This is a genomic window from Mycoplasma sp. CSL7475-4 (genome assembly GCF_024834065.1).
Lineage (GTDB): Bacteria > Bacillota_I > Bacilli_A > Mycoplasmatales > Metamycoplasmataceae > Mycoplasmopsis.
In genome coordinates this window covers 1-57,671 of the sequence record NZ_JANUYA010000003.1, presented here as the reverse complement: position 1 = coordinate 57,671, position 57,671 = coordinate 1, and the positions used below count along the sequence as shown (strand labels likewise).

Below are 57,671 nucleotides of genomic sequence, written 5' to 3'. Positions count from 1 at the left end.
GCCAACAACATCAAAGATTTAGACCTACCAAATAAAACATACATCGTTGGTACAGTTCAAGAAGAAGTAGGTCTAAGAGGTGCTAAAACAGCAACATCTATTATTGATGCTGATGTGGCAATTGCAATTGATACATGTGCAAGTCACGATACAACTGGTGCAATTAAAGGTGGAACAAAATTAGGAGATGGAGTTGCTCTATTAGTTAAAGATGGAGGTTTACTAACTAATCCTAAATTTACAGAAATGTTAATGTCTTTAGCACGTAAACACAATATTCCTGCCTATAAATATATTTCTGAAGGTGGTGGTAACGATGCGACTGCATTGCAATATGGTAAAGGCGGTGTGCCTGCAATTACTTTCTCTCTACCACAAAGATATCTACACTCACCAATTGGTGTGTGTTCGTTAGTTGACATACAAGCTGCAATCGATTTAGCAACTGAATTTGTAAAATACTTCAATGTCGAAAGAGCCAAAGAATTGAAACACCAATAAATATTCATTATTAAAAACAGCGTCAACAAGACGCTGTTTTCTTAAAAATTCGCAAATTATTCAGTCTTTTTATTGATTAAGTCCAACTAATATACCTTTATCAACAAAAACATCGTCGCCAGTTCCGAAAATTAAACTAGCTAAGTTAGGATAGTCACTAAATGGATTACGCAACCCTCCATAGTATTTTGCAATTTCGTTGTTTCGTTGGATATCAAAACCATCAATACCATCTTTTTTACTTCAATCAATGTAGGTGTCTAAATATTTTTTGTTTAAATAAGGGAATGTGTTTTTGAATAAATCAGCACTGCCATTACCATCTTCTCATGAAAGTGGATATGTTAAAACAAAATAAAGTGTTGCACGGGCTAAATCGCCTTTGAATGCGTCAATAGGTTCTGTGTAGTTAGCGGTAGTTTTTGTTCCATTTAAACTTATTTTTGCACCATTATCCACAGTATAATAAATACCATTACCCCTATCGGCATTTACTTTTTTATCACTAGGAAATACAAAATGTGCATCAGTTCTTATATTTGGTTCTTTGTTAAATCAAGATTGGGGAACAGTATGTTCTCTGTTAAACACACTTCCTTCACCTTTTGTGTTATTAAGTTTCTTGCCACTTTTGTTGTTTTTGTCACGCCCTTCATAATTATTAAATGAATATACATAAGGGTCTTTACCATTTGGATTTTCTGAATAAATATCAATAATTGATTGATCTTTTTCAAAGAAATTATCAGCAAAAGCTGTTTTGTAAATATTGTATAGCTCTGCATATTGATAATCATATTTGTTAGGCCCTTGTTCAATAATTTCTCGGCTGTTTTTGATAGCTACTTTCTCAGCTTGAATTTTTGATAGTTCTTTAAAAAGTTCTTTACCACGCAAACCATTTAGCGATGAATAATAATTGTTTTTTTCATAGACAAATTTGTTGTTAGTTGAATTACTTTGACTGCTTGAGTCAATGTATTTCATATGGATTTGTTGTGTTTTTTGTTCACTGGTTTTTCTTGTTGCTTTATCGACGATTTCAAATGTTACTAATAAGTTATCGTCGCCTACTTTTTGAATTTTTTTTATGATTATTTTATTATTTGGTGATAGTCCATCTACTTTAAGGTACTTATCGCTAGCAAAATCGTCTAGTGATACACTAGAATCAACACTATCACGTACTGGTGATATTGATACTTTTTTTAGTTCTTCATTTAATTTAGGATCTGTGTAGTTGCAAGCACTTAGAGTAATAGGCATTAGTGCGACAGGCAATAATTTAAGTAAATTTTTTCTCATCTTTCTCCTTAAGAATCTTTCATAGAAATTTTATTATTTTTAGTTCAAAAAAATAGAAAAAGACACACAAAATAAGTGTGTCTAAATCTTTAATTTCTGGTTTTTTTGTTTCAATAAGTTGTTAGGTTTGTCTCGGTTTTTTGATCAGTAGGAACTATTGCTGTGTGGTTAACATCATAAGAAATCAATGTTTCGCCACTTACTGGATCGACAATTTCGTAATTGTCTTTAATTTCATAAAGTTGTTTAGCGTATTTGGCTTCGTATAGTTCTTGTTTATATTTTTCTAACGCTTCAGGTGTTTTTTCATCATCTTTCAACTCGTCAACATTGAAGTTGTTTGCAGTTATATAGTCATATAAAACTTTGTACACTGGTGTATATGAAACATAATCAAAATTATCGTATGCTGAATATGTTTGAATTGTTTCTTCACTAACATTTTCTCATGTTCTTTCTTCACCTTCATTGAATTGAAGACCACTCATGAATGCATGTTTAACATTCTCTAACATTTCGTCATAGAATTTTTCATTGACTTTATCACTGTTTGTAATAACTAAACCATCAACTAACAATAGATTTTGTTTTGGTCTAATGAATCTTATTGTTCCTTTTTTAACAGCTTCGTAATTATCCTCTGAATTGTATGCGTCAAATGCATCACCGTTATAGATAATTCCGGCCTCAACATTTGAATCAAAATTAATCAAGTTATTCAATAATAATTGACCATCACCTAAAAGTTGTAAATTAGGATTAGTTAAGTTGTAACCGATACCGGCTTTAATTGACTCAGCAAATTGATTAATCAATTTTTGATATAGTTTTGGTTCTGATTTTGTACTTGCTTCACCTGTTGGGATTTGATTGTTATAACCTGAACCATAAATCATGTTATCTCTAACTGAATCGGTTAACTCTCAACGATTGTAACTAGATTGTTTCAATGATTGCAACGCATCAACAAACATAACTTCTTTTTGATCCATAGGTTTATTTGCATTAAAACCAATATTTGCTAATTTATTCAATACTAATGAGTCTAATTCGTAAAGTTTTTTTCTTTTTTCAACAGTATCTATTGAAGCGTTTTTCAACTCATTATCAAGTTTTGTAGGATTATATGCAATAACCATGTCTTGACTAAAGTAAGGAATAAAATAGTCGTATAAGTGTTTTGGTTCATCATCTTCTCATGGTTCATTCATTAAGTCGGTTTTTAAAACTTCATCGTAGTATGCTAAGTGATCTCAAACTAATTTTGTATAGATTTGGGTTTGCATTTTTTTGTATTGATCTAGTTTACGATATTCTGCAAATGTCTTACCTTTTGCTCAATCAGGTGTATCTTTGTAGAACAATTTAACATAATCAATTCTTTTCAATTTATTACGTTTAATTAATTGAACTGCCTGCGCATCTGAGCCAATACCACCGATTGCTTTTTCTGTTAAAACAGCTTTAGTAAATTCACCAATTGTTTCAAATTCTTTAAAGTCAAATTTTTCACTTACAGCCTGTCTTGCATTGTCTGATATATATGATTTATAGTTATAAAAAGTTGGTTTAAATGGTTTTTTAAATTTATAGATTAGAGCAGCTGCTAAAGCAGTTGCCATTGCGGTTAAACCAACGCCAAAGGCAACTCTTTTTAAAATGAATTTAGTTTTAGTTTTCATTTTGCTCCTTAAATTTTACTTTTTTAACTTTAGTTTTTTTGACTTTGTATGCGATATAAATTGCGTTACCAACTAATGTCATCAATAACACTGCAGCACCAACAACCAATCCTCAACCACGGAAATTACCTTCATATAGTTTTGTTCCTAGAGTTGAGGTATTTGTTGTAGTTTTTAAGATGATAAAATCATCAAACGACAAGAAAGTGGCAACAAGACCTGCAAAAATTATTGAAGGAATCATGTAGATAAAATAGGTTTTGAATCAGGTTTTGAATTTTGAATAACCTAAATCTTGACTAGCTTCAAATAATGAACGCTCAAATTTTTCACTTCTTGGATACATTAAACTAATTCCATAAGGTAAAGCCATAACTGTATGAGCAACTATACCTCTTAAAAGTCCTTCTTTTGCAACAGAAAGAGTTCCAAAAAACAGTGAAAATACTAAAACCAATGCAATAGCTGTAATATTATCAGGATTAATTAAAGGAATATTATTAACAGATTTAATTACACTCTCAATTTTTTTATTTTTTTGTCTTCAAAGAGCAAAAACCGTTAACAATGATATCGAGACAACTAAAACAGCTGTAAACAAAGCAACAATTATTGAATTTATCAGTGCAATATCTCTACCGTCATCGAAAAATGTATTTCATGATTCTAGAGAAAATGCGTTTCAAGAAGTTGACAAATATCCTTTATCGCTTGGTTTGTTAAAACTGAAAATTACTGAAAACACAAGTGGAATGTAAGTTAGAGCAAGAATGAAATAAATGTATGTTCTTTTAAAAAACTCAGCGATTTTATTCATTGTTACCTCTTTTCTTGTGATTTACTAACTTAACAATTAATCTTGGTATAAAGTTAATTCCTGCATAACAGCCAATGAATAAAGCACTCACAACAATAACTAACACTGATCCTGAAGATAATTCAAATACGTTTGATGGGTTTGAATATTGGTTAATTATCGAACCTACTGTTTGTAGTTGAGCAGGATTAGCTAATAATTTGTCGCTAATCACAAAAGTGGTAGCAGAAGCTAGAAAAATTAAACTCACACCACTTAAAATAGCTTTAGTACTGTATGGAATAACTACTCTGAATAAAGTTTGGATTTTGCTATATCCTAGATCATGACTAGCTTCAATAATATTTTTAGGCATGTCTTTAAACACTGAATACAGTGGCATAATCATGTAAGGTAAATTTAAATAAGTTAATGCTAAAATCATAAATCATTCAGCCTCTAAACTATCTTCATTGAAGATACTCAAAAAGAAGCCTCTTATTGCGTATATCTTTGCAATAGTGAATATAATCATTGGCGAAAGAATTAGACTCATCGCATAAATTGGTAGTATTTTATTTTTTGTTGTTGCTATAAAGTAAGCATAAGGGAAACCTATTAATAAACAAAGAATAGAAGAAATAACACCAATTTTTAAGCTCCGGCCAATAATTTTTCAAGTTCCAAACTCTTTTATTAGTTGAGCACTATCAAAATTATGTCTTGGAGTTAAAGCTTTAATAATAATTAAAATTATAGGTAGAATAACTAAAAATATTGCTAATAAAATATAGGGCAAAAGTAATAATAATCGATTATTTCAGGAAATTTTACTTTTAATTTTTGAATTCATCAGATTGATAATCCCATTTTTCATCTTTTGCCATTAAGTGAATTGAATCAACGGTTCAACTAATAGCTACCGTTTCATTCAAATTGAATTTTTTAGCTGTTTCAACATAGATGTGAAAACCATTTGCAAATTTAACTTTTAAATAGAAATAACTTCCACGGTAAGTTGAGTCAATGATTGTACCTAAAATTACATCTTTGCCATTTAATTCATCAAGCGATACGATATCAACATCTTCAGGGCGAATTAAAACGTCAACATCTTGTCCAATTTTAAATTCGTCTTGTTTATGTATTGTTTGAAAATTACGACCCATGAAATCAACACTTGCTCCACTTCTGAAAACACCGTTGTAAATGTTTGAACTTCCGACAAAGTTTGCTACTCATTTGTTTACTGGGTAGTCATAAATTTGTTTTGGAGTGTCATATTGCTCAATCACACCATCACGCATAATCGCAATTCTATCCGATAACTCAAGTGCTTCGTCTTGATCGTGAGTAACAAATATGAATGTAATACCCAATCTTTGTTGAATACTTCTCAATAGTTTTTGCATTTTTTCTCTAATTTTAGCGTCCAGTGCACTTAGAGGTTCATCTAACAATAGAATACTTGGTTCAATAACCAATGAACGAGCCAATGCAACACGTTGTTTCATTCCACCAGACAATTCGCTAATCGCTTTATTTTCAGAACCATTTAGCCCTACTAATTGCACTATTTGTGCAATTTCTTCTTTCATTTCTTCTTTTGAAATTTTTCTAGTTAAATATTGCTTTTCGAATGCTTCGACTTTCATTTCAACATAGTTTTCTCAATATGAATAGTTAAAATCAGATTTATCTAATCATTTTTGTCTTCTTTTGAATTGCAATGAATTTGGCTTAAATTTATCCATTTCAGATTCATATTGGGCTTGTAGTTTGTCCAATTTAGCCATTTCTAATGCGGCTTTTTTTTCTCATTGTTGTTTTTTAACTCGCAATAATTCAAGATGCTTTGGATTGATTGTTTCTTTCGGAACACGTTTTAGTGTTAAACCATACTTAATGTTTCCTTCAACATTTAAATGTGGGAATAAAGCATAGTCTTGAAAAATAGTTGAAAGATCTCTTTTGTGGGCTGGTAGATCTTTAATATCTCTACCGTTAAATTTAATTTCACCACGTGTGGCTCTTTCAAAACCAGCAATAAGTCTTAAAATTGTTGTTTTACCAGAACCAGAAGGTCCAAGAAGGGTAACAAATTCACCTTTTTTAATATCTAGATTAATTTTTTCTAAAACTACTTTGTCATCAAATTCTTTAACAACTTCCTTCAATTCGATAACATTTCGTATATTTTGATTTTTTTCCATAAATATACTCCTTAATTTAAAAAGTTAATTAAAGTTTACTAGTTGGTCAAATGCTCAACTAGTAATTATCGGAAGCTAAATCAAAAATATCCTCAAAGTATTCGGCGTATGAAAAACATAGCGAAGTGCAAAACTTGCTAGAATAATTCGCTAATACAAATTTAGTACCTGTTTTATTTAAGTCTTTCATAATGGAGATAATTATATTAAACAATCGCAATTGTGAATAAAATTTGCGAAGATTTTTCGGCAATAATAATTCAATCTATTAATGCTCACTGAAATTATCATTTAGCCTTTAATTTAACGCTATTATCGGTATAGAAATAATTCTACTTTGTAATATAATTAATAATTATTAATTAAAAGGAAAGGAGAAAAAAAGATGAAACAATACAAAAAATTGAGCGATGTTGATAAAAAATATCAATTTGATTTAGAAAGCTTATTGAACGGTAATGGCATTGAAGATTTATTCAATGAATATCAAACAAAAATGCAATATTTTATTGATGTTAAAGAATCTAAATACGACAATATTGATGCATATATTGAATATTTGAATAAATCGGCCGAAGTTGGTGTGCTAACAAATAGAATTTCTAACTATCTTTCGAATAATTCTAATCGTGAATTAACAAATTCTAAATACTCAGAACTAAGTAATAAATGAGATCTAATTAGTCAAAAAATCAGTGAACAAATTGGGTCTGAACCTGTTAGATTTTTCAAAAATATTGAAAAAATCAAATCATGAATCAATGACCCTCGTCTATCGAGTCACAGAAAAAATTTAACTGATGCAATTAATGATTTTGAGCATAAGCTAGATGATAATGTTGAAGAATATATTGTCAAACAAGCAAATGCAACACCATCGTTCGAAGGTGTTTTTGATTTAATTACTGATGCAGAATTAGATTATGGATTTATACAAGATTCAAAAGGTAAAAAATATAAATTATCACCTGCATTACGTATTAAATTCATGAAATCAAACGATGCTGTGCTGAGAAAAAATACTTATTTGAATTATCAAAAGGCAAATTTAAGACACAAAAATTCATTGGCTAATTTGTTATTCCAACAATTCAACACGATTGCAACCGAAGCAAAAATTAGAGGTTATAAAGATTCAGTGAACATGCTGACTTTTAGTGATAAAGTTGATGATGAATTATTACAATCATTATTCCAAAAAGTCAGTGGTCTTAAAACTATTATTGCCAAGCGAAATAAATATTTTAAAAAATTTTACGAAGCCAAGTTTAATGAGAAATTTCGGCCAAAATACGACTCGATGCGTGAGTTAGTAAAAGTCAAATCTACTTTCACTGTAGAACAAATGAAAGATGTTGTCCTTGAAGCATTAGAACCTTTTGGACAAGAATATACAGATATTGTCAAAAAAGCTTATAGTGAAAATTGAATTGACTATATGACAATAGACAATAAAATTTCTGGTGCATATTCAATAGGTTCAACATATGGTTTAGATAAAAAATACATTTTAATGAACTTTGATGGCGATTTAGGTTCAGTTGAAACCTTAGCCCACGAATTAGGTCACTCAATGCATTCTTATTTCAGTGATAAAAATAATGAAATTCATAATGCTTCATATCCAATATTTTTAGCAGAAATCGCTTCGATATTTAACGAGCTAATGCTATATGACCATTTATTGAAAAAATCTAATAACGATAAATTCAGATTCAAAATTATTGAATCAATGATAGATGGCTTTATTGGTACTGTATTTAGACAGACATTATGAGCAAATTATGAGTATGATTTGTATAAAAACATTGAAGAAGGTAAAATTGGACCAAGTTATGAAGCAATAGCAAAATTGTATTATGAAAACAATTTAAAATACTCAGTTAAGAAAGCAAAATTCAATAGCGATCAGCAAATCGCAGCTGTAACTGTGCCGCACTTTTATTACGGTTTTTATGTTTACAAATATGCAATTGGACAATTAGTTGCTAACTTTTTCTATAAAAAATACAAAAATGAAGGCCCAGCCTTTTTAGATACTTATATCAAAGAATTTTTATCAGCTGGTGATAGAAATTACCCACTTGATACGCTTGCTAAAGTCGGTGTAGATTTAAAAGATGATAAATTTTACAAAATTGGTTTTAGTTATTTCGAAGAACTTGTCGAAGAATACATCAAACTTGGTAAGAAAATCTTTAAAACCGGTTAAAAAGGAGGTTAGATGATTAAATTAATGAAAATGCTCCCTAAACGTATTAAATGAATCTTTACCCTCGGGGCATTATTAGTCTTTTTAGGTGTTTTGGTTAGTTTGACAATTCCTAATTTTATATCGCAATTTATAAAACTATTGTTTTCGGACGCACCAATTGTTGATCATATTGAAGTTTTAAAAAATTGACATATTTTTAACAATATGCCAAAGGTTGATGTACAGAATAAATTGATAATTATTATTGCTTTACAAACAACATTGTTATCGCTATTTACATTTGCATCAACATTTGTTTTTGTGTTTGCTGCCGAAAGATCATCGCTATTTTATCGGAAACAACTATTTAAAAAACTTAACGCTTTAAGTTTAAAAAATATTTCTGACCTAAAACCTGAATCAATAATGACAAGAATTTCAAATGACGTTGCAATCTTTTGAAACTTTCTTGTTGGCGGATTGAGAATGATGGTTAAAGGTTTTATTATGATAGTAGGTGGAGCAACAATTGCGTTTTCAGTTGACTGAAAAATGGCATTAATTATTTTGCCAGTAATACCTATTATGATGGGTGTGATGGTCGCTATCGGTAAATTTGCCTCGCCATTGATTAAAAAAACTCAATGACAAGTTGAAAAAGTTACTAAAGAAATCGACGAAAACATTAAAGGAATTAGAACAATAAAAACATACAATCTCGAAAACGAAAGATTGGAAAAATTTAGAAATTCTAACAATACCTGATTCAAATTAAATTCAAAAGCTGCAACTATAATCACTTCCTTACACCCAATATTTTTTACAGTCAATAACTTTATTGTTATTGGAATATATATGTTTGTTAGAGGTGAGTATATTTCGAAAACAGCTACTGATAATACAGTAGTGCAAATGAATATATTTATTGAATATCTTTGAATGATTGCTTTTGGAATTTTACTAATTACAATGTTTTTAAGATTTGCCTTCAGAGCAAAAATTTCTGCAGTCAGAATCAGAGAAGTATTGATTGCAAAAGAAGACAAATTAGTTGTAGAAAACGGAATAAGAATCAATAATAATGAAGATCAAAATCTTGATATTACAATAGAAAATTTAAATTTCAAATACTATAAAGATAACCCCAATTATTCTTTAAGTGATATTAACTTACACATTCCCTATAAATCAAGTTTAGGAATTATCGGTTTATTTGCTTCTGGAAAATCAACTCTTGTTAGCTTGCTTTTAAATAACTATGTTTATGATGAAGGTTCAATTAAAATTGGTGACCACGAAGTAAATCAAATCAATACAAAGGACCTATTGAATACAGTAGGTATTGTTTATCAAGACGCAATGTTGTTTTCTGGTACGATTCGTTCAAATATGCAATGAGCAAAACCTGATGCAACTGATGAAGAAATTAATACTGCTTTAAAAAATGCTTGTGCTTATGATTTTGTTTACAAATTTGGTGACAATTTAGACCATAAAATCACGCAAGGGGCAACAAATATTTCTGGCGGGCAAAAACAAAGACTTTCAATTGCTCGTTCATTATTGCGTAAACCAAAAATTTTAATTTTAGATGATTCTACAAGTGCTTTAGACAACATAACTACAAAACAAGTAATTGAAAATATTACTAAAAACTATAAATGTACCACTATTTTAATTTCACAAAAAATTGGTGCTTTAAAAAATTGCGAGAATATTATTGTAATGGATTCTGGAAAAATTATTGCTAAAGGAAAACACGAACAATTGGTAGAATCTTCGCCATTCTATGCACAAATACACAAAAGTCAATTGGAATTATAAGGAGGGAATATGAATACACAAAAGTCTAAACGTAAATTCGGTTCCACATTAGGAATCATTAAACTTGTTACAAAATATTCTGGACGCTCTCCTTGATTATTTGTCTTTGGAATTTTCACAACCATTATCAACTCGACTGCTTATATTGCCGGAATAATGATGGGTGGTATTCTAGCTTCAAAATCATTTACTCACGCAGCCTTGCAGGCTGATGCTAAATTTAATGATACATTTTTTATCACAATGATTGTTGCTATGGTCTTTGTCTTCTTAATTTTTGGTATATTTAGATTCCTCGAATTCAAAATATATTTAATATTAGGTTTTTCAACAGCCATGAATATGCGTCGTTTAGGGATGGAAAAACTATTAAAAATGCCTGTTTCGTATTATGATACACACAAAACCGGTGATTTAATTTCCACTTTAATCAATGATGTCAATAATATTTCAATGACTCTAAGCCAAATATTGACGCAAGCTTTTTCAAATATTGCTCACCTGTTAATTACCATTACAACAATGATAATTTACAGTGCCAATATTACTATTATCGTTATATTAATAACATTATTCCTATTTTCTTTTGGTTTCATAATGATTAAAAAAGCACGTCCAAATGTTGAACGTGTTTGAGATGAATTTGGAAATCTAAACGCCTTTGTTGAAGAAGGTGTTAAAAATATGAAAATCACAAAGACTTTTGGCCGTCAACAAGAGTCGACCAAAAGCTTCAATAAAATAGCTAAAAATATTTATCGTAACGCTTTTAAGGCTGACTTATGAACTGAAATGTTTATTCCATGGTTTATTATGTCAACTAATATTATTGTTTTAGCTGCCGCAGCAATCATTGTCGTGTTCAAAAACAATAATATTGCTTTGTGAAGCTTGTTGCAAGTTTTGGGTTTAAATAGCAATGGCCCTGATCTTGGTTTTTTCCTAGCTTATATTGGTTATATACATAACGTAACAGGCGCATTTCAATCAATTATTAGTACAATTTTTGGATCACAAAACGGTGTTATTTCCACTGTGCGGATCAATGAAATAGCCCAATTAATTGAGCCTGATACTTCTAACGAAATTAACGAGTTAAAAAACGTTAAAGGACACATAAAATTTGAAAATGTGTGATTCAGATACAATAGCAATAAAGATGAATGACACTTAAAAAACGCTTCATTTGAAGCTCTGCCAGGCCAAAGCATTGCTCTTGTGGGGCCTACAGGGGCAGGAAAAACAACTGTTATTAATTTATTAAGTAAATTCCATAATTACGAAAAAGGTTCAATAACAATTGATGGTGTTGAATTAAAAACTATTAAAAAAGAGAGCTTAAACCAATACATGGCTGTGGTTTTACAGGATTCATTTATGTTTAAAGATACAGTTTATAACAACATATTGATTGGGAATAAAAACGCAAGTGAACATACTATTTACAATTCAACCAAATTAGTTTCAGCTCACAATACTATCCTAAGACTTGAAAAGGGATATCACACAATGCTAGAGGATAATGATATGTTGTTGTCCAAAGGGGAAAAACAATTGTTAGCAATCTCGAGAGCAGTTTTAGGCGATAAAAAAATCCTTATTTTAGACGAAGCGACTTCTAATATTGATACAAACACTGAGAAAATTATTCAAGATGCTTTAGCAAATTCAATAATGAAAAACAAAACCAGCATTGTTATTGCGCACCGTTTGAGCACAATCAAAAATGCAGATCTAATCTTGTTTGTTGAAGATGGTGAAATTGTTGAACGTGGTACACACCACGAATTAATTGAACAAGATGGCAAATACGCCGCTTTATATAAATCACAGTTCGCATAAAAGTAAAAAACAATAAAGCTAATTGACTTTATTGTTTTTTTACTTTGTTTTGGACAAAATATTTATATAAACCACCATTTTTATGATTTGGTGCAATTTCATCAGCGACCGATTTAAGTGAAGGAGTCGAATTTCCCATCGCTACCAATTTACCAACATAACCTTTTAAACACGAGTCCGACATTGAATCGCCAATATGAACAGTATTTGATAAATCAATATTATTAATGCGACAATACTCAACAGTGGCCATTGCTTTGTTTGTGGTGATGTCTGTAATTTCGATTATGTAATTGCGGCTAGCGGTGTATGAGTTAGTTAAATTAGGAAAATTTTTTTCAATTTGTTTAAGAATTTTTTTTGAAAATAAATTTGTGTGAAAAGCAAAGGCGATTTTCGTAATTTGTTTGTGCTTTGATATATCAAAATCTTTAAATAAATTTATTGACTTTACTCAACGCTTAATTGTTATGTTAGCTAAAAATCTTTGAATTTTATTTTTTACATAAATATGCTCGCCTGTAGCATCATAAACCATAAATAATATTTTTTTTGATATTGCATAATCAACAATTTTTTGCACCGTTTCATTGCAAATAGGGTTAGCTAAAACACGCTCACGGTTGATGTAAACTTCAGCACCCGATGAACTAATAATATCATGAATATTTAACTGTCTCATTGCTTGTTGAACTCTAAAATCTGAATAACTGCGGCCTGTCGAAAAGACAACATTAGCGAAATTTTTAAGAATTAAAATAGCACTTAAATTTCTGTGCGAAATTCGACTAAAACCTCTTTGATCAAATAAAGTTCCATCAAGGTCAATAAAGTATGTAATTTTATCTTTTGGTTGCATGTTTGTTAATTATAAATAATTTTATTTTAAAACCTAAAAATCAGTCAAAATACTATATAAAAAACAGCAAATGCTGTTTAAAAACTAATTTTTGTGTTTAACTTTGCTTACTAGTGCAATTCTATTTCATGTGTTAATTGCAATTGCATTCATCATTAAATCAGAAATTTCGGCTTCATTAAAGAATTTTGATAATTCTTCAAATGTTTCATCACTAAGAGCAACATTTGAAATATGTGTTATTTCTTCTGTCATTTTTAACACTGCTTTTTCTTTTTCGCTAAATAATGGTGATTCAGTTCATGCTGGTAGTGCAAAAATTCTACGCTCTGTTTCACCTGCCTCTAAAGCTGCTTTTGTGTGAATTTCTAAACAGTAAGCACATTTGTTAATTTGTGATGCTCTAACTTTAATTAACTCAATTAAAATTGGGCTTAAATTAGCTGAAATATGTGCGTTTAATTGAGATAAGATTTTTGTTGATTCTGGGTCTTGTTTTGCAATAACTACTCTTTTGGTCATTTTTTTGCTCCTTTTTGCATTTTTTCATTTTTTTATGCAATTATTATTTTAAATTAAAACCAATTAAAAACAAAATGAATTTATGCCAGAATATTTTCCAAGCAAAAATAAATACTTAATTAGGAGCTTGCTATCAAATTACACAAAAAAGTATAAAAAAATAGCAGTTCCCTATTTTCCCATCTCTGGTATCGTCGGCACTACAAGGCTTAACTACTGAGTTCGGAATGGTATCAGGTGATCCCTTGCGCTATAACTACTGATAAAATAATACTATATTTTGCAAAAAAGCAAAATAATTTTTTAATTTATTTTTAATAAAATTTTTGCATTTATTAATAAATGAATATATTGAAAGTTAAACTACGTTTTTATATATTGTTAATAACGACGACCTTTGTTATCAACAATATATGATAAAAATTCTGTGACAATTGACGAATCAATTTTGTTTAAATATAGCTCAATAAGTGTTTTTAGATCAAAGTGATATAGGTTAATGTAAACATACGTCTTATTTTTGACATGGGTGTGAATATAATTGCTGATTACATCAGCATTAGGAGCATTAAACTAATATTTTTTTGTCAATAACAAAAGTAATTAGTTTTTGATTATTAAAAATAATTTAAAAAAATAAAAAAAATAGCAGCTCCCTATTTTCCCATCTCTGGTATCGTCGGCACTACAAGGCTTAACTACTGAGTTCGGAATGGTATCAGGTGATCCCTTGCGCTATAACTACTGATAAAATAATACTATATTTTGCAAAAAAGCAAAATAATTTTTATATTTTTTTTAGGGAGTTAATTATTGACTCATCAATTTGTCTTAACTCGCCTTTTTTCAAGTCTAAAGGTAAATTTATTGAACCAAAACTTATTCGTTTCAAGTATGTTACTTGATACCCGAAAAATGATAACATTTGCTTCACCTGATGAAATTTGCCTTCATAAATAGTCAACTGACAGATATTTTTGGCAATAAAATTGAATTTATAATCCTTAACCACATGGTTTTGGATTTTGATATCACCTGTATAGTTTTTTATGTGATCATCGAAATCTTTATCAACCTCAACATGATATGTTTTAGGCACATGATTTTGTGGTTTTAATACTCAATTTGACCAACTTCCATCATCAGTTATGATTAATAAACCTTCTGTATCTTTATCTAGTCGCCCAACACAAAAATATTGATTTTTCTTTAAATCTATTAGATCAAAAATTGTTTGTTGATTTTTATCGTTATTAGCCGATAAATAACCGGCAGGTTTATTGAATAAATAGTAATGATATTTTGTCAATGTAATAGGCTGATTTTTAATTGAAATTGCGTCATTTTCAATATCAACTTGAATACTTTTCAATATTTTTGTTCCGTTTACAGCAATATCACCTTTACGAATCATTTTCGTTATTTGTGCGCGTGAGAATTGCGTTGAACGAGCTATTATTTTTTCTATTCTTTCTTTTGGCATACTGATATTTAGTTTGAAACAGGTCCGTCTGGACTTGGATTATATTGGTTTGTGTTGCCTTGTGGATTATTAGCTTTTTGTTTTTCTAATTCAGCAAGTTTTTGTTGATCCTCGTTTGTTATTTTTTTGATAATTTCAATCACATTATCGTATTGTTTCTTATCAAAAGCAACAAATAAAGACGTCAACGAATTTGTAAAGTAAAATTCGTATTCTTTTGGTAATTGAACATTTGGCGCATAATCACTTACTGTTGGTAGTATTGATAAACCATAAACAACTTTACCATTAGAATAGTCAAACGGCGCTAATGATTGAGAAACTAAATAGTCTTTATCACGGTATTGAATTGGTTTCATTGTTGTATTGCTATTTGAAATATAAACAAGAAATTTATCTTTGAAAAACTCTTTATTGAACACATTAGAAATTTTAAAATTACTTATGGCATCAGGCACTTCATCTCAATCGATGTCTTCAGTTAATTCGAAATTGTTATAAACTAAAAAACCTGGAAAAACTTCGCTGGCTGTTAAATCGTTTTCTAGAATTAGAATCTTATTATCGTGTGGTTGTGACTTTAAAAAATCAAGATAGCTGTATTTTTCAATATTATTTGTTGTAATTTGTTTTGGAATATTATTAGTTGAACCTTGATCTCCGACATCATTTTTTGTATCTTGTTTTTCAATATTATTCGTTGAACAAGAAGCGGCTAAAATTGGTAATATCGTCAACAATGACGACAATGCTATTTTTTTCATATTTCTCCTTATTATTTGCATTTTTTATTATGTAAATAATATCAAAGAAGAAAAAAAATTGAAAAATAGATTTTAAGGTTCTTGATATTATTTATTTCTATTTTCTAAAAAAATATAAAAAAAATAGCAGCTCCCTATTTTCCCATCTCTGGTATCGTCGGCACTACAAGGCTTAACTACTGAGTTCGGAATGGTATCAGGTGATCCCTTGCGCTATAACTACTGATAAAATAATACTATATTTTTTTTATAATCCAAATATTTTTTATATTTTTTTTAAATAAAAATAAAAAAAATAAGCTTACGCTTATTTTGGTCAATTTCTTGAAATGGTACGCCCTAGAGGATTCGAACCTCTGACCCAATGGTTAAAAGCCATTTGCTCTACCTGCTGAGCTAAGGGCGCATTTAGCGATCTTGCGATCATTTGGTACCCAGAACTGGACTTGAACCAGCACGGTGTTACCACCGAGGGATTTTAAGTCCCTTGCGTCTACCTATTCCGCCACCTGGGCAACTTCTTAAAATTGCTATTTAATTATAGTATATTTTTAAAAAACAAAAAAGTTTTTTTTATTTTTTTTATAAGCGAAATAATTAGTAACAAAAATTAAATAAAATAGCTTATTTTATTCTTTTTGTTTGCCCATTTCATAATATCCATAGTAAATTGATTTAGATGTTTTGATTGGCGTTTTTCATGTTTTGCCATACCATTGTTCTAAATATTTCTCAGTATTATTTAAACACATGTATTTTCTGCCACACATTTCAATTGAACTTGGTGAATTGAAATCAACACTTTCAATTAAACAATAATTACTTTTGTCTGGTCAAACGGTTAAAGCGTATTTATCTGAGTTTGCAACATATAATTTATCATAAACTGCTTGGAATGTTAAACCTTTTAGTCATCACATGCTCAATTTAACAAAAATTCTTGCAAGTGTTTTAGCAATTTTATGATTAAAGTAATATTTAACATTTGTTCAGCCACGTAATCCTTTTGTTTTATAAATTGGCTTAGTTAAATATTTTTTAAAAACTTCAGCGCTGCTTGGCACGACAACAAAGAGGTCGATATATTGTGAGTTTGGATCTTTCACATCGACATTTGAAAGCGAGTCAACAAAACGAGGAAATGTTAGAAAATGATGCTTGGTATTTTCATTTGTAACAATTCGATCGGGGTATTTGGCGATTAAAAAATCAAGAGCTGATTTAGTAATGATTATGTCAATATCAGCATCTCATTCAATTAAGTCATTATTTCTAACGGCACCTAATAGTGTTCCGTATGCCAATGAATACTTAAAATTATTTTGTGTAAGAATATCAACAAGTTCGTTAAGCAATTTTAAATTGCCTTGTTGTCTTTTTTTAATATTTGGCAATAAACCAGGATTATTATTAATTTTCATAGGCAAAATTATTATAAGACTAAATTGCATTTATTGATAAAAAAAGATAGGTAAAATTAGCATATGAAATAAAAAACAAAAGTTCTCATTTGTTAAATTCAAAAAAGTGGAACTTTTGTTTTTTATTTCACGCATTTATTGGTAAAAAAGATAGGCAAAATTACAATAAAATAGCGAGTAAAGTATGCTGTTTTTCTCAAAAATTACCATTAATAAAAAAATATAATTTTTTTCTTGAAAATAAATAATTATTTGATATAATCACTCAGTAACTATGTTACGATAAAAGTGTTATCCCTTTTAATTATTAATTTATTTTTTATACACCGACAACCTAATGGTTGTTATTTTTTTACTTTTTTTAAAAAAGAAAAATAAAGCCATTTTAAGCATGGCTTTATTTTTATTAATTATTCATCGTCATCATTTTTGATGTTACGTGTTTTAATAACTTGATCAGCAATATTTTTTGGTGTTTTTTCGTAGTGATCGAATTGCATTTGATAGTTTCCACGACCAGCAGTCATACTACGTAAATCAGTTGCATAACCAAACATTTCTTTCAATGGAACGTGTGAACGAATCACGTGAGCACCATCATTTCTGGTTTCGTTATCAACAATTTGTCCTCTACGACGAGTTAAATCACCCATAACGTCACCAAAGTAATCTTCAGGTATAACAACAGCAACGTCCATAATTGGTTCAAGTAGAACTGTTCCTAATTGATCTTTAGCTTTGGTTAGAGCTTTAGAAGCAGCAATTTTATAAGCCATTTCTGAAGAGTCGACATCGTGGTATGAACCATCAAATAATGTAGCTTTAATATCAATCATTGGGTAACCGGCTAAAATACCGCTTGCCATTTTATCTTCAAGACCTTTTTGAATTGATTTAATGTATTCTTTAGGAATTTTACCACCAACGATTTTGTCCACAAATTCAAACCCTTTATCTTTGTTAGGTTCAAATTTAATTCAAACGTGACCGTATTGACCTTTACCACCAGATTGTTTAATGTGTTTTCCTTCAACTTCAGCTTCGTTAGTAATTGTTTCACGGTATGAAACTTGTGGAGCACCAACTTTAGCTTTAACACCGTGTTCACGTTTTAGACGGTCCACGATGATGTCTAAGTGTAATTCACCCATACCAGCAATAATAGTTTGACCGGTTTCTTCATCGGTGTAAGTTCTAAATGTAGGGTCTTCGGCTGCTAGTTTTTGTAAACCTAAAGCCAATTTTTCCATAGCATCTTTTGTTTCAGGTTCTAAAGCTTGTGAAATAACAGGTTCCGGGAATACCATTCTTTCTAGAACAACTTTTGGTGATTTGTCAGCAACTAGAGTATCACCTGTTGTAGTGGCTTTTAGACCAACTAAGGCGTTGATGTCACCAGCATAACATTCATCGATTTCTTCACGTGAGTTAGCGTGCATTTTAATGATACGTCCAATACGTTCTTTAACGTCTTTAGTTGTGTTGTAAACGTATGAACCTTTTTGTAACACACCAGCATATGTACGGAAGAAAGTTAGTGATCCAACAAATGGGTCAGTCATAACTTTGAATGCTAAAGCCACGAATGGGTGATCATCTGTAGCTGGAACTGAAACTTCTTCGTCTCCTAAATATCCTTTAATAGCTGGAACATCTAGTGGAGAAGGTAAGTAATCTACAGCAGCTTGAATCATTTTTTTAACACCTTTGTTTTTGAAACTTGTTCCACAAATACATGGGAAGAAAGTAGATGTTAAAGTTGCTTTACGAATCATTGCTTTAAGTTCATCTTCTGTTGGTTCTACACCTTCTAGAAGTTTCATCATAAATTCGTCATCGTATGTTGAAAGAGAGTCAATTAACATTGCTCTTCTTTCTTTAGCAACTTCTAAGTATTCAGCTGGAATTTCAGTTACTTCTGGATTTTCTTCAGGTTTTCCGTCGTAAATGTATGCTTTCATTTCAACTAGGTCAATAATTCCTGTGAAGTTCGATTCAGCACCAATAGGTACTTGAATAGCAACTGCATTTCCGTTTAGTCTTGATTTAACTGAGTTAACTGACATAAAGAAGTCAGCACCCATTTTATCCATTTTGTTTACATAAACAATTCTAGGTACTTTGTAGTTTGTTGCTTGTCTTCAAACTGTTTCAGTTTGAGGTTCAACACCACTTTGGGCGTCAAGCACAGTAACTGCACCGTCTAATACACGAAGTGAACGTTCAACTTCAACTGTAAAGTCAACGTGTCCTGGAGTATCAATAATATTGATTCTGGTTCCTTTTCAAAAGGCTGTTGTTGCGGCTGAAGTAATGGTAATTCCACGCTCTTGTTCTTGAGCCATTCAGTCCATTTGTGAAGCACCATCGTGGGTTTCACCTAATTTGTGAATTCTACCTGTGTGTAGCAAAATTCTTTCTGTTGTTGTTGTTTTCCCTGCATCAATGTGGGCCATAATACCGATATTACGGTAGTTTTTTAATTCGTATTGTCTAGCCATAATATCTTATCATCTAAAGTGAGCAAAAGCACGGTTAGCTTCAGCCATTTTGTGTGTATCTTCACGTTTTTTGATTGCTCCACCAGTTTTGTTTGATGCATCAATGATTTCGTTAGCTAAACGAACATCCATTGTTTTTTCGTTTCTTAGACGTGAATATTGAACTAATCATCTTAATGATAAAGTTTGTTTTCTACGTGCTGAAACTTCTGTAGGAACTTGGTAGTTTGTACCACCGATTCTTCTTGTTCTGATTTCCAATTGAGGAGTAATGTTTTCAATTGCAGCTTGAAATACTTCCATTGGTTCTTTGTTTGTTTTTTCTTTAATAATGTTAAAGGCTGAGTATAGAATGTCTTGCGCTACGGATTTTTTACCATCTAGCATAATTGAGTTAATCAACTTTGTAACTAGAACTGAATTAAAAATTGGGTCAGCAAGTACTTCTCTAACTGGAGCTTTGTGTTTTCTTGACATAATTTTCTCTCTTTCTTTCTAATTAATTGCTTGATTTTTCTTTTTTGGTTCCGTATAGACTTCTACCTTGTTTACGGTTATTAACTCCCGCTAAGTCTTGTGTACCTCTAACGATGTGGTATCTAACACCAGGTAGATCTTTAACTCTACCTCCTCTGATTAGAACAACTGAGTGTTCTTGTAGGTTGTGGCCTTCACCACCAATGTATGCGGTAACTTCCATACCGTTTGATAATTTAACACGAGCATATTTACGCATAGCTGAGTTAGGTTTTTTAGGAGTCATAGTTGCAACACGAGTACATACACCACGTTTAAAAGGAGCTGATTCTTTACGGCTCGATTTTGTAAGAGTGTTGTAGCTTAAGTTCAATGCAGGAGCATTTTGTTTACGAACTTTTTGCACTCTACCACTACCAACTAATTGATTTGTTGTAGGCATTTAAATTTTCCTTTCTGTTTTTGTTAACTTATTTTTTTAAAATATTGCTATATAAAAATAACGTGCTTATTATACAACAACTTACCCGTGTGTTTCATTTTTTTTAAAAATTTGTTTTTTTACGAAAAAATCTAGTTTTAAAGCTAAAAAATCGATGTAACTCTTTGGACATGATTAAATAATTTGCGAATCAGAGTATCTTTTATGAATTTTTATCATATATAATTTAAAATATATTTCACTATTTAAGGAGTAAAAATGATTAATTACGTAAAACAAACTCACGAAATTAATGTTTCGTCAGTTGAATGAAAAAAAATAAAAAATGATATTTTAAAAGATGCGATCTCAAAAGGCTTAAAAGTTTCACCCCAAGAAATCAAAAATAAAGCTTCAATGACTGTTTTAAGAGAAAAAACAAAAGAATATATCGAACAAATTCTTGATCCTGCTCAAAAAAATGTGCCTGTAGGTGGTCCTTATGTTGATTTTATCAATGATGAAGATGAGTTTAGAGCAAAAGTTGATTTTGTTTACTATCCAAACGAAGAAATAAAAAAATTAGATTATAAAAATTTAAAAATTAATTTTAATGTTCCTGCAATTACACAAGAAAGTTTAGACGCTATTTTTGAAGAATTTAAAACCAATTATCCAATAACTAGAGAGGTTAAAGATCGCCCAATTGCTGTTAAGGATGTTGTAACTTTAAATTTAAAAGGTTCAAAAGATGGTCAAGTTGTTGATGAGCAAAGAAATGTAAAATTGCAAGCATTAACATCAAATGATTTTTCAATTAATGCAGAATTAATTGGTAAAAATGTTGGTCAAACTTTTACATTAAACGACCCATCAAATGTTTTTTGAACAATTGAAATTATTTCGGCAACTTATGACGAAATAATTCACGTTACAGACGAAACTTTTGTTAAATTAGAAGAACAAAATATTAACTCGCTTGCAGAATTGAAAGTAGAATTTGAAGCCAACTTGAAAAAAGAATTATTCTCTAGAGAATTATTGAAATACTACGAATTGAATGCTGACGCTATTGTTGCTCAAAACATTATTAATTACAGTCCTGAATATATTACTGAAACAATGCAAAAAATAACACAAAACGAAATGCGTCCAGGTGGTTTAGCACAAGACCTTAACTCACCAAAAGATTTAGACATGAAAAATCCAAATCACCTACAAATTAAAAATATTGCGGAAGCTAGTGCAAAAAAACGTACTGCATCAATGTTATTAATTCAAGCGATCCAAAATGATTTTGACTTTGTTGTAAGTGATGAGTTAGTTCAAAAACAAATTGACTTTATTCAAAAAATTCATAACCGTAATCCACAAAGTTTATCGTTCGAATCATTACGCAACGTAATAAAACAACAACTAACGATGCTGAAATTAATGGAATTAACTAGTTCGGAAAATGCAAAAATTTTCACAGATGCATTAAAAATTACTGAATAATGTGCTTTTTTAACCCTATTTAGTCAAAAAAAATAATTTTATTTATGCTCTCATAATATAATTATTTCGACAAGGGTGCTGTAAAAGGCTGAGATTATACCTATGTGCGGATCATGGTAATTCATGCGTAGCACGAAATTTTAAAAATATCCCCTTGTCGTCGTATAGAGGATATTTTTGTTTATTAAATTTTTAAAATAAAAATAAAAAACCTCTCCGCTAGGAAGGAAAAATGAAATTAAAAATATTAACTATATTACCTATAGTGTCAGTTTTGCCCATAAGTGTTGCTTGCCACAAAAATACTAGCAACAATACTGAATTGGACACTGAAAGAAAAGAATTTTTAAGTGCAACAAAAGCACTGAAAATGTTCAATAAAAACTCCACAGAGATTGATATACCTGAATATATTACTGAAATTGGACCTGGTGCTTTTAGCAAATTTTATAATCTAAAAAAAGTTAACTTTCCCAAAAATTTAATCAGTATTGCGCAAGGTGCTTTTGATTATACAGCAATTCAAAATTTAGAACTACCTGATGGTATTGAATCGCTTAACGGGTTCAATTACACATTAATTGACAACCTTCATCTTCCAGAATCTCTAAAAAAGATAGGTGGATTTAAAGAAGTGTTACTGAAAAATATTGAATTTCCTGAGGGTTTAGAAGAAATTGAGCAAAATGCTTTCGATGAGTCAGATTTAATTGCAATAACTTTGCCGAGTACTTTAAAAAATCTAGGTGGTTTTGCGCGTACCAACATAAGAACTATTGATTTACCTGATAGTATTGAAAAAATATACAAAAATAGCTTTGATGATACAAAAATCACGAGTGTTGAATTGCCTGCTAATCTAAAAGAAATTGGGGGTTTTGCTCGTACTTCAATTCGTAAATTGGAATTGCCAAATAACCTAAAAATAATAAGAGAAAATAGTTTTGACTCAATACCTATTCAAGAATTAAAATTGAATAAAAATTTAGAAAAAATTGGCGGTTTTTCGCATTCAACACTGAGAAAAATTGAATTTAACGAAAAACTAGACGAAATATTCGAAAATAGTTTTAGTGAATTAGAATACCTAAATTCAATAGAATTACCTAACAATTTAAGAAAATTCGGGGGATTTCAAAAATCGAATTTTAGCGAAATAATTATTCCTGATTCTGTAATTGAAATCCACCCTAACACTTTGGCTTATTCAAAAAATATAAAATATTTAAAATTGCCAAGCAAACTAAAAAAATTAGGTGGGTTTCAAGGAACACTAGTCAGTTCACTACAACTGCCACAAAGTCTAGAACAAATTCATCAAGGTTCATTTGATTCAACACCAATTTCGAGTTTAGATTTACCGCAAAATTTAATTTATTTAGGCGGGTTTGCAAATACTGATATAAGAAACCTAAACATACCTGAATCAGTTAAATTTATTGCTCCTGGTTCATTCGATTTGAAGAGTGATATTCAATATGATGTCATTAACCTAAAATTGCCAGATAATCTCATCTCGTTAGGCGGGTTTAAAAATTGAAATATTGAACAAATCGAATTGCCTAATACACTTGAAACAATAGAAATCGGTACTTTTGATAATACGAAAATCGCAAAACTTAAATTGCCACCACAATTAAAAAATTTAGGAGGCTTTACCGGTACCTTTATAAAAGAGATTCATTTACCAAATTCAATTGTAAACATTTATCCTGGAACTTTAGACGAAACCGAATTGAGCTCACTGAATTTACCAAACAATTTAAATTCACTAGGTGGTTTTGCAAGAACAAGAATTACAAAACTAAAAACGCCAAAAACACTCAAGATCATACATAAATCAGCGTTTGATAGAGCACCGATTTCAAGTTTAGATTTAAATGAAGGTTTGGAAATATTGGGAGGTTTTGCCTTCAATCAACAATTGACAAGTTTAACCATTCCATCAAGTGTTAAACAAATACTGCCCGTTTCATTTAATGATACAGGAATTAAAGAAATTACATTACCTGATAATTTAGAAGTATTAGGGGGCTTTGGTGGTCAAAAATCATTGATTTCATCAGTAAATTTACCCAAAAATCTAAAAAAAATAACTAATGATGCTTTTACTTATAATCAAAAAATTAGAAAGATAACCTTGCCGGAAGGACTTGAAGAATTATATGGGTTTGGTTTTACCAGAATATATGAATTAAAATTGCCATCTAGCATCAGAAAAATAGGGGGCTTCAATCAAACACAAATAAGCAAATTAGTTTTGCCACCAAGATTGAAGAGTTTTTCTGGTTTTAGCGAAACCGGTGTACAAGAATTAACATTACCACAATATGTCAAACAAGCGGAAATATCAAAAACATATTGACCGCATTTATATTTAATAAATATTTACAGCAAGTATTTAATGAATAATAAAGAATGAGTTGAAGACATTAAAAATCAACAAATTCCATTCAAAGATTTCACAAAGGGGAAAAATGAAAAAGAATAAATTAATATTGCTTGGATTTTCATTTGTTTCTATTCCATTTGTTGCAGCTGCATGCAGTAACAACAATAAAAAAACACAATCAAACGAGGAAAATAAACAAGAAATCGCAAAAAGCGAATTTGATATTGAAAAAGAAAAATTACAAAAAATTATTGAAGACGCACAGATTAAACACAAATCTTATAGTTCCGAAGAAGGAAATGAAGCTTTTAGCAAATCGGGGGAAGGAATAACAGAGGCCACTAAAGCGTTCCATGAGGCACAGACGGTAGAACAGTTAATTCAAGCCGGCCAAAAACTAAAGAAAATCATTGAAGAAACTGAAAAATATAATAATTTAACAATCGATGAAAAGCGTCAATTAGTTAAAGACAAATTTAACGAAAAATTAAACAAAGCTAAAAGCATATTGGGTCAATTAACAAAACCTGACGCAATTGAACTTTTGCAAACTACAATCAATACAAGCGAAGCAATAAGCGAAGATGATTTAAGATACTATAATAAATTAATTAAAGCTACAACAAACATTGAATTAGTTATTGAAAATTCTTTAAATTTAGATAAAAAAAGCAATAAAGAACTATACGAATTATATTTAGGTCGTGAATCTAGAATAATGAATAATTTCGAAAGAGAATTTGGAAATAGCGAAATATATTTAGATATTCAAAATAAAATTAGAAGTCTTTTTACTACTGAAAAAGACGCAGATAAATCAAGTTATACTGAACAAATTTACGCACAAAAAGAAGCAGATTTAAAAAGACAAATAAACGAAATATTGCTTGATGTTAAAACAACAACATTGACAAAAAATGCTGCTCTAACTTTATATGATTCAGAAATCACAAGTCTACAATTGCTACCGGAAATTAAATACATTCAACAAGATGCATTTAAAGATTATTTTGAACTTGAAAATATAGTCTTTAATGATAAACTGGAAACTATTGATCAAGGTGCCTTTGCAAACACTAAAATTTCTTCATTAACTCTTCCGCAATCATTGAAAAAAATTAGCGGTTTTGAAAAAACACCAATAAAAGAACTTATTTTGCCACAAAATGTTGAAATAGTCGAATTTGCATTCAATAATGCAAATAATTTGAATAAATTATTGCTAAATGAAGGATTGCGAGAATTAAGTGGTTTTAACGAAACATCAATAACTTCACTGAATCTACCGGCCTCTTTAACGAAGTTTTATGGTTTTAGAAACTCATTAATAAATGAATTATCTTTACCAGCATCACTTACTACATTTGTTACTTATTTACCAGAGTTGACAACATTATCAATACCAGCAGAGTTCAATCTTGATTTAATTACAACAGATACAAGTTCGACTAATGGTATTGTAATTTCGTCTGAATTATTTCCAAAAATTGAAAATATTTTTGTTCAAAACGAAGAACAAAAAACAAAACTAAAAGAACTTTTATCAACAAACATTGAAATTGAAAATGAAGACGAAATACGAAGTGAAATTGAATCGTTAGAAAATACCAAAAGTGAAAGAATTAGAAGCTTGCAGTTATACATTTCATACTTGCAAAATATAGCAACTATTGCCATCGATAATTATCCAAATATAAGCGAACAAGCAAAACATGAATTAATTGAATTAGCACAACCAGAAAGCAATGATGATAACAGCGTTATTGCTGAAATAAAAAACTATCTTATCGATTATAAATACGCCTGAACGACAAACAAAAAATTAACTGATATTGACGAAAATATCATTGCATTAAAAAAAGTTATTAATTTAGCTGGTTACGAACTAAATGCTGAAAAAATAAATAATGATGATAAATTAAAAGAAGAAACAAGAACAAATTACATTGCTGAAGATGAAAAATACAACAACAATAAAAAAGACTATGATGGAATTGAATCAAAAATCAGTAAATTGAATGAACTAATAAAAAAATACAGAGAAGTGGTTAAAAATTCAGAATATTATATTCAATATTTGAATCTAATCGCAAAATATAAAGTTCTACACAAAATACAAACATTGACTGACGAACAAAAAAACGCAATAAAAAAATTAATTAATTTATCAATCAATGAAATTGATGAAGAATTAACAAACAAACTGAGTGATTTTATTTTTGTTCGTAAATACAATTCACATGATACATTGATTAATACTCAAAGAAAAATCGATGAATTAATCGCTTTGATAAACGTTGTTAATTTTGAATTAACAGATGAAAATATTGCTGCGCAAACTGAAGAAGAATTGCCAAATGAAGATTCAATTAAATCTGAATTTGAATTAGAAAAAAATAGATTTGAAGGTTCAAAAGTTAATAAATGAAATGACATTATAAAAATAAAATAGGTTTAAAACTCATTCCTACAATAACTACATTTATTTCTTTGCCAATTGCAACTATTTCTTGTGTAAATAATGCACGAAAAAATAATGATGTTTTTAATAAAGAAATTCCGTTAACTCTAAAGTTCAACAAGCAATATAGCTTTTTAAATAACTCTAATCAGTACAAAATAAATGATGTAAAAATTGATACATTTATCAATCCTAAAAATGAAGATTTATACATAAACGTCAATGAATTTATTGCAAAAATCGACGGAATAACAGATCGTACGCTGTTCAAATTCAAATCCAAAAAACAAAATAAAATTTATTATGCAAACGGCGAAAAAGAAATAATTTTTGATCTGGATCAAAACAAAATTTTAGTCAATAATTTAGATGTATTTCAAATACTAAAGAATTCTGAAGTCATTGACTACGCTAAAAGAATTGAATATAAATCTACTGAAACTACTAAACTTTCAGACAATGAATTTAGTGAATTTGATTTAGCAAAATACAATATGAGTATTGAAGAAAAAAACAATCAAATATATATTCCTTTTTCAATATTTAATCTACTATTTCTTAGCCAAAATTATTATAATGTTTATTTCAACGGCGAAAAATTCATTGGCGTTAGCACCGTAATCAATAAAGATATTGACGCAAACGAGTATAACTTAATAATGAATAATATAAATAATAATAAAGAACAAACAAAGCAATTTAGATTAAATAATTACAATTTTATGTTGTTTGTTTTTGATAATTTTTACGGACTAAAAAATAGTTTTCTAGCACAAAATAATGCAAAAAGTTTTGATGAGTATTTTGAAAAAACTGGATTAAAAGAGCAATTTTTATCAGTAAATATTGACGATAATACTGCCGGTTATGAGAAATTGTTTTATGAAAATTTAAACGAATTGCACTCTTCTATACAGTCAGGTTCATATTATCATCCACAAAATTATCGTGCTAATCCTTATGGGTCTGCGAGAAGTCAAAAGGTGAATGAATACATTGGTTGATTAGGCATACTAAGAAAAATTAGAAACGCTTCACTTGCTAATAAAGAAAATAAATTTGTTATTTTTCACGACGATACAGCAATAATTTACCTTGACGAATTTATTATCGGCACAAATGAAAATTTAATGAGTGAAGAAAGTTATCAATATGATAGTTTTGAGAAAATGTACAAAGCAATGGAGTTGATTAAGCAAAATCTAACACCTATAAAAAAAATAATTTTAGATCTTTCTCTTAATGGCGGTGGTTCTATCGCCGCAATGGAAAAAGTAGCAGGATTTTTGACAAACAAAGATCAGCAAATTTATTTCTACGAAACAATAAGCAAATTGTTATCGTACTCAAAATATCGTGTTGATGTCAATAAAGATAATGCGTATGATACAAAAGATGGTTACCCCGATTATCAATGATATATACTGACCGGTATCAATACTTTCAGTGCCGCTAATTTATTAACACACATTGCCAAAGTCAATAAGTTAGCAACTATCATCGGTAATAAATCAGGGGGCGGAATGTATTCTATTTTGCCGCTTGTTTTGCCTGATGGAACAAGTTTAGAAATATCATCAAACAATGCCTGAGTTTCAGGCTCAAATGATCAAATTAAAAGTGAATCTCAATTGCCTTACACACAAGAAGGTATTGAAGTTGATATCACAATCCCTTATCTAGCCTATATGAACTATGACATCATTAATGCCTATTTAAATGACCCTGTTCAAGGCGAAAAAGAGTACAACAAATATTTAAGAACAATAAAACTGTCGGCTTGAAAAAATGAAAAAGACAATATTGATAAATATATTAAATTTATCAATAAGAAAAAACGCAAACAGTACGAAAACGAAATTAATGACAACGTCATACAAGAACAAGATAACCTAGATACAATGGAAGAAAAAATTGAAAATATGAAAGCTATCTTTAGATATGTAGAACACGAGTACTTTAAAAAATACAATAATAATTAGCAGTTTAAATCAAAATAAAAAATCAAAACAAAACGCAAAATTTAATTAAAAATTGCGTTTTGTTTTTTTGTGGCAAGTAAAACATAAGAAAGTGAGAACATAAAGCAAAAAATTAATTTTTGATATAATTTAAAAATATTTATGGAGGTTTCATGTTAGAAGTACAAAATTTAAGCAAAATATTCAGTGATAAAAAACTTTTTGAAAATGTCAATTTAAAATTTACAGAGGGTAATACATACGGAATTATCGGTGCAAATGGTGCCGGTAAATCAACATTTTTAAAGATAATTTCAGGTGAAATAGAGGCATCAGGTGGTCAAATAATTGTTGAAAAAAACCGTAGAATTAGTGTTTTAAGCCAAGACCATAATGCCTATGACGACTTAATCGTAACCGAAGTGGTCGTAATGGGAAATACCGACTTATACAAGATAAAAAGCGAAAAAGACGCAATTTATGCTAACCCTGACGCAACAATGGATGATTACACTAGAGCTGGTGAATTAGAAGAAAAATTTGGAGAACTAGGTGGCTGAACCGCCGAAAATGATGCTCAAGAATTACTTTCAGGACTACAAATCCCAAAAGAAAAATGAGATGTTCCAATGAATCAATTGACTGCTAATCAAAAAATTAAAGTTTTATTAGCAAAAGCTCTTTTTGGTAACCCTGATATTTTAATCATGGATGAGCCGACAAACCACCTTGACTTGCGTTCTATCAAATGATTAGAAAACTTTTTGGCCGAGTATGACAATGTTGTTATTGTTGTTAGTCACGATAGTGATTTTCTTGATAATATTTGTACACACATTGTTGATATTGACTTTAATGAAGCAAAAATTTACACTGGTAACTATACATTCTGAAAAGAAAGTAGCCAACTTGCTCTTGAATTAACAAAACAACAAAATGCTAAAAAAGAAGTACAAATTGAAAAATTAAAGCAATTTATTGCTCGTTTTAGTGCCAACGCATCTAAATCACGTCAAGCAACATCACGTAAAAAATCACTTGAAAAAATAACTTTAGACGAAATTAAACCTTCAAATCGTAAATACCCTTATATAAATTGAGATATCAATAGAGAACCCGGAAAAGATATTTTAGAAGTTGATTCAATCTCATATGAAGAAAATGGTAAAGTAATGTTTCAAAATGTTTCATTTACACTGTCAAAAGGTGAAAAAATGGTTTTGATTGGTGAAGATGATATCGCTAAAACACGTTTTCTTGAAGTTTTATTAGGTTTGAAAAAACCTACAAGTGGAAGTGTAAAATGAGGTCAAACAATTAAGCACACTTATTATCCAAACGAAAATAAAAAGTATTTCACTGAAAAAATGAGTATTTTAGATTGAATTTCTCAATGACCGCTAGAAAATACAACCGAAGAAACTAGAGATGTTTCCGACCAAAGAATGCGTGGTTTCTTAGGTCGTATGTTATTTTCAAACGACACTGTGTTTAAAGATGTAACAGTTACATCTGGTGGTGAAAAGGCTAGATTAATGTTCTCAAGAATGATGCTATTAGAAGCTAATTTTTTAGTTTTAGACCAGCCATTAGACCATTTAGACGCCGAAAGTATTGACTCATTAATCACAGGATTAAAAAATTACAGGGGTGGTGCTATTTTCACAACTTATAACCGTGCCCTTGTTAATCAAGTTGCCAATGTTATTTTAGAAATTTCTCCTGATAAAAGTTTTATTTATCATGGAACACTTGACGAATACGAAGAATTAATGAATTATTAATAGCGTTGATTTTACATAAAAAGATATTAAATTAAATACCTAGAATATTACAAAAGATCTAGGTATTTAATTTTTTTAAAAAATAAACTACTATAAATTGTGACCAAAAAAACAGCTTAATAATATTTGAGTATTTTGCAATAAAAAACCCAAAACTTTCACAATAAAAACGCTTTATTGTCTGGAAGTTTTGGGTTTTTATAAACATTAAACAAAATATTGTTGATTAATTTTGGTTTTCATCAGCTGGTTTAAATTCGCTAGCTGGTAAGAATTTGGTCTCACCGTTAGGGTATCTAAACGACATATTATCATTTTTTTTGTTAGTAATGTTGATGTAGCTAACACGAAATCCATTTTCCTCTTTTTCTATTGAAAAATGTGGAGTTATCTCTCATTGTTCACTATATTTTGGATTTTTAAATCTTAATTTAATATCAGATGCTGAAGCATCATTGAATGTAACATTTTCTTTGTTTTCATAAACAACTTCAATGTCATCGAAGATACCGAAATAATCAGTATCAACAATTTCATCAATTTCATCAGGTTCACGAACTATTGGAACTACATGTTCTTCAAACTTAACTTCAACCTCTTGAACAGTAGGTGCGTTTTTAGGAACTTGTAAAACAATATTTCAGTTAAAAATGCTATTTTTAATTGATAATAATTCTGGTTCTGTTGTTTCTTTTTCATTTAAGTATTGTGGATAAAGACTTTCTAAAACATGAAAATCATCTTTTAAAGAATTTAAAAGGGTTTTTGATTTATCAATAAGACCTTTACTTTTTAATAGATCAGCATATTTGTTTTTGATTTTGGCTACTATACCTTTACCGTCAGCTGTTTCGCTTAATTTTTTATTTCTCTCTTGTTCTTTTTCTAATTCTTCATTTTGTTGCTTTATTTCATCTTTATTTACTTTCTTCGTTGATAGAGCAATTGGAATAGAAATGCTAACTGCGGCACCCGCTGCAAAAAGAGAAACTGCACTCAAAATTCCTCTTAATTTAGTTTTTTTATCATTATTTGATTTCATCATTACCCCTTATTAAAGTTAATTAAAAATAAATGTTATTTTAATTATATAACTATTAATTTAATTAGGTTCAAATTTATTGAAATTTATTGAAAATTATTGATATTTTCTTTAAAAAAGTATTTTTCGTATTTATGATTGCTTATCAATATTTATGTTTTTTGCATTAAATAAATACTTTTTAGATGTTTTTTTAAAAAATAATTAGTGATTGGCACTAATTATTAATTTCTTGATTTTGAATTAGAAGCAAAGATAAAATTAATGTTTTTGCCCTTTTCACTCCATTTTTTTTCATACCCGGTCATTACATTATCTTTAGCATAAGCACTTGAATGTAGATTTGTACCAAAATCAATTATTTTTCAATTGTTTTGGGCAAATGATTCCAATGAAAACTCATACAATTGATCATTGTCCGATTTAAATTTCAAAATAGAACCATTATCCATTAATTTACTGTATAAATCTAGATATGTCTTGTATGTTAAACGACGCCGAAAGTGACGAGCCTTTGGTCACGGGTCGCTAAAAGTTAGTCAAATTGTATTTGCATATCCACTAAAAATTTGGGTTATGTTTGCTGCGTCTGCAATGATTATTTTAAAATTATTTAATTTATATTCTTGTGCTTTTTTTAATGACTTTGCAGCTACAGTTGGGTATTTTTCGACTCCAAAATATTTATTACTGGGGTTCATCCTTGCCAATTCCACAATCATTTCGCCCTTGCCCATGCCAATTTCCACAACTGATGTCTTGTCTAATTTAATCGGTAAATCACTATCTTTAACTAAAAATTCGGAATTATTTAGCTTATCTATTGCATTTTTATCATGTCTTAATCTCATAATCACAATTTTATTAAAAAGCATAGTCAAACAAAAATATTTAAAAATATTAGCAGACTAACTATAAGAGTGCTAAAATATAATTATTAAAAGGAGGTTGTATGAATCCAAACGATTTTAATATTGAAGACATTTTTGGAGGATTAGATCCAAATAATAAAAATAAAAAAGAAGATGTTTTAAAAACATATGGAAGAAATTTAACAGATTTAGCAATTAAAAATGAACTAGACCCGGTTTTAAATAGAGACGAAGAAATTCGAAGAATTATAAGAATATTAAGTAGAAAAACAAAAAATAATCCAGTCTTGGTTGGGGAACCAGGTGTTGGTAAAACTGCAATTGTTGAAGGTTTAGCACGAAAAATTGTTGAAGGACAAGTGCCAGAAAATTTAAAAGGTAAAGATTTAATTGAGTTAGATTTAACATCGATTATTGCTAACGCTTCATATCAAGGACAATTTGAAGGAAGATTGAAAGAAATCTTAAAAAGAATTGAAGAAAGTGACGGCGAAATCATTTTGTTCATTGACGAAATTCACATGTTGATTGGAACAGGAAGAAATGATAAAGGGTCAATGGATGCTGCTAACATTTTAAAACCGTTAATGGCTAGAGGTAAATTACATTTAATTGGTGCCACTACTTACGATGAATATCGTAGATATATCGAAAAAGATGCAGCCTTAGAAAGAAGATTTCAAAAAGTTGACATAAATGAGCCTTCTGTTGATGACACTATTGCAATTTTAAGGGGAATTAAAGAGCGTTTTGAAAACTTCCATAACGTTAAAATTCAAGACGATGCAATAGTAGCTGCTGCTCGCTTATCATCAAGATACATTTCAGACCGCTATTTGCCAGATAAAGCAATTGATTTAATTGATGAAGCTGCCGCTACAATTAAAACTGAAATAAACTTTAAGCCTGAAGAATTAGAAATTGCTCAACAGAAATTAGCAATGCTTGAAATGGAAAAAATTTCGCTATCAAGCGACAAAATTAACAAAGAAAAAAATAAAAATAGATTAAATGAGTTAGAAATCTTAATCAATGAAGAAAAAGAAAAAATCAATAATTATCAAAAACAGTGAGACTTTGAAAAAGACCGTCTTGAAACTTTATCTTTAGCCAAATCAAAATTAGAGAATTTAAGACACCAGTTAACAATTTATCAAAAAAATGCCGAATTTGAAAAGGCGTCAAAAGTTTTATACATTGAAATACCAGAATTAGAAAAACAAATAATGGAATTTCAAAAACAAATTAATGACTCGTCTTCATCTCTAATTCAAGATACAGTTACAGGAGAAGAGATAGCGTCAATTGTCTCAAAATGAACTAAAATTCCAGTAACTAAATTACTAGAAAATGACAAGACAAAACTATTAAATCTTGAGCAAGATTTAAGAAATAGAGTTAAAGGTCAAGATGAGGCAACAAGACTTGTTACCCAAGCGGTTTTAAGAGCAAAAGCAAACATTAATGACCCAAACCGTCCGTTAGCTAGTTTTCTATTTACTGGGCCAACAGGAGTTGGTAAAACCGAATTAGCCAGAGCATTAGCTTATTCACTATTCGATTCTGAAAAACAAATGATTAGAGTTGATATGTCTGAATATATGGAAAAACATTCAGTTTCTAAAATTATCGGTGCTCCTCCAGGATATGTTGGCTTTGACAGTGGTGAATCATTGACAGAAAAAATAAGAAAAAATCCTTATACAATTCTGCTTCTAGACGAAATTGAAAAAGCACACAAAGAGGTTTTAAATATTCTTCTACAAATTCTTGATAACGGAGCTATAACTGATTCTAAAGGGCGTGTTATTAATGCAAGAAATTTAATCATTATTATGACATCGAACCTAGTTTCAAACATTGAACAATTGAATCAAAAAATTGATACAGAAGAAATCAAAATTGAGTTATTGAAATATCTTACTCCAGAGTTTTTGAATCGTATAGATGAAGTAATTAAATTTAACTCATTAGACCAGGACACAATAATTGAAATTGTAAAATTAGAACTAAAAAAATTGAGTGACAGGGTCTATGAGGCCAAAGAAATAAAACTTGATTTTACACAAAAAGTAATTGAATTTATTGCTAATTCTGCGTATGATTCACAATTTGGAGCCAGACCAATAAAAAGATTTATTCAAAATAAAATTGAAAGTTTATTAGCCTACAAATTAATAGAAAACGGGAATAAAATCAACTCAAACATAACAATTGATGTCTTTGCCGGCAACATTGTTATCAAATAAAAATTAGTCGTCTTTCTAAGACGACATTTTTTCTTGCATTTAAAACCTGCGAATAAAATATTAACTTATATTTTGGTATGATATATTGAAATGGAGAAAATATGAATGTAAAGCAAGAAAAAACATATCAACTTTTACTGGAATTTATTGAAATTTGCAATAAAAATAACCTAAAATACTCGTTGTTTTTTGGCTCGCTGCTTGGTGCTATTCGACATAGTGGTTTTATTCCGTGAGATGATGATTTGGATATTGTTGTTCCGCTCGAAACATACGAATTCTTAATTAAAAATCACAGTAATATGTTTCTGCATAACCAAAACAGCAATAATTTTTTATTGTTTGGCAAATTCACAAAAGATAGAGAAGATGATCCGCGCTCAACATTTATTGATATTTTTGTAGTTGTCAAAACCAATAAACAAAAATTAAAAAAATACTCGTCTTTATACAATAAAGTTCGTTATATGCATAACTATACACATAGAAAGGTATTTAAAAGACAATGAGGAATGAAATTATTAAAATTCTTTTTTGCTTGAACCTGATTATTCAAAAAAATATCATTCAACGAAATGTATAGCTTGCTTGATGATACTAACGGCGAATTAAATCACGTTATATCTTGACCATTTAAAAGTCAAATAAAAACAGGTACTTATCAAAATATAGATTTTGACAATTTAGTCCAAGTCGATTTTGAAAACACAAAAGTTAATGTGTTTGCCAATTACGAAGATATCTTAATTACCAGCTACGGTAAAAATTGAAAAAAACCTGTAAAAACACTGATTTCTAAACATTTAGGTATGTATGATATGGACATTTTTACATTTAAAGAAAAAGGGATAGAAAATGAAAAATAAATTATTATGAAAAAATAAAGCCGATATTATCGGTTTAAATACGAGACCATTGCGTGTGGTAATGGTTGGGGACTCATTTTTGCCATTAGTCGATGGTGTGGTGAGGGTAATGGAAAATTACATTGAACAATTTCAACAAAAAAATGTTGAATTCTTAATATTAGCACCCGCCTATACTGATTATGATTTAAGCGAAGATAAAAAATTAAACTACAAACCGTTTAGAATTAAACCAAGCGTCCTTAAATGAGGAGGATATCAAGTAATAAGAACACCTTTGGTGCAATCGGAATTGAATGTAATTGATAATTTCAATCCCGATATCATACATGTTCACTCGCCTTTCTTTGCTGGTTCGATCGGTAATCAATTGAAAAAAAGATACAACATACCTGTTATTCTTACAATGCACACTAACTTTAAAGAAGCAATAACAAAATCAGCAAGCAGTACAATGGTAGGGAAAATTGGTGGCTTAATTGTTCAACAATTTGCTAAGTCAACCGATTGCATTATTCATGTTTCTAAAACATCAATGATTGAAAGCGGTCTTGATTCGAATGCATCTAGACACGAAGTAATCAACAACGGAACTAAATTCACTTTTGATACAAATCATGAGTATCTTAAACAAAATGCTATAGCAAAATTTAACATTGATAAAACTAAAAATAATTTATTATTTGTTTCTCGTTTTGTTTGAGAAAAAAACATTAAACTGCTTTTGGACAGTTTTAAAAAGATTTTGCAGGTCAATAACAATTTCTCATTAACAATGGTAGGTGGCGATTGGCGTGAAAACGAGATTAAAGAATACGCAAAAGAATTAGGTATTTATGACAAAATTATTTGAACCGGTGTCATTCGTGATTTCAATGAATTAAAAGGTCTATATTTAGCACACGATTTGTTTGTCTTCCCTTCGGTTTTTGACACATTTGGTTTAGTTGTGCACGAAGCTGCTTCACAAAAATTACCTTCTTTAGTTATCAAAAATTCAGCAGCCAGTGAAAACATTATAGATGGGGAAAACGGTTATACTTCTGACGAAAATTATGTTGCGTTTGCAAACAAAATTATTGAAATCTTCAATAACAAAGCGGCAATTAAAAATGTTGGAGAAGCAGCAGCGAAATTACCATTTAGCTGATCAGAAGTTGTTGACAAGTCAATTAACTTATACATTGATGTTATTAAAAAATACTATGTCAAAAGTAGAGAAAAACGATTAGAAAAAATGGCTATTAAAATTCGCCGTAAATTCAATCACAACTTATAAACGCAAGTATGGTATATACTTCGTTTTTTATAAAATTTTGTTTTTGCTATTAATCTAAATATTAAATCTAAATTAAAGTATTAAAATATATTTATATTAGAAAAAGGAGGCAGCGTCCACACACGCAATATTATGAAAAAAAAGAAATTAATAATTAATACATTAGTAAATAACTCAGTAATTCTATTGCCTTTATTGGTAGTTAGCTGCCAAAAAGAAAAGTTTGTAAATGAAAAAGCAATGCTCCGTGATAGAGTAAATTCAATAAAAGATGTATTAAAACAACAATACTTTATAGAGAAAATAAATTCAATTTCAAATCGAAAACAAATAAGCGAAATTGAAAATGAAATTTCGTTATATTTTGAAAATCTAAATAAACAAAATTCAGAAGGCAATAAAAACAAAATAGACAATAAAACAAATAGCGAAACCAATGATGTTAATAGCCATGAAGACCAAGGCCAAAAACAAAAAGATAATGGCAGTGACAATAGCAGCCAGGTTGTAGATAACACAAAAGATACTGACCAAAATCATCAACCACCACAAAGTGACACTAACCATAACAATTCAAAAAATAATTCCGATCCTACTGGGGAAAAAAATATAGAAAACACAGATGAAACAAATTCTGCGAAAAAAAATGATGATCAATCTGAATCTATTTCAAATAAATCAACTGAAACACCTGATGATAAAAAGGATAAAGATTCTTCTGAAAATAACGATGAACAAGATGTAGCCCCAAAACCAGAAGAAACGTCTAATAATGATTCATCGGTTGATGAAAAAGACAATCAAACAAACACTGCCCCTGATGAATCGAGTGAAACTACAAACGATAGTAAAAATACCGATAATCAAGATGGCATTAATGAAAATACAACAATTAAAAAATCTGATAAAACAAGCAACGAATACGGCAATGTACTCAGCTTACAAAGTGCCAATGATTATACAAACGAAGACCTAAACATCTCTGATTTCAGTGATGCTATTTTTGATAGAACAAATTTGATTTCATCAAATAATTCATACCAAAAATATTTTGATACTATTGATAAGCATTCTACTTGATTACACTCAAATGATGCTGATTTAGAAACTATAAAAGGTCAAAATATAAATATTGAATCAATAAACGTTGCCGACAACAATGTGATCATTAATTTAAATAAAAATCAATATCCTAACAAGACACCATCAATGGTTTTAGTTAAAAGTTGAAATGACGAAAAACCATGAAGTAAATGAATAAATTTACACGAAATTAATTCATCATCTGTTGCTTTTGATTATTTATTATTGAATAATAAAATATCAAAATTTGTTATTGTTCAAATGGAATTCAATAATGGCGATGTATCAAAAATAGCTTTTGATAAAAAAAATTCATTCAATAACACTCTTTCGCTTAATAATCTTAAAATAGATTCTTTCAATGTATACAAAGACAATAAAAATAAAAATATTTATGGCTCAATTGCACTTAATTTAACCGAAAATCAACATGAATATATTAGTGACAAAATCATTGCCCTAACATTTAGTGTTAAGGAAAAAATTTATAAACCTGAAACTGATTTATTTGGTAGCCCTACCAATAGTGAAGAAGAATTTAACAAAGAAAATAGTGTTCCAAACAGAAAAAGAATATACCTAAATTACAATCAGTTGCATAAGTTCAAATTAAACGGTTTACAAGAAAAAATTCAATATAAATTAAATGAACTCGAAGTATTAAACACAGATTTTTCACCAGTACAAACACCAATAAAAATAACAAATACCAACTGATTTGCATTTAACTTTAACTGAATATCAGACCACAAATTAAATGATCAATTGATTGAATATACACATGATGATGTCCAACCAATAAGCAAAGAAAGTTTAATTAAAAATAATCGCAATAATTTAATTGATTTTTCAGTGAAAAATTTATCAACATTAATTGATTATAATTTCGAAAAACACAATTTCTTAACAAGATACCCAAATAATAAGAACAATATTAATTTTAAGGATTATTCAATTGTAAAAAACAATAAAGAACAACAATTGCATTGATTTAAAACTCGTAATTTTCTATCAAAACAAATTATAAATATTGACAAAAATGGTAAAAATGCAAATATAGTCAAAAAAATAAATTCAATACAAGGCTTAAATAACATTGACCCTGAAAATGTATTGCTATGAATAAATCTACAATTAGACACTAATCCGATAAATTCAAGACTTTGAACTGAGTTTAATGACGTTCACAGTCGTGTTCGTATTCCAATCTCATTAAAAAGCATCCAAGAAAACAGTGTTATTGAGGATGTAGATTTCTTATTTGACTATGTTAGTGAAGACCCGAAATTCCAACAAGATCTTGCAGCAAAAATCAAATCACTAGTTAAATTTGACTTACACTTAAATGGCGATGATTTAGAACTTAAATTAAGTGCCAGAGAAGGCTTTGATACATCATTTACAAACTTAGCATCAAAACACAATACAGCAACAAATCACTCAATTTTTATTGATACAGCCGACTTATTCGTGTATTGAATTCAAGATAAAAATACTGATAAATTATTAAGTTTTAAAGAAGTCGAGATGGTAGATAATCTCTCAATCAAGCCTTCAACAACTAGCTACAATGATACATACGACATTAAAACTGAAACTGTTTCGCATTCTTCTCAGCAAATAAGTAAATACGAAGTTAAAGATGTATTAATTCCGACGCCTTCGGCTGAAGAAACTGGAAGAAGACTTTTCCAACAAGACTCCAGCGTCGGTATTGAACAAGGTAGAAAAAGAATGTTTTCATTATCAAACAAGTTCGACGGTACATGAAATGTGATTTCTAAAGTAAATGATGATCCAAATGATTTTAGGTTTTGAGTTTTTGCAAATTATCATGTTTGAAATGTCAATACTTCAAAAAATTCTGGTTTGTTTTCTAACAAAACAACCGGAGAATTTGGCAATGACAAATATAGTGTGAATAAAGGGCAACTTGTAGTTCCAACATTAATATCAAAAGACGATAATCGACAAGGACCTATTTACGGTTTTGCAAGCAATTTACCAGACCTAGAAGTTACTGGCAATCTATACGACTTCAATTTCGCAAACAGTAACAACGCAATAACAATTGAATTAATTAAGGATTTTTCAAGAAATAAAGCCAATAATTTTGATGATTCGAGAGATAATGAAGGTTTTATTATAGACAAAAACAATCTTAATTCAGCGTCTGGCGCCGACATTGCAATCGCAATAATAGATTTTAAAGTTATATTCGAAAAATTTGGTAATGGTAAATTAGATAACTATGTTGAAAATGGTTCATTTTTGAGTCAAAGACAAAAAAATGCAATACAACATATATTGAATTTTAAAGACTTAGAACCAATGAAATTTTCTAAAAAATCACGTTATATGAACTCTGACAATAATCTAAACTTTTATATCGCATCCCTACCAAAAGTAAACACTTCTTCAAATGAAGATGGATACGCAAATATAGCAAGATATAGAGAATATCTATTTGCTCTAAACACTTTAAAAATATCATTATCCGAACCATCAACGATTTTTAAAGGATTTCAAGGTGCTTCCTGATGAGAAACGAGATATTTTGATTTATTTTCAGGATCATCTGGTTCCGGAATATATGACCATGAAGGCAATTTAGTAGGCTTAAACACACAAGGTAGCCCTGCTAGAAAAAATAATTTTACCTTCAGCGAAACACAAAAATACTCATTTTTCGGAAACGATGACACACAATATAATCCAGGTAGTTTCTATGAAATAAACAAAAAATTAGCATATTTATATCCAAACGATTTTAAAAACATTTTCAATGATTAAAATAAACTACCATTTCAATAGCAAACAATAAAATTTTTTAAGCAATTAATTATGTTGTTTAATAAAGATTTTAAGGCATCTATTTCATGAAAAATAGACTTTTATACATATGGGAAGAGAAAAACTATTTTTTTATTAGAATTAAAAGTTACAAATTACTGAGGGAGGTTTATGTGAATATGAATAAGAAAAAAATAGCTTTAATTTTGACTAACACTGCGGCATTTACTGGGGGAATTATTACAACAGCAACAGTAGCTGCGTGTGCAATTCAACACAGTAAACAAAGTTATGACTCAATTCAAAGAGACATTGAAAATTTGAAAAAAGAAAATACTGATTTAACAAAACAAAAGCAGACAGAATACAATCACTATTTAGACATTATTAAAGATGCGCACGAGTCATTTATTCAAAATTCGGATTCATTGAACGAAGAACAAAGGCGTATCTATAAAGAAAATACATTGAAAAATATCAAAAATTTGAGTAAACAATTTATAAATATAGACAGAAAAGAATTGGATGATTTAAAGGCAAAAGTGAACGAAATCAAAATAGACACATCAGTTAAAACTAGTGAGCCATTAACAAAAGACATTCTTGTTAAAAAAGGAAAATTACCTGACATTAAACCTAGCTTAATTTATTTAGGTCATAATCGCCTTTTCAATCCAGAAATTAGCGCTAAAGTGGATATAAATACTTATTCAGATTTTAGTTTAGACCTTGAAGATCCCCAAGCAATTAAATACATTATAGATCCATATACTCCCGAAGAAAATTCTGATTCAAATAATTACATCGGCTTGTTTAACTACAATTCAAAAGCTAATGGCAAATTCAAACTTAAAGAATCATTGAAATTAATACTTGATGAATATGAAAGAGATAGAAAAGTACAAAACCTTAGTGAGAGAGACTATTACGCTAAACCGGCAATAGAAGAAATTAAAAAGATTACTGATAAAATCAGCAAAAAAACTGGTTTATCTTTTTACACCCCGCTGAGAAGAAAATATTACGAGTTGCTACTATCAGATTCTAATGAACATAAGGTACTTTTTACCCCACATGCTAAAATTTTTCTTAAAAGATTGACTTCGTCACTAAAAAATTACAACTATTCAAGACCAATAAATCGCGATTCTCTCGAATTTATTGAACATTATTTAATTTTTACTGTTTTAGTGAATGGGTTCAAAAGTATGGATCAAGATACGACTCAAGATTACATTTATTCACTGTATTTAAGCAACCCAAAAGAAAGTGATTTAGTTGAACGATTCGAAAACGTGTACCAGCATCTAAAAACTAATTTTTGGAATATTAAACCTTTCGCAATCGATACCGAATCAGACAGCCATAGCTGGTCAAGCGGTTATCCGAAAGATTTAGAATTTCTTTTGGATGGCAAAAACGGTTTAGCATCTAAATATCCAAAAAGACAAGATGTACAAAATCAAAATACCGTTTATCTTAATGCTAAAATCCTTACATCTGTAATTGATCGGAACTCTCAATCATATCTTAGAAATCAATACTCTTACGCCAAAAATAGTGGCTTAGAATATGTTAGATTGCAACTGGGTGTTGCGGAGTTAGCAAAAATAAAAGACAAGGTTATTTTAGAAAGACCAGAATATGAGGGAAGACATGCTGGTATATACAGAACAGGTCTTTCTAAAACCGAAGAAGAACAAGAGGAAGTTTTTAAACATACATTTCTAAATCCTACTTTACTTCCTCATATCCAAGTCGGTTATATTGATGCTGATTTAAAATCAGAAGTATATTTTGACGGAATTATTAAAGAAGGGATGGCAAAAGGACAAAACATTCCACAAAACTCTACTCCTTTATATCTTGATAAAGTAGTCGCAAAATATTTAAATATGAAGTGAGAAAAATATCAAGAATTTATGCCTCCATATGTTCCGTTTGATTCTGGTTTGAGAAAATTATCATCAGAGCGTTATGAGCGTTTAAGATTAGCTTTAGCTACTTTAGAATTAGAATTTGATCAGAGTAAGTATACTTTAGCTGATTTATTAGGTTCAAGTGTAAAACCAGATACTGATAAAGTTGGTTTATATAACGAAATTTTTCTAGAGCATGTTGGCGAATATCTAGAACAAGAACAATGGGTAGTTTATTCTTTACCTGAAAATAATTTTAAATTAAAAGAGCTATATGACGGTAAAGTTGACTACAATCGCACTTATTCTTATAACTTTGATTATGTAGAAGGCGATTTAACAATTGCAATGTCTAATATGGTTCAGTTTTTCGAAAATAAATTTAAATATAACTTTGTAAAAGAAAATTATAAAACTCACCCTGAATGATTTAGTTTTAGAGATGCAAGTCGTTCCAGTTCAGGGGATAGACTTGAACCTTGAAATTATTCGACAAAAGTGTCAATTATAAGCGATAGTGAAGGGGATAGATTATATCAACAACAACTTATTGAACATTATCTAACGCCTCCTTTTGCACAAAATAATGAACAGCTGAATCTATTAAAATCTAAAATTGATGCCTACTTGAAAAGCAAAAAAGAGGAATTTAAAGCAACAACTGGTAAAGAATATAATCTTGACAGTTGAGTAAGAGTTCAATTGGTTGACCTATATACCAATCCAAATAATAAGGAATTAATATATTCTCACATAAATGAAGGTGACAACTTCGAAGAGAATATAATAGCTCAAATATTCAATGTTTCATTTAAAAAACAAATTGAATATTGAAAAACAGTCAAAAATCAATAAATTTAAAGAAATTATTATAGTTTTAAATAACAAAATATCTAATTTAATGTCGTTATTTAGTAATGGTTCTTTGCCTAAAACTCACATTAATCAAGCAATGAAATAAAGATATTAAATCATTCAGTTATTGATGATAAAATAGCTGTTTATGGTTTTGAAAGGAAATAATTAAATACCCAGTAGCTAAAGTTGATTCTTAAACTGAATAAAAATAACAATACCGAATCACTAAGATTTGGTATTGTTTTAATATACATTAACATTGTCTATTTCTCAATAAAAAAACAGGATTCACGGGTCTAGAATGCACAAAATATTACATTTACGACATTGATTATTTAGTGAAATTTTTCACATTTATGACAAAAATTGCGTCTATTATAAAGTCTATTTAAACCATATTTGACGCCATTAGTATAATAAATATTGAAAATATTATAGTTTATGAGGAGATAATATGGTTAAGAAAAAATTAATTTTAATTTTGACTAACACTACAGCTTTTACCGGTGGAGTTATAACAACTATGGCCGTGGCTGCATGTTCTATCCAAAGACTTACTAAGTCAAATTTAGAAGCACAAATTGAAAATCTAAGAAAGATTAATAATGATCTAGGACATCAAAAAAAATATGAATATGACCAATATTTGGACATTGCTAAAAAAGCACACGAGTCATTTATTCAAAATTCAGATTCATTAAATGAAGAGCAAAAACGCATCTATAAGGAAAATGCACTGAAAAATATCAAAAATTTGAATGAACAATTCGTAAATATAGACATAAAAGAATTAGATGAGTTAAAGGCAAAAGTCAATGAGATCAAAATAGGCACATCAGTCGAAAATAGCAAACCTTCAACGGAAGCCTTTTCTGTAAATATAGGAAAATTACCTGACATTATACCAGGATTGCTTTCTTATACAAGCAATGGACGCGCGAATTTTTTATCGCCCGCAGACGAGCGTAAGGTAACTAATAGTTTTTATTTCAGCCTCAGTTTAGACCTTAAAGATCCACAAATATTTAACTACATTTTGCATCAGTATATTTCTAATGCAAATTCCGATTCGAGTAATTATATTGGTTTATTTAACTACAATTCAAAAGGTAATGGTAAATTTGAAATCAAGGAATCATTGAAATTATTGTTAAATAAATATGAAGCGGAAAGAAAAGCTCAAAACCTTAGTGAGAAAGATTATTACGCTAAGCCAGCAATAGAGCAAATTAATAAAATTAAAGATGAAATTTGAAAAGGATTACCACAAGGCTCAATTCAATTGGAAAACAAAAAATATTATGAATTCCTACTATCAGATTCCAATGAACATAAAGTACTCTTCACTCCACATGCTAAAATTTTTCTTAAAAGATTGACTTCATCGCTAAAAAACTACAACTATCCAAAACCAATAAATCGTATGTGTTTAGAAATTGTTGAACGTTACTTAATTCTTACTGTTTTAGTAAATGGCATCCGTGTTTCGAACTCCAGTTGACTTGATGCTTATTCACTATATTTAAGCAATGCAAATGACACCGATTTAGTTGAACGATTCAAAAATGTATACCAACAATTAAAAAATAATTTTTGGAATATTAAACCTTTTGCAATCGATACTGAATCAGACGAAAAAACCTGGTCAGCTGGTGAATATGAAAAAAATTCAGAATTTCTTTTGGATGGCAAAAACGGTTTAGCATCTAAATATCCAAAAAGACGGGATGTGCAAAATTATAATGCAGGATATATTGATTCTAAAATCAGCACAGTTGGACTTGAACCAACGTCGAATTCCCATATAAATCAATACTCTTATGCTAAAAATAGCGGTTTGCAATATGTGAGATTACAGCTAGGTACTGCAGAGTTAGCGAAAATGAAAGGCAAACCTATTTTAGAACAAGTAGATTATTGAAAATCCCCCCCCAACATTTACACGTACGAAGTAGATACAGCTAGAACCGAAGAAGAACATGAAGAAGTATTTAGACATACATTTTTAAATCCAACTTTACTTCCACATATCCAAGTCGGCTATGTTGATGCCGATTCAAATTCAGAAGTATATTTTGACGGAATTATTAAAGAGGGAATGGCAAACGGACAAAACATTCCACAAAATTCTACTCCTTTATATCTTGAAGAAGTAATCGCAAAATATTTAAATACAAAGTGAGATAAATATCAAGAATTGATGCCTCCATATGTTCCGTTTGATTCTGGTTTGAGAAGATTATCATCAGGGCGTTATGAACGTTTTAGATTAGCTTTAGCCACTTTAGAATTAGAATTCGATCAGAGTAAGTATACTTTAGCTGATTTATTAGGTTCAAGCGTAAAACCAGATACTGATAAAGTTGGTTTATATAACGAAATTTTTCTAGAGCATGTTGGCGAATATCTAGAACAAGAACAATGGGGAGTTTATTCTTTACCTGAAAATAATTTTAAATTAAAAGAGCTATATGACGGTAAAGTTGACTACAATCGCGCTTATTCTTATAACTTTGATTATGTAGAAGGCGATTTAACAATTGCAATGTCTAATATGATCAACCTTTTCGAACACAAATTTTATAATAACTTTATAAAAGAAAATTGCAAAACTCACCCCGAATGATTTGAATTTATTGGAACTGGTAGTAAAAGTTCAGGTGATAACCTTCCAACAATAAAAGGCTGGAGAAAACTGCGTATTAAATGATTTAATGAAGGGGATAGATTATATCAACAACAACTTATTGAACATTATCTAACGCCTCCTTTTGCACAAAATAATGAACAGCTAAATCTATTAAAATCTAAAATTGATGCCTACTTGAAAAGCAAAAAAGAGGAATTTAAAGCAACAACTGGTAAAGAATATAATCTTGACAGTTGAGTAAGAGTTCAATTGGTTGACCTATATACCAATCCAAATAATAAGGAATTAATATATTCTCACATAAATGAAGGTGACAACTTCGAAGAGAATATAATAGCTCAAATATTCAATGTTTCATTTAAAAAACAAATTGAATATTGAAAAACAGTCAAAAATCAATAAATTTAAAGAAATTATTATAGTTTTAAATAACAAAATATCTAATTTAATGTCGTTATTTAGTAATGGTTCTTTGCCTAAAACTCACATTAATCAAGCAATGAAATAAAGATATTAAATCATTCAGTTATTGATGATAAAATAGCTGTTTATGGTTTTGAAAGGAAATAATTAAATACCCAGTAGCTAAAGTTGATTCTTAAACTGAATAAAAATAACAATACCGAATCACTAAGATTTGGTATTGTTTTAATATACATTAACATTGTCTATTTCTCAATAAAAAAACAGGATTCACGGGTCTAGAATGCACAAAATATTACATTTACGACATTGATTATTTAGTGAAATTTTTCACATTTATGACAAAAATTGCGTCTATTATAAAGTCTATTTAAACCATATTTGACGCCATTAGTATAATAAATATTGAAAATATTATAGTTTATGAGGAGATAATATGGTTAAGAAAAAATTAATTTTAATTTTGACTAACACTACAGCTTTTACCGGTGGAGTTATAACAACTATGGCCGTGGCTGCATGTTCTATCCAAAGACTTACTAAGTCAAATTTAGAAGCACAAATTGAAAATCTAAGAAAGATTAATAATGATCTAGGACATCAAAAAAAATATGAATATGACCAATATTTGGACATTGCTAAAAAAGCGTATGATACGTTTATTGAAAACTCTGGATCTGCTAATGAAAAACAAAAAAGCGATTATAAAGAAAACGCACTGAAAAATATTGAAATTTTGAATAGAGAGTTCAAAAATGTTAATAAAACTAAATTAGAAGACTTAAAAACTAAGATTCAAAAAATAAAAATAACAGTTAAGAAAATAGAAGTTAAACCCACTGAAAAATCAATCAATAAAAAAATAGTTGAATTACCAAACATAAAATCGTCTTCATTATACCTTGCGGGTGGCGATTTATTTGAGCCATATGTTGCTCCAAAAATCAATTCTAAAGTGGTAGAAGATTTTAATTTAGATTTAAGCGATGCGGCTGCAATTGATTTTCTTTACAATATGAATGATTTTATAAAAAATGCGACTGATTCAGGTTTGTATAACTATAATTCAGCTTACAATGGAAGACTTATTCTTAAAGAGTCTATACAATGATTGTTAGATAACTACGAAAATGAGAGAAAAGAACAAAACTTGAGTGAAGTAGATTATTATGTTAAACCTACAGCGGAACTAATATTCGCCATCACGAAAAGAGATAATATAGATAATTTTCAGTATCCGATAACGTACCTTGAATTTTTAATATCAAATCAAAAAGAACATAAAATACTACTGACACCGCATGCCAAAATATTCCTTAAAAGATTGTATTTTTCTTTAAAGGAATACAATCATGCTCGAAAAATAGATAACTTTGCATGATATTATATTACAAATTATCTAAGATGAACAGTCATTGTTAATGGTTACAGACATTGAGGCCCAGATAAATTAAATGAGTCTGCATATTCTTTATTTTTAAGCAACATTAATAAGACAGATTTAGTAGATCGCTTCAAGGATGTTTATCTACAATTAAAAGAAAATTTTTGAGATGTCAAACCATTTCATATTGATACAGAATCGGATCAACATACCGTATTTGACGCAAACACAAGTGATGCACGAGTACATATTTTAGATGGCAAGGAAGGTATAGCTTCAAAATATCCAAATAGAGATGACATACAAAATTCTGATACAAGATATCATACGGTTGCTGTTATAACTTACTCCCAAGAGGCCAATGGCCCACATTCCGAATCATCGAATTTATATTCTTACGGAAAAAATTCTGGATTGGAATATGTTAGATTGCAGTTAGGAACCGCTGAACTAGCAAAAATAAAAAATAAAGTAATTCAAAACAGACATGATTATGAACATGACTATGACTCTTTCGTAAATCTTAATAACGCTGTAAATGATGAAGAAAAAGAAGAAATATTTAAACAAGCATTTTTCTACCCTTCAATGTTGCCTGACATTCAAGTGGGATACATTGATCCCTATACAAATGAGAAAATATATTTTGACGGCATCATTAAAAGTGATATGAGTAAAAATAAAACCATTCCAGAAAACGCAAATCCTTTGCTTTTGAAGGACGTAATATCAAAATACTTGAATGAAAAATGAGATAAATATCAATCGTTGATGCCGCCACATGTTGTCTTTAATTCGCCACTAAGAAAATTGTCATCAGAGCGTTATGAACGTCTTAGATTAGCATTAGCAACATTAGAATTGGATTTCGACCAAAGCGAGTATACCTTGGCAGACTTATTAGGGTCAAGCGTGAAAGCAAATTCAGACAAAATTGGTTTGTATAATCAAATTTTTCTAGAACACGTTGGTCAATACCAAGAACAAGATCACTGAGGAGTATATTCAATACCAGAAAACAATTTTGAACTTAGATCTCAAAGCAATGGCAAAATCGACTATTATAATTATTCGTATCGTCACAATAAAAAAATGATAACGAATGCTATGGATAACATGATTACTTTTTTTGAACAAAAATTTGAGTACAAATTTAAAAAAGATAATTTAAGAATCCATCCTGAGTGATTTACTTTAAAAGGATTGGATGGCTACAAAACTATAGATAATAAATTAGAACCTTTTGATTATTTTGAACATTTAATAATAAACGATGGCGAAGGTAAACAAGTCTTTCGTGATCAACTTAACGAAGAATATTTAACGCCGACTTTTTCGGAAAATGAAGCACAATTAAGATTAATAAAATCTAAACTAAATGCTTATCTTGAACTGAAAAAAGAAGAATTTATACAAAATACACACCATGAATATAACTTAGATAAGTGAGTAAAAACACAGTTAATTGACTTATATACAAATCCGAACAATAAAGACATAATATATTCAAACTTAGGAGAGGATGATGACTTTAGCAAAAACATCATCGCCCAAATATTCGATGTATCATTCAATAAACAAACTCAATACTTTGCTAGATAACAAAGCTAAATTTTCATACACAATCTAATATGAGTTTTTAGGATATAGAATAATAAAATATTCTAATTACGGTTAATAAAAAAGGAGGATATATGAATAAGAAAAAAGCGATTCTTGTTCTACAAACACCACTGCGTTTACTGGCGGAATCGTTACATCGATAGCGGTTGCCGCATGTTCGATTCAACGCTTTTAAAGAAAAATAAACAATGATTTATTAAACCGAAAAAATAGCGAATATAAAGAATATGTTGATCTTGCTAAAAAAACATATAATAAATTCGCAAACAATTTAGACTCAATTAGCGAAAATAAAAAGCGTGAATATAAAGAAACCGCTCTTGAGAATATAGAAATGATAACAAGTGAATTTCCAAAAAATTATAAAACTGAATTAAACAAATTGACAAATAAGATTAATGATATTAAATTAAAAAAACAGAAAAACGCATTCTAAACTAGGACAAGCCATTCTTTTTATTTCTTCGAAAATCTTTTACATTTCTTTATAGATTTCAATACTCACTTCATAAGTGTGTTGCATTAGTGGATTTAAATCGTAGTTTTTCTCTTCTAATTTGTGTATCACGTTACATAAAATAATTGCAAATATTCTGCGTTTTTGTAGAGTTTATACATAGGTTTTGAAAGCATCTCGGTAGATGATATTTTGTACTGTAAGCAAAATTTTTGAAAATCATTTAACTCATCACCTTTTAGTATTAAAGTGTTAAAAATAATGTTGTTGATGCTTATTTTAATTTCGCCTTTACTATCTATCATTATTCGTGCATCATCATCGGGTCAAATTTTCAATTTTTGTCCTTTTTCATTCACGGCAACATAATACTGATTTTGATACTGAAATGTCGAAGCATAAGCTTTTCTTTTAATTTCTAGATAGACTTTGTGTTCGTTTTTCGAAGTGTCGCATGTCCTAAAAATATTTTGTTTATGAGCGTAAATTTATTGTTTCATTGATGAAAATCGTTGATTAAAACTTCCTTGTTTTTGTTAAAACCGTTATTGCTTTAATACCTAAATTTTTAAAATGGATAGGGAAAAATCGTTGTATTGCGTCGTTAGTGCGCTCAACAAGACGCTTAAATATAGCCACGTTAGAAGATTCAACTTTTATGTTCTTTTTACTCATATTTTCTACAAAAGGTGTGTTTTTCGCTTCATTTCCGTAAAAAGTTCTTCTTTTATCAGTTCTTATTAAGACTGGAAAACCTCATTTCGAAAATAAATCTTCAAGTAAAATCATGTAACCTTGATTAGTCTCTTCTTTTTCGGCGTGCAAAGCTAATATAATCCCCGTCGCTTGATCAACAGCAACATATATGTGAAACTTGTTATCGCAATTTCATCAATGTTCGGTTGCATCTATTTCAACTATCTCTCCCAGACTCAAATGTGCTCCTTTATTTTTTCTTGAAACAAAAGCAATGTTTTTGTCTAATTCTTTCGAAATTTTATTAATAAACACGATTGTCTTTGAATCATCTTTTTTAGATAAATTTGCTAAGTTTTTCCGAGTTTCTTTTTTACCGTTTTTACTCATTCCATATGTATAAAATCCACGTGCTTTTAAATTCTTAATCATACTTGCATATGTCATATTGTTCTTAAGTTTTCAGGCAGTTCATACTGGTAAAAATATCTTAAATTTAGATAAAAATTTAAATATTTATCCTTGTATATTTGCTTTAAAATCGAATAATAGTGTTCGATTATTCAATCGATTTGACTAATGCTAATTTTTCTTGAATATTAGTTTCTTGAATTTTTATGTGTAATTGTTATTTCATTATCATTTGCTAATTGTTTTCTAAGATTATAAATAGTTTTTGTTGAAATATTTAACGCCAGTGATAATGTTCTGGCTGTTGCTTTTGGATTGTTTTTTATATATTCCAATTGATATCTCTTGTTAATTTCGTAATTGCTTTTTTCATTACGTTAATACTTTATTAAAAATTGGAACTTTTGTTTTTTATTTCATATATTAATTTTTTTACTATGTAGGTCAAAATATATGCACAAAACATTAGTATAATATGATTACTATAAAATTGTTGAGGAGAAATATGAACAAAAAAAGAATAACATTGATTTTGACTAACACTGTAGCATTTGCAGCAGGAGTGATTACAACCATGGCTGTTGCTGCGTGTTCAATCATCAAACCTCAAGCCAATTCAAGGATTATCAATGAAATTGAAAACCTGAAAAAAGTTAATGAAAACTTGATGAAACAAAAAGATTTTGAATATGAGCGCTATGTAGATATTGCCCAAAATGCTTACGATATGGTTAATCAACACTTAAATTCAATCACACAAGATCAAAAACGGGAGTATAAGCAAAGTGCACTGAAAAATATTGAAATTTTGAGTAATGAATTTGAAAATGTAGATACAATCGCTTTAGAAATATTACGAGATAAAATTCAAGAAATTGAATTAGAAAATTCTAAAAAAGAGCCTTCGCCTACTAACGAAATTATTACAAAACAAATTGCGAAACTGCCCGACATTAAGTCAAGTTCACTTTATTATTTAAACGGTATGTTTTTTGGACCTGAAATGGATCAAAAAATAACATTAAATATTTTTAAAGATTTTGATTTAGATTTAGAGAATGATAAAGCAATCGATTTTTTATTTTTACCCAGATATGATGCAAACAGTAAGGACAAAAATATATTTGGTTTGCTAAATTATAATTCAAATCTTAACGGTACATTAAATCTGAAGGAGTCAGTATTGGCTTTATTATCTAAATATGAAGAAGAAAGACAAAAAGAAAATCTTAATGAAATTGATTACTATGTAAAACCGCTTCTAAATATAATTAATGAAATTACACAAAAATCACCTAATTCATTTCTCGCAACCGAAAATCCGAGAACTATGAAAGAATATTTTAATATGTTGTTATCGGGTTCCCCCGAACACAAGGCATTATTTACGCCACACGCCAAAATTTTTCTTAAAAGATTATATTCATCACTGAAAAATTATAATTTTTCGCGGCCTTTGAAAGATTATTCATGGGAAAATATTCTCTTTTATTTAACAAGAATTCTGCTAGTTAATGGTTATAAACAAGTACCAGATGAAGTTTATGAGTTTGTTTACTCATTGTATTTGAGTAATCCAGAAAAAACAGACTTAGTAGAGCGTTTTAAAGATGTTTATCAACAATTAAAAAACAATTTCTGAAACGTTAAGCCTTTTGTTATCGATACTGAATCGGATACAAAAGCTGCAGATGAGTTCTTTTTGGACGGTAAAGATGGGTTGCCATCAAAATTCCCTAAAAGAATTGATGTGCAAAATCAAAGTACTATTTATAATGAGCGTGCCGTTGATATGGACGGTTACAACGGAAACAATACCGATGCCAAAAAACTATATTCATACAAGAAAAATAGTGGTTTGGAATATGTTAGATTACAACTGGGAATAGCGGAATTGGCAAAAATAAAGGGCGAGGTTATTTTAGAAAGAATTGAATACGAAAATAAATCTAATAATTGATTACAATTCGGAAAAGCCAAAACTGAAGAAGAGGAAGACGAGGTTTATAAACAAGCATTTTTAAATCCTTCATTATTACCGCACATTCAAGTTGGATATATAAATGTTAACACAAATAAGGAAGTATATTTCGATGGAATTATTAAAGAACGAATGGCAGGATCGAACAATATACCGCAAGGCTCTATACCTTTATACTTAAATGAAGTAGTTGCCAAATACCTAAACGAAAAATGAAATAAATATCAATCATTAATGCCGCCATATGTTGAATTTTCGTCAATATTAAGAAAATTTTCTTCAAAAAGATATGAACGTTTGAGACTCGCGTTGGCAACACTTGAATTAGATTTTGATCAAAGTGAATACACATTAGAAGATTTATTAGGGTCAAATGTTGATCCCAACGCTAATAAAGAAGGTTTATATGATCGAATTTTCCAAGAACACGTCGGCGAATATTTAGAGCAGCAACATTGAGGCACTTATTCAATCCCGAAAGATAATTACAAACTAATAAATAAAGTCAATAATACATATTTTCCTATTGGATATATTAACTATAATTTTGACATAACTGTTTTATCCGATTCAATGGATAAAATGGTTAGATTTTTCGAGGAAAAATTTGAATACAAATTTAAAAAATCTAATCTAAAAACTCATCCAGAGTGATTTAAAATAATGGATTCATCAAATAATGAATTGGATAGTAACCTAGTGCCTTTTGACTACTCAGGCAGTATAAATATTAGATATGACAGTGGCGGTCAAGAAGCGTATGAGCAACAGCTTATTGAAGAATATTTAACACCTACATTCGCTGATAACGATCAACAATTAAATCTAATAAAAGAAAAAATAAAAGCTTATTTTGATGCAAAAAAACAGGATTTTAAAGACAAAACTAATATGCCATATAATTTAGATCCTTGAGTTAAAGTACAATTAATAGATCTATACACCAATCCGAATAATAAAGAATTAATCTATTCGCATTTAGGTGAAAACGATGATTTTAGTCAAAATATCATTGCGAAAATATTAGACTTTTCACTCAACAAACATATAGAATACTTCAATCCTATATTTAAAGAATCTTTTTTAGATGCTATTTATCCAGAGTTTTCAAAAGAACAAAAATTTGTAATTTGAACTACATTAGATGAAAAACAGATAGCAAAAGAGTTTGACTCATTTTTAACAGCCCATACAAATTCGATTATTGATAAATTTCAATTAAATGACTTGAAATTGGTTGATGTGAAATTTACCGAAATACCAAAAGATACAAATTGAGAAGGCGAAGGCGAATTTAGAGTTGGCGAGCAAGAAAGTATCAAAACTAAATACCAATTTTCAAAAGTTCCACGTCGAACTCGTCGTGAAACTTCTGGCGAAGGGAAAATTGAATATCCAGCGACACGAAATCGCGAACTAGCATTTACATTTAAGTCAGGCAATTGATTAATTAAAGTCGCAAGACAATTTGATATTGAGTCAAATATTTCAACTTCTTATATTAATAAAATTAAGTCCAAATTAAATTCACATACTCGTGAGCAATATTCAAATTTAACCGAAAGAGAATATAACGGTTTCGCTTATAATTATTGATTATTTTTTGATAATTTGGATAATATTACCGTTCTAGAAGCGCAAGAAAAAGTTCAGAATATTATAAATAACATAATGCATGAAAACTAATTTATTACCTATCGATCATTGGTAGGTTTTTAGTAATTTTAAGAATTCTTTGTTTAGTTATTCTCGCGTTCGAATTAAAATTCGTGAAATTTCGTGATATTCATTATGTGAAAAATTACATACCTGATATTTAAATTCACCCTCGTTTTTAGAGAGGCTAAAATCCGTGCGTAAAACAGTGTTATAATTTTGGTTATTAAATTGATGAGGATGCTAATTAACAGAAAAAAATATCATTGATTTTAACTGATAAACTAGGACAAAAAAAATTAGACCTGAATTGTAAGGTTCGGGTCTAATTTTTTTTGTCCTAGTTTAATAGTTGATAGGTTTTTTAATAATCCTTAATTTGTTTTCAACTTAGAGGTCATTTTTTAGGAGTTGGTAAAACTTTTTTAATAACCACTACAAATGAATCTTCATTTAATGAATTGGTATATTTAAGAACAAATGTATTTTCTTTTTCGTCCGGAAATTTATTAAAAAATTCATTTAATTCATCAGAAAATTTCTTACCTTTGGGCAGATATAGGTAACCGTTGTCTTTCAATAAATGGTGGGTTAACATATACATGTTTTTTACACTAGAAACAGCACGAGCAGTAACTAAGTCAAATTGCCTTGCGTATTCTTTCGTATTTTCCGCACGTGCGTTAATGATTGTGAAATTTTCAACATTTAATTGATTTTTTACGCTTTCTAAAAATTCACAACGACTTTGCATTCCTTCAATAATAGTTAAATAATAATTGTTATTTTCCAAAAGATGTGGCAAAGAAGGAAAACCAGCCCCTGCCCCTATATCAGCAACATGTTTGTTTGTGTAATCAAAACCAATTTCGTGAGCTACATCCATCACTTTTATTGAGTCTAGAACGCCTTGATTTTTTAATTCATCAATACTCTTGAAACCAGTAATATTCTTATGCTGATTAAATTCGTGAATTATATTAATGTATTTTTGAGTCTTTTCGTTCATTACTTGTGAATTTCTTCTGTTATTTGTTCATATAATTCAGTAACTGAACTACCAGTTATTGATGCTGAAATTACGCCAGCTAGAAAATCATCTAGACTAATAATTTGTAATTTGTCAAATTTAGAAGCTAACTCCGAATTATCTATCGAATCGGTTATGATAACCTTAGATACATTAGGGTTGTCTTGAAAAATTTCAAATCCACGTGTGAAAATACCATGAGTTGCAGCAACAACAATCTTTTTAGCCCCGTGTTCTTTCAATGTATTAACTGCTTTGATGATTGTGCCACCAGTGTCAATAATATCATCGATAATAACAGCATTTTCGTTTTCAACAGAACCGATCAAGCCCATAACTTCAGTTTGATTAGTTCCTACTCTTCGTTTATCAATAATACTAATTTTTACTGAATCACTAATCAATTCCGCCAGTCTTCTGGCTCTGATAGTTCCGCCGTGGTCTGGTGAAACTACTGTGAAAGGTTCATTTAAACTTTTAACAGCTTTAGCTATAGGATAAGCCCCTCTTAAATCATCAATTGGAATATCAAAAAAACCTTGGATAGCTGGGTTGTGTAAGTCAACGGCAATAATTTTTGTAGCTCCTGCTGTTTGAATTAACTCAGCAAATAATTTTGCCCCTATTGGTTGTCTGCCACTCACTTTACGATCTTGGCGTGCATATCCGTAATATGTTAAGGCTACTGTGATTGATTTAGCACTAGCCCTTTTTAATGAATCAATAAACAATAATAAATCAACATAATTATCATTTACTGGTCTTGATGTTGATGCAATAATATAAACATCTTTACTTCTTACTGCTTCAGTACTAACTAACATTCTTTCACCGTCAGCAAACACAGTTTTTTCAACAGGTGAAACATGCATATTTAGTTTTTTCGCAATTTTTTGTGTAAGAAGTTCAGTATTTGGCATTGCAAATAATAATGTGTTCTCAAATTTCATAACTTGCCCCTTATAATAAATATATTTATATTATATTATTAAATACTTCTGTTCAGTAAAATAATCTCTTTTAATAGAGATAAGTTTTTACCAAACTTATTCTTTTTTAAGCACAAAATAAAATTTAAAAAAATATTTGCAAACTTAATTTTTATATTATAATAGTTATGCTATTTTAGCAAATGGAGGGGTAGCGAAGCGGCCAAACGCGGGTGGCTGTAACCCACTTCCTAACGGTTCGGGGGTTCGAATCCCTCCCCCTCCACCATTTTGCCCCATAGCCAAGCGGTAAGGCATCGGTTTTTGGTACCGACATGCGTTAGTTCGAATCTAACTGGGGCAACCATATCACCATCTAGGTGATTTTTTTATTGTGAGTTAAGAAACAAAAAAAGCCTTTTTTAAAAAATAAAAACGGGCTTTTTTTGTTTTATACATTTGTGATTTAAATGTAGAATTTTATTGTCTAGTATTGTGCTTTTTTTAAAGCACATTTTAAATTTTATTAATTAATTCCTGATAAGTTTTAGATAATAATTTAAGAATTTC

At 29.5% G+C, this 57,671-nt stretch carries 37 protein-coding genes, 4 tRNA genes and 3 rRNA genes (1 of these 44 running past the window's edge); 19 read left to right on the top strand and 25 right to left on the bottom strand.

Annotated features, from left to right (window positions below; translation table 4 throughout):
- Positions 1 to 501 carry the 3' portion of a M42 family metallopeptidase gene (locus NXS15_RS01800; RefSeq protein WP_259290161.1) on the top strand. Its footprint begins 588 nt before the window's first position, so only the last 501 of its 1,089 coding nucleotides appear in the window; the start codon falls outside the window, past its left edge; the stop codon is at positions 499 to 501.
- 69 nt (positions 502 to 570) lie between these two features.
- On the opposite strand, the gene NXS15_RS01795 is transcribed toward NXS15_RS01800, so the two are convergent.
- The 5 genes from NXS15_RS01795 to NXS15_RS01775 all read right to left on the bottom strand — a co-directional run bounded on the left by NXS15_RS01795 (position 571) and on the right by NXS15_RS01775 (position 6,497).
- Positions 571 to 1,806: an endonuclease gene (locus tag NXS15_RS01795; RefSeq protein ID WP_259290160.1), complete on the bottom strand. Its 1,236-nt coding sequence runs from the start codon at positions 1,804 to 1,806 to the stop codon at positions 571 to 573.
- 89 nt (positions 1,807 to 1,895) lie between these two features.
- Positions 1,896 to 3,488 (bottom strand): hypothetical protein, encoded by a 1,593-nt coding sequence (locus NXS15_RS01790; protein ID WP_259290159.1) that lies wholly within the window; start codon positions 3,486 to 3,488, stop codon positions 1,896 to 1,898.
- A complete protein-coding gene (locus NXS15_RS01785; RefSeq protein ID WP_259290158.1) occupies positions 3,478 to 4,305 on the bottom strand; it encodes an ABC transporter permease in 828 nt (275 codons plus the stop codon). Before NXS15_RS01785 ends, NXS15_RS01790 begins: the two co-directional genes overlap by 11 nt.
- A complete protein-coding gene (locus tag NXS15_RS01780) occupies positions 4,298 to 5,137 on the bottom strand; it encodes an ABC transporter permease (protein WP_259290157.1) in 840 nt (279 codons plus the stop codon). Before NXS15_RS01780 ends, NXS15_RS01785 begins: the two co-directional genes overlap by 8 nt.
- On the bottom strand, positions 5,121 to 6,497 hold the full coding sequence (locus NXS15_RS01775; RefSeq protein ID WP_259290156.1) for an ABC transporter ATP-binding protein: 1,377 nt from the start codon (positions 6,495 to 6,497) through the stop codon (positions 5,121 to 5,123). Before NXS15_RS01775 ends, NXS15_RS01780 begins: the two co-directional genes overlap by 17 nt.
- A gap of 385 nt (positions 6,498 to 6,882) precedes the next feature.
- Here NXS15_RS01775 and pepF point away from each other — a divergent pair, with 385 nt between their 5' ends.
- From pepF to NXS15_RS01760, 3 genes are read left to right on the top strand one after another with little or no spacing between them, the layout of a single operon-like run.
- Entirely contained in the window at positions 6,883 to 8,709 is a 1,827-nt protein-coding gene (gene pepF / locus NXS15_RS01770; protein WP_259290155.1) for an oligoendopeptidase F, read from the top strand.
- A gap of 12 nt (positions 8,710 to 8,721) precedes the next feature.
- Entirely contained in the window at positions 8,722 to 10,515 is a 1,794-nt protein-coding gene (locus tag NXS15_RS01765; RefSeq protein ID WP_259290154.1) for an ABC transporter ATP-binding protein, read from the top strand.
- A 9-nt stretch (positions 10,516 to 10,524) separates the two neighbouring features.
- The gene (locus NXS15_RS01760; protein ID WP_259290153.1) at positions 10,525 to 12,357 is read left to right on the top strand and encodes an ABC transporter ATP-binding protein; all 1,833 of its coding nucleotides are present in this window, start codon (positions 10,525 to 10,527) and stop codon (positions 12,355 to 12,357) included.
- Positions 12,358 to 12,385: 28 nt separating this feature from the next.
- On the opposite strand, the gene NXS15_RS01755 is transcribed toward NXS15_RS01760, so the two are convergent.
- From NXS15_RS01755 to rpsL, 13 genes are all read right to left on the bottom strand, one after another.
- The gene (locus NXS15_RS01755; RefSeq protein ID WP_259290152.1) at positions 12,386 to 13,216 is read right to left on the bottom strand and encodes an HAD family hydrolase; all 831 of its coding nucleotides are present in this window, start codon (positions 13,214 to 13,216) and stop codon (positions 12,386 to 12,388) included.
- Between the two features lie 84 nt (positions 13,217 to 13,300).
- A complete protein-coding gene (locus NXS15_RS01750) occupies positions 13,301 to 13,738 on the bottom strand; it encodes a carboxymuconolactone decarboxylase family protein (RefSeq protein ID WP_259290151.1) in 438 nt (145 codons plus the stop codon).
- Positions 13,739 to 13,896: 158 nt separating this feature from the next.
- Positions 13,897 to 14,002: ribosomal RNA gene (rrf, locus tag NXS15_RS01745) — 5S ribosomal RNA — on the bottom strand.
- Positions 14,003 to 14,381: 379 nt separating this feature from the next.
- Positions 14,382 to 14,487: ribosomal RNA gene (rrf, locus tag NXS15_RS01740) — 5S ribosomal RNA — on the bottom strand.
- A gap of 38 nt (positions 14,488 to 14,525) precedes the next feature.
- Positions 14,526 to 15,221: a pseudouridine synthase gene (locus NXS15_RS01735; RefSeq protein WP_259290150.1), complete on the bottom strand. Its 696-nt coding sequence runs from the start codon at positions 15,219 to 15,221 to the stop codon at positions 14,526 to 14,528.
- A gap of 8 nt (positions 15,222 to 15,229) precedes the next feature.
- Positions 15,230 to 15,985: a hypothetical protein gene (locus tag NXS15_RS01730; protein ID WP_259290149.1), complete on the bottom strand. Its 756-nt coding sequence runs from the start codon at positions 15,983 to 15,985 to the stop codon at positions 15,230 to 15,232.
- Positions 15,986 to 16,106: 121 nt separating this feature from the next.
- A 5S ribosomal RNA gene (gene rrf / locus NXS15_RS01725) occupies positions 16,107 to 16,212 on the bottom strand.
- 103 nt (positions 16,213 to 16,315) lie between these two features.
- Positions 16,316 to 16,391: transfer RNA gene (locus NXS15_RS01720), tRNA-Lys, on the bottom strand.
- Positions 16,392 to 16,413: 22 nt separating this feature from the next.
- A tRNA-Leu gene (locus NXS15_RS01715) sits at positions 16,414 to 16,500 on the bottom strand.
- Positions 16,501 to 16,614: 114 nt separating this feature from the next.
- Positions 16,615 to 17,406 carry a diacylglycerol cholinephosphotransferase Mf1 gene (mf1, locus tag NXS15_RS01710; protein WP_259290148.1) on the bottom strand — a complete coding sequence of 264 codons (792 nt, stop codon included), beginning with the start codon at positions 17,404 to 17,406 and terminating at the stop codon, positions 16,615 to 16,617.
- A gap of 410 nt (positions 17,407 to 17,816) precedes the next feature.
- Positions 17,817 to 19,907: an elongation factor G gene (gene fusA / locus NXS15_RS01705; RefSeq protein ID WP_259290147.1), complete on the bottom strand. Its 2,091-nt coding sequence runs from the start codon at positions 19,905 to 19,907 to the stop codon at positions 17,817 to 17,819.
- A 6-nt stretch (positions 19,908 to 19,913) separates the two neighbouring features.
- Positions 19,914 to 20,384 (bottom strand): 30S ribosomal protein S7, encoded by a 471-nt coding sequence (gene rpsG, locus NXS15_RS01700; RefSeq protein ID WP_259290146.1) that lies wholly within the window; start codon positions 20,382 to 20,384, stop codon positions 19,914 to 19,916.
- A gap of 22 nt (positions 20,385 to 20,406) precedes the next feature.
- Positions 20,407 to 20,826, bottom strand: coding sequence for a 30S ribosomal protein S12 (gene rpsL / locus NXS15_RS01695; RefSeq protein ID WP_259290145.1), 420 nt, complete (start codon positions 20,824 to 20,826; stop codon positions 20,407 to 20,409).
- 258 nt (positions 20,827 to 21,084) lie between these two features.
- Between rpsL and NXS15_RS01690 the strand changes: the two genes are divergently transcribed.
- The 5 genes from NXS15_RS01690 (at position 21,085) to NXS15_RS01670 (ending at position 30,900) form a co-directional block, all read left to right on the top strand.
- Complete coding sequence (locus tag NXS15_RS01690; protein WP_259290144.1) at positions 21,085 to 22,302, top strand: trigger factor-related chaperone; 1,218 nt, start codon at positions 21,085 to 21,087, stop codon at positions 22,300 to 22,302.
- A gap of 232 nt (positions 22,303 to 22,534) precedes the next feature.
- On the top strand, positions 22,535 to 24,793 hold the full coding sequence (locus NXS15_RS01685; RefSeq protein WP_259290143.1) for a leucine-rich repeat domain-containing protein: 2,259 nt from the start codon (positions 22,535 to 22,537) through the stop codon (positions 24,791 to 24,793).
- The gene (locus NXS15_RS01680) at positions 24,780 to 27,146 is read left to right on the top strand and encodes a leucine-rich repeat protein (RefSeq protein WP_259290142.1); all 2,367 of its coding nucleotides are present in this window, start codon (positions 24,780 to 24,782) and stop codon (positions 27,144 to 27,146) included. Before NXS15_RS01685 ends, NXS15_RS01680 begins: the two co-directional genes overlap by 14 nt.
- The gene (locus NXS15_RS01675) at positions 27,119 to 29,137 is read left to right on the top strand and encodes a S41 family peptidase (RefSeq protein WP_259290141.1); all 2,019 of its coding nucleotides are present in this window, start codon (positions 27,119 to 27,121) and stop codon (positions 29,135 to 29,137) included. Before NXS15_RS01680 ends, NXS15_RS01675 begins: the two co-directional genes overlap by 28 nt.
- 152 nt (positions 29,138 to 29,289) lie before the next feature.
- Complete coding sequence (locus NXS15_RS01670; RefSeq protein ID WP_259290140.1) at positions 29,290 to 30,900, top strand: ABC-F family ATP-binding cassette domain-containing protein; 1,611 nt, start codon at positions 29,290 to 29,292, stop codon at positions 30,898 to 30,900.
- A 226-nt stretch (positions 30,901 to 31,126) separates the two neighbouring features.
- Here NXS15_RS01670 and NXS15_RS01665 read toward each other — a convergent pair whose 3' ends face one another.
- Positions 31,127 to 31,942, bottom strand: coding sequence for a hypothetical protein (locus NXS15_RS01665; protein WP_259290139.1), 816 nt, complete (start codon positions 31,940 to 31,942; stop codon positions 31,127 to 31,129).
- A 224-nt stretch (positions 31,943 to 32,166) separates the two neighbouring features.
- Complete coding sequence (gene trmB / locus NXS15_RS01660) at positions 32,167 to 32,793, bottom strand: tRNA (guanosine(46)-N7)-methyltransferase TrmB (RefSeq protein WP_259290138.1); 627 nt, start codon at positions 32,791 to 32,793, stop codon at positions 32,167 to 32,169.
- 101 nt (positions 32,794 to 32,894) lie between these two features.
- Here trmB and NXS15_RS01655 point away from each other — a divergent pair, with 101 nt between their 5' ends.
- The 7 genes from NXS15_RS01655 to NXS15_RS01625 all read left to right on the top strand — a co-directional run bounded on the left by NXS15_RS01655 (position 32,895) and on the right by NXS15_RS01625 (position 49,920).
- Positions 32,895 to 35,063, top strand: coding sequence for an ATP-dependent Clp protease ATP-binding subunit (locus NXS15_RS01655; protein WP_259290137.1), 2,169 nt, complete (start codon positions 32,895 to 32,897; stop codon positions 35,061 to 35,063).
- 101 nt (positions 35,064 to 35,164) lie between these two features.
- Positions 35,165 to 35,929: a diacylglycerol cholinephosphotransferase Mf1 gene (mf1, locus tag NXS15_RS01650; RefSeq protein ID WP_259290136.1), complete on the top strand. Its 765-nt coding sequence runs from the start codon at positions 35,165 to 35,167 to the stop codon at positions 35,927 to 35,929.
- The gene (locus NXS15_RS01645) at positions 35,919 to 37,208 is read left to right on the top strand and encodes a glycosyltransferase (RefSeq protein WP_259290135.1); all 1,290 of its coding nucleotides are present in this window, start codon (positions 35,919 to 35,921) and stop codon (positions 37,206 to 37,208) included. Before mf1 (NXS15_RS01650) ends, NXS15_RS01645 begins: the two co-directional genes overlap by 11 nt.
- A 132-nt stretch (positions 37,209 to 37,340) precedes the next feature.
- Positions 37,341 to 41,084 (top strand): hypothetical protein, encoded by a 3,744-nt coding sequence (locus NXS15_RS01640; protein ID WP_259290134.1) that lies wholly within the window; start codon positions 37,341 to 37,343, stop codon positions 41,082 to 41,084.
- 179 nt (positions 41,085 to 41,263) lie between these two features.
- Positions 41,264 to 43,858 carry a hypothetical protein gene (locus NXS15_RS01635; RefSeq protein ID WP_259290133.1) on the top strand — a complete coding sequence of 865 codons (2,595 nt, stop codon included), beginning with the start codon at positions 41,264 to 41,266 and terminating at the stop codon, positions 43,856 to 43,858.
- A 457-nt stretch (positions 43,859 to 44,315) separates the two neighbouring features.
- Positions 44,316 to 46,913 (top strand): hypothetical protein, encoded by a 2,598-nt coding sequence (locus NXS15_RS01630; RefSeq protein WP_259290132.1) that lies wholly within the window; start codon positions 44,316 to 44,318, stop codon positions 46,911 to 46,913.
- Between the two features lie 457 nt (positions 46,914 to 47,370).
- Positions 47,371 to 49,920: a hypothetical protein gene (locus tag NXS15_RS01625; protein ID WP_259290131.1), complete on the top strand. Its 2,550-nt coding sequence runs from the start codon at positions 47,371 to 47,373 to the stop codon at positions 49,918 to 49,920.
- 573 nt (positions 49,921 to 50,493) lie between these two features.
- Here NXS15_RS01625 and NXS15_RS01620 read toward each other — a convergent pair.
- From NXS15_RS01620 to NXS15_RS01610, 3 genes are all read right to left on the bottom strand, one after another.
- A complete protein-coding gene (locus NXS15_RS01620; protein WP_259290130.1) occupies positions 50,494 to 50,757 on the bottom strand; it encodes a hypothetical protein in 264 nt (87 codons plus the stop codon).
- Between the two features lie 157 nt (positions 50,758 to 50,914).
- Positions 50,915 to 51,526, bottom strand: a complete 612-nt coding sequence (locus NXS15_RS01615) for a hypothetical protein (protein ID WP_259290129.1) — start codon at positions 51,524 to 51,526, stop codon at positions 50,915 to 50,917.
- A 167-nt stretch (positions 51,527 to 51,693) separates the two neighbouring features.
- Positions 51,694 to 51,840 (bottom strand): hypothetical protein, encoded by a 147-nt coding sequence (locus NXS15_RS01610; RefSeq protein ID WP_259290128.1) that lies wholly within the window; start codon positions 51,838 to 51,840, stop codon positions 51,694 to 51,696.
- 170 nt (positions 51,841 to 52,010) lie between these two features.
- Between NXS15_RS01610 and NXS15_RS01605 the strand changes: the two genes are divergently transcribed.
- The gene (locus NXS15_RS01605; RefSeq protein WP_259290127.1) at positions 52,011 to 55,172 is read left to right on the top strand and encodes a hypothetical protein; all 3,162 of its coding nucleotides are present in this window, start codon (positions 52,011 to 52,013) and stop codon (positions 55,170 to 55,172) included.
- 334 nt (positions 55,173 to 55,506) lie between these two features.
- Here NXS15_RS01605 and rsmG read toward each other — a convergent pair whose 3' ends face one another.
- Entirely contained in the window at positions 55,507 to 56,151 is a 645-nt protein-coding gene (rsmG, locus tag NXS15_RS01600; RefSeq protein ID WP_259290126.1) for a 16S rRNA (guanine(527)-N(7))-methyltransferase RsmG, read from the bottom strand.
- Complete coding sequence (locus NXS15_RS01595; RefSeq protein ID WP_259290125.1) at positions 56,151 to 57,122, bottom strand: ribose-phosphate pyrophosphokinase; 972 nt, start codon at positions 57,120 to 57,122, stop codon at positions 56,151 to 56,153. Before NXS15_RS01595 ends, rsmG begins: the two co-directional genes overlap by 1 nt.
- A gap of 184 nt (positions 57,123 to 57,306) precedes the next feature.
- Between NXS15_RS01595 and NXS15_RS01590 the strand changes: the two genes are divergently transcribed.
- Both NXS15_RS01590 and NXS15_RS01585 read left to right on the top strand, forming a co-directional pair.
- Positions 57,307 to 57,390, top strand: a tRNA-Tyr gene (locus NXS15_RS01590).
- A gap of 3 nt (positions 57,391 to 57,393) precedes the next feature.
- A tRNA-Gln gene (locus NXS15_RS01585) sits at positions 57,394 to 57,468 on the top strand.
- Positions 57,469 to 57,671: the final 203 nt, after the last annotated feature.